We start from the raw sequence: 57,548 nt of genomic DNA on the forward strand, positions 1-57,548 counted from the left end.
TGACCGGTGGGCGTTTCCAACGCCTCCTCGCCCCGCCGCCGGGCCAGCGTCTGGGCGCCGAGCAGGCGCGGCAGGCCGCCGACCGGGGTTACCGCAACCTGCACGACCAACTGCTGCTGGGCGGCCACGGCAGTTACGCGTTCCTGGTCACCGAGTGGCCGCACGGCGGTTCGCACGCCTGGGTGGCGCTCAACCAGAACGGCACGGTCCTCTACCTGGACCCGCAGAACGGAGTGATCCGGGACCGGCCGCTGTACCCGGACGTGGTCGGCATCGACGCGTTGGTGCTGGGCGGGGACGGCCGCCCCATGCCACTCGGCGGGCTGCCCCGCGGCCGGTTCAGCGAACGACCCGACCTGCCGGAACACCCGCCCACGCAGGACGACGGTGGCCACGGCGACCCGTACGTCAATCGGATGCACCTGCTGTTGGACGGTCCGGGCTCGGCGTCGATGCCACCGGACGCGGAGGGTCGGGACCCGGCCCCCGACGGAGACCCGGAGCGACCCTCGGCGCTCGACGATTCCGGTCGGCTCCTCACACGGGCCAACAGCCTGGACGACGTCTTCGCGGCCGGGCTGACTCCCGCCGAGTTCGCGGCCGCGGTCGACCCGGCCACCCTCCGCCGGTTGGTGCCTGCCCTCGATGAGTCGTCGGCACGGGACCTCGCGGCGATGTTCCACGACCTCCAGGTTCGGGACATGCTCGACCGGGCCCGGCGGGAGCCGCCAGCGAACGAGCCGAACCTGGCCGAGAACGTCGTCCGGCAGGTGGTGCGGCACCCGGACCTGGCGCGCATCATCCTGGCCACGCCCGAACTCGCGCGGTCGCTGACCGCCCGTCCGCTGACCCTGTATCACCTGGCCAGCCACCCGCAGGCCATCGACGTACTGGCCGAGGTGCTGGACGACGTCGCCCACCAGGAGGCGGACACAGAGCCGGTCCCTCGGGAGGTACCGAAGCCTGCGCCGACACCTCTCACCGAGGAGCAGTTGCGGATCAGCGCCGGCATTTCCGTGCGTCGAGGACCGGTCACTCAGGCCGGTTTCGATCCCGACCGACGCGACGACGCTGCCTACCGGAGGCGCTACCTCGACAATCTCTACTCAGCGGCAGTAGAGGCTCAGGCGGATCTGAATCAACTTGCGGTCTCCCTGGCCGAGGCTGATGGCAGACGCGTCGGAGAGCCGGGCTGGCGCTCACAGCCCAAGGACCGCCGTCGAGCCGAGGACAAGGTCGCCAAAAACCAGGGCGACGCGTCGAAACTGCTCGACCTCGCTGCCGCCAAGGTGGAGTTCCGCACCCTCGACGACCTCTACGCCGCTCTCCGACGGGTCACCGATCAGCCGGGCATTATGGTGGTGAGCTTTGAGGACCGGTTCGTCTCACCTATGAGCAGCGGCTACCGGGACGTGCAGTTCGTGCTGCGTACGAGAAACGGGCACCTGGCGGAATTCCGCTTACACTTGGCCGCTCTTGACGCCGTCGCAGTCTGGGAGCATGTGCTTTACGAGGTGCGACGTGACGTGGAGGCGCTTGCCGAAGCCGAGGGCCGGGCGTTGACGCGGCGCGAGCGAGCGATCACCGACGGCATTCGCCTGCGTGAACAGAAGTTGTTCTGGGAGGCGTTGCAGTCAACTCTTGAGGGGGAGCCCAGATGACCGAGATGCCTGGCCTGATACTCCCCTCCTACTACCTCTACTACCAATCGCCTGTGAAGATCGTCGAGACGCCCGAAGGTGGCGCCAGAGTATGGCGAGTCTCCATCGACTCCGGCGGTTGGCACGAGAAGAACGACATCTTCGTCGAGATCACGCTGGGTGTCGGAGGGGATATCTTTAGCCGCAGCGCCGAGGACTTCGTTCAGGAGGTGGAGGCGTTCCGCGCCTTTCACCTCAAGGGCGAAGGGCCGATCTTCGCCCTCTACGAGACGGTGCGCGGGATCGAGAGCCAGGCGGACGCGGAGGGGCGTCGCGAAACGCCGCGCGAGCAGGCGTTGATTCGCGGGATTCGGCAGCGGACGTTCGTCATGTTCGAGGAGGAGCTGCGCGCGGCCGGTGATCCCGGTGCGGACCCCGACATCGCCAGAGCGGCGTGAGGCTGCTCCGCGTCGAAGAGCTGAAGCCGGATGTCCGACGGCAGGTGGTCGGGGTGGGCTACGCCCTGCGCCGGGGATGGCGTCCTCGGACGGTGGTGAGGGCTGAATACCATCGACGGATGGGCAAAGTCGGTTCGCGCAGCACCAACTCCAACCTCTGGGCCTGGCCGGCCGGCATCCTCATCGGCCTGGCGATCGGCATCCCCGTGTTCGGTGGGACCGGTGGTGTGGCCTTCGGTGTGGCGCTCGGCATCGCCTTCGCGGGCGCCTTCGGCGCGTTCGGGCGGCGCCGCTCCGGTGGCGAGCCGGCCGAGGATGCTCCGGTTGCGGGGGATGGCGTCGTCGATGACGCGCCCCGAGGGTGATCAACTCGGCTTTCTTGATGTCGGGGCATCCGAACGCGAAGGATAGGCCGGTTTCCATGAAGCCGAGTGGATCACAGCAGGCGCGGGCGCTTGTGTTCGCGCCGGGGAGTGTCGCCGAGGCGATGGCCGTACAGGAGGAATTGCGGCCGTTGGTCGACCTGGTGGGACCCGGGCCCCGCTCGCCCGCGACGGTGGCCGGCCTCGACGTGGCGTACGCCGAGGGTGGTGACCTGCTGGCGGCGGCCGTCACGGTGCTGGATGCCCGGACGTTGGCGGTGGTGGACTCGGCGGTGAGTGTGGGTCGGCCGGCGTTCGGCTACGTGCCGGGGTTGTTCGCCTTCCGGGAGCTGCCCGCGTTGCTCGGTGCGCTCGGCCGCCTGAGGACCGTGCCGGAGCTGCTGGTCTGCGACGGGCACGGGTTGGCCCACCCGCGCCGCTTCGGGCTCGCCTGTCACCTCGGAGTGGTCACCGGGCTACCCGCGCTCGGGGTGGGCAAGACGCCGCTGGTCGGGACGTGGGATGAGCCGCCCGTCGAGCGGGGTGGCTGGTCGCCGTTGCGTGACGGTGGTGACGTGGTCGGGCGGGTGGTGCGTACCCGGGACGGGGTGCGGCCGGTCTTCGTCAGCGTCGGCCATCGGATGAGCCTGGAGAACGCTACCGCCCAGGTGCTCGCGCTGACCCCACGCTTCCGGTTGCCGGAGACCACCCGTAGCGCCGACCGACTCTGCCGCGACACCCTAGCCAACGCGCAGACCGGCGCGGGATCAGGCGAGGAGCGTGCGTGATCGACTCGGCTTTCTTGATGTCGGGGCATCCGAACGCGGGGGATAGGCCGGTTTCCATGAAGCCGAGTCGACCACCGCGAGGGCGGGCCGGGGCGGACCGGGGTCGGGCCGGGGCCGGACAGGACCGGCGGTAAACCGTAACGCCGCACACATGCCGGCCGCTCTATGACCGGTGCGGTGGGTGACGCGGTAGTAGCCTGGCCGGCGGACCCCACCCGGGAGAACGGCGAGGTTAATCATGACAGTGCGTCGACGCGCGGCACGGCTCGCGGCGGTCTGCGGTCTGGCGGCCGGCCTTGTGGTGCTCGGCGCGTCCCCGGCGCTGGCCGACGAGGACTCGGTCCGGGTGGGCGCGGCCAGCAGCTTCGCCGCCGGTGGCTCCGCGCAGGGGGTGAACGTCGCGGTGCGCAAGCGCACCGACGGGTGCGTCCTGCTGCGTACCGCGTTGGGTCTCCGCCTGGAGGGTCTTCGGCCGGAGCAGGTGACGGTCCAGGTCAACTCGGGCGGTCGCTGGTTCCCGGTGCCGGTCAGCGGCGGTTCCGGCAGTGTGGCCACCGCGCAGACCTCACCCAGCAAGCCGACCCTGTGCAAGGGTAAGGGCATCACGGTGCGTTACCGGGTGGCGTTCGCCGAGGGGGCTCCGGGTGGTCGTCTGGTCGTCACCGGCGCCGGGATGAGCGCGCTCGGCCAGGAGTTGGGTCGGGGCACCGACGCGGCGCGGGTGACCGGGGCGCGGGTCAGTCCGTCGCCGAGCCGGACGCCGTCCCCGACGCCGACCCCTACCGAGTCCGCCGCGGCTGACGAGGCGGTCGACCCGGCGGCGCTGACTGCCGTGTCCAGCGCACCGGACACCACGCCGGCAGCCGCCCAATCGTCTGGAGGAGGGTCGCCGGTGATGTACTTCGGCATCGTGCTGGTCGCGGTCGGGTTGCTGCTCATCGTGCTGCTCGTTCGTCGTTCCCGCCAGGACCGTAATCCGTCCGACCAGGCTCCCGACGTGGTGGCGGGCAACCCCGGTGGCACCACCTACCGCGCCGGCGGCGGGTCGCCGACCGTGCCCGGTCGCCCCGGCCAGGTGTACGGGCAGCAGCAACCGCCCACGCCAGGTTGGGGTGCGGTGCCCGCTCCCCGGTCGGCCGCCGGTGGGGTCTACGGCACCCGTCCGGGCGGTCCCGTCGCTCCGCCGGAGGCGACCCAGCAGATGCCGGGGCGCCCGGACGAGCCGCCGGCCGACAACGGGGGGCACACCGTGTTCATTCCCCGGCTCCCCGGCTGAGCGGGGCGCGAACCGGCCCCTCCGTTAGGCTCAGGATCGGTGTCTAACCTGCGGCCAAGGAGCGGAACACGTGACTGATCTGTCCCAGATCGTGAAGGCGTACGACGTCCGAGGGACGGTGCCGGACCAGTGGGACGAACGGGTCGCCGAGGCGCTGGGCGCCGCCTTCACTCAGTTGCTCAACTCCACCGACGAGCCGGGCGACGCGGTTGTCATCGGCCACGACATGCGGGCCACCTCGCCCGCCCTGGCCGCCGCGTTCGCCGACGGGGTCCGCGCGGAGGGCCGCGCGGTCATCGAGATCGGGCTCGCCTCCACGGACCTGCTCTACTACGCCTCCGGCTCGCTGGACCTGCCCGGCGCGATGTTCACCGCCAGCCACAACCCCGCTCAGTACAACGGCATCAAGATGTGCCGCTCCGGCGCCCGGCCGATCGGTCAGGAGAGCGGCCTGGCCGAGATCCGGGAGCGGGCCCAGGCCCTGCTCGACGCCGGCGAGGCCCGCCCGGCTGGTACGCCGACCCGGCCCGCCGAGCGGCGTGACCTGCTTCCCGACTACGCCGGCTACCTGCGCAAGCTCGTCGACCTATCCGGCATCCGGCCGCTGAAGGTCGTCGTCGACGCCGGCAACGGCATGGGCGGCTTCACCGTCCCGACGGTGCTGGGTGACGCGGCGCTGTCGCCGCTGCCCCTGGAGATCGTGCCGCTCTACTTCGAGTTGGACGGCAGCTTCCCCAACCACGAGGCCAACCCCCTGGACCCGGCGAACCTGGTCGACCTCCAGCGCGCCGTGGTCGAGCACGGGGCCGACATCGGCCTGGCTTTCGACGGTGACGCGGACCGGTGCTTCGTGGTGGACGAGCGCGGTGAGCCGGTCTCGCCGTCGGCGATCACCGCCCTCGTCGCCGCGCGTGAGCTGGCCAAGCACCCGGGTTCCACGGTGATCCACGGCCTGATCACCTCCAGTGCGGTCGCGGAGATCATCCGTGAGCACGGCGGGCAGCCGGTCGTCGCCCGGGTCGGGCACTCCTTCATCAAGGCCGAGATGGCCCGCACCAACGCGGTCTTCGGCGGCGAGCACTCCGCGCACTACTACTTCCGGGACTTCTGGTTCGCCGACACGGGCATGCTCGCCGCCATGCACACGCTGGCCGCCCTGGGCGAGCAGTCGCTGCCGCTCTCCGCGTTGGCCGGTGAGTACGAGCGCTACGTCGCCTCCGGCGAGATCAACTCGACGGTGGTCGACCAGGCGGCGGCGGTGGCGGAGGTGCGCGCCGCGTACCCCGACGCGGAGGCCGACGAGATGGACGGCCTGACGCTGCGTTTCCCCGATGGCGCCTGGTTCAACCTGCGCGCCTCCAACACGGAGCCGTTGCTGCGGCTCAACGTCGAGGCACCCACCCGCGACCGGATGGTCTCGCTCCGGGACGACGTGCTCGACCGCGTTCGCCGATAAGATCGCCAGCGCCGGTCGGCACCGCCACCGGTCCAGCCGCACACGTGGAAGGAGCCGTGCCATGGCCCTGGATCCGCAGTTGCTCGAGATCCTCGCCTGTCCGGACACGCACCACGCCCCGCTCACCTACGACGCCGAGGCGCAGACGTTGACCTGCACGGAGTGCGGCCGGATCTTCGAGGTCCGCGACGACGTGCCGGTGCTGCTGCTCGACGAGGCGCGCGGCGGCCCGGGGCAGCCGTCATGATCGACGGTACGGCCGGGGTCAGCGGGCGCCGGGACGCCGACGAGGCCCTGCTCGACAACCCGGGTGCGTTGGCCGAGGCCGACCCGGGCGACATGCTCCGGCACACCGCGTCGGCAGGCGCGCAGGTCCGGGAGAGCGCCGCGCTGGCGGCCGAGGCGAACCTGGCGGTGCTCGCCGACGACGGGCGGCCCCGAGCCGTGGTCATCGCCGGCATCGGCACCGCCGGGCGTACCGGTGACGTGCTGGCCACCGTCGCCGGGCCGCGCTGCCCGGTCCCGGTCATCGCGCACCGCAGCGCCGGCGTGCCCGGTTGGGTGGGCGCGGCCGACGTGGTGATCGCGGTGAGCGCGTCCGGACGCAGCCCGGAGGCGCTCGGCGCCGCCGAGGCCGCGCACCGGCGGGGTGCCCGCCTGGTCGCCGTCGGCGCTCCCGACTCGCGGTTGCAGTCGATCGCCGAGCAGGCGCGGGCGCCGTTCATCCCGGTGCCCCGGCGTGCCCCGGCACGGGCCAGCCTCTGGGCGCTCACCGTGCCGGTCCTGCTCGCCGCCCGTTCACTCGGGCTGGTCAAGGTCAACGAGGCGGACCTGGCGGAGACCGCGGCCCGACTGGACGCGGACGCCGACCGGTGCCGCTCCACGGCGGAGTCCTTCGTCAACCCGGCGAAGTCCCTGGCGCTGGGTCTGGCCGGCTCGATTCCCATCGTCTGGGGCTCGTCCCCGCTGGCCACTGTCGCTGCCCGCCGCTTCGGTGACACCCTGTCGGCGAACGCCCGCTACCCGGTGGTGACCGGTGCGCTCGGCGAGGCCGGGCGGGGTCGGGTCGGCCTGCTCGACGGTGTCTTCGGCGGGCTGGCCGAGGGGGAGCGGGACATCTTCGCCGACCCGACGGACGACGACGGCGACGCCACCCGGCTGCGGTTGGTGCTGCTGCGCGACGGCGGCCTCAACGCCGACGACGACACCGACGAGCCGCTCGCTGTCGAGGAGCGCCGCGCGGACGCGGTGCAGACCCTCGCGGAACGTCGCGGCGTGCGGTGCGACGTGGTGACCGCCGAGGGCGGCTCGGCCCTGGAACGACTGGCCTCGCTGGTCGCCGTTCCGGATTTCGCCTCGATCTACCTGGCCCTGGCCCACGGCCTGGACCCGATGGCCGTTCCGGCCATCACCGAAATGAAGGAGCTGTCGAACCAGTGAACGAACGTAGGGGGCGGCGCGGCATGCGCACTGCCACGCTTGGCGGAGTGGTGGCATGAGCGCGAACGGCGGGACGAAGGCGATCGTCGCCGCCCTGCTGGCCAACGTCGGCATCGCCGTCACCAAGTTCGTCGCGTTCCTGCTCTCCGGGTCGTCGTCGATGCTGGCCGAGGCGGTGCACTCGGTCGCCGACTCCGGCAACCAGGGCCTGCTGCTGCTCGGCGGCAAGCGGGCGAAGCGGGCGGCCACCCCGGAACACCCCTTCGGGTACGGCCGGGAGCGCTACATCTACGCGTTCATCGTGTCGATCGTGCTGTTCAGCATCGGTGGCCTGTTCGCGCTGTACGAGGCGTACCACAAGTGGCACGACCCGCACGGCATCACCGAGTGGCAGTGGTTGCCGGTGGCCGTGCTGGTGGTGGCGATCGTGATGGAGTCGTTCTCGTTCCGGACGGCCATCAAGGAGTCGAACCACATCCGGGGCCACCAGTCCTGGGTACGGTTCATCCGCCGGGCCAAGGCGCCCGAGCTGCCGGTCGTGCTCCTGGAGGATTTCGGGGCGCTGGTCGGTCTGATCTTCGCGCTGTTCGGGGTGGGGCTGACGCTGATGACCGGTGACGGTCGCTGGGACGCCGCCGGCACCGCGATGATCGGCGTGCTGCTGGTGATCATCGCGGTGGTGCTGGCCATCGAGACCAAGAGCCTGCTGCTCGGTGAGGGCGCGGAGGCGTCCGACGTCGCCGCCATCGAGCGGGCGGTCACCGCCGGCCCCGAGGTGGAGCGGATCATCCACATGAAGACGCTCTACCTGGGCCCGGAGGAGCTGCTGGTGGCCGCGAAGATCGCCGTTCCGGAGTGGGAGAGCGCGCACGACCTGGCCCGTGGCATCAACGCCGTGGAGGCACGCATCCGCGCCGCCGTGCCGATCGCCCGGGTGATCTACCTGGAGCCGGACGTCTACAGCGCGGCCGCCGCGCAGGCCGGCACCGGCGCCGCCGCCGACACGGCGGTGCCGCAGCCCCAGGACGTGTCGGGCGAGGCAGCCGGGCGGCCCGGGGGCTGACGGGTGGAGCCACTGTACGGGCCGATCCGGGACTACGCCTGGGGATCGCGCTCGGCCATCGCCCTCCTGCAGGGGAGGCCGGTGCCCAGCGCGGGCCCGGAGGCGGAGCTGTGGTTGGGCGCCCACCCGGGCGGCCCGGCCACTGTCGACCGTGCCGGTCTGCGGGTCAGCCTCTGTGACCTGGTGCGGGACGAGCCCGGGCAGTGGCTCGGCCAGCAGGTGTCCGAGCGGTTCGGCGGTCGGCTGCCGTTCCTGCTCAAGGTGCTGGCCGCCGACGCCCCGCTGAGTTTGCAGGCCCATCCGGACGCCGAGCAGGCGCGGGCCGGCTACGAGGCGGAGGCGGGGCTCCCCGCGGAGCAGCGCAACTACTCCGACCCGCACCACAAGCCGGAGCTGCTTGTGGCGCTCACCCCGTTCGAGGCGTTGTGCGGTTTCCGGGACCCGGGGGAGTCGGCGGAGGCGCTCGCCGCGTTCGGCGTACCGGAGTTGGCGCCGGTGGTCGCCGCGTTGCGGGACGGGCCGGCGGGCCTGGCGACGGCGGTGCGGACGCTGCTCAACTGGCCGGTGGCCCGGCGGCACGAGCTGCTGGGCGCCGTGGTGTCGGCGTCGGCGGACAGCCCGGACGCGGAGCTGGCCCACCGGCTGGCCAAGGCGTACCCGGGCGACCCGGGCGTGCTGGTCGCGCTGCTTCTGCACCACGTGCGGCTGGTGCCGGGGGAGGGGATCTGGATGCCCGCCGGCAACCTGCACGCCTACCTCAGCGGCTGCGGGGTGGAGATCATGGCGGCCAGCGACAACGTGCTGCGCGGCGGTCTCACCCCGAAGCGGGTGGACGTCGACGAGTTGTTGCGGGTGCTGCGCTTCGAGGTGCTCGACGAGCCGGTGCGGGCCGCGCAGCCGGTCGGGCCGGGGGTCGACTGGTGGCCGGTTCCGGTCGACGACTTCGCGTTGCACCGGGTCCGCGTCGACGCCGCGCTGCCGTCGGTGACGCTGCCGCTGCCCGGTCCCCGGGTGGTGCTCTGCGCCGAGGGCTCGATCACGGTGGACGACGGGGCCGGCGCCCTGACGCTGGTCTCGGGCGAGGCGGCGATCGGCACGGCGGCAGGTGAGCCGTTGCGGATCGGTGGTGCCGGCGTCGCCTACGTGGCGACGTCCGGCCTGCGCTGACAGGGGTCAGCGCGAGCCAGTGCACAAGTCCGACTTTTCCGGAATAGCTTGACGGGGTTCTGGCGCAGTGTGACCCTATGAGTACGCAGCGTTATCGCGACGACGGTCCGAGAACGTGCGGGGGAACCAAACCGGGGGGATGCGCGGGGCGGGCGGGGCGTGGACGGAGGGGTCCGTTCAGCACCGACCGCCCCGTGCGCTGTCTGTGGACCTACCCCGAGGCCCGTTGCCAACGCGCGTAAGGTGGAGGGTCGGCGTAGACATCGTTCGACAGGAGCTTTCATGACCAGCACCCTCCCGGCGTCCGCCAGCGGCACGCCGTCCGAGGCCCGGCCGAGCACGCTTGCCGACGGCGACTTCAAGGTGGCGGATCTGTCGCTCGCCGAGTTCGGGCGTAAAGAGATCCAGCTCGCCGAGCACGAGATGCCCGGCCTGATGGCGATCCGTCGGGAGTTCGCCGAGGCTCAGCCGCTCGCCGGCGCCCGGATCACCGGTTCGCTGCACATGACCATCCAGACCGCCGTCCTGATCGAGACGCTGGTCGCGCTCGGCGCGCAGGTGCGCTGGGCGTCCTGCAACATCTTCTCCACCCAGGACCACGCCGCCGCGGCGGTCGTCGTCGGTCCGGACGGCACCCCCGAGGCGCCTTCCGGTGTTCCGGTGTACGCCTGGAAGGGCGAGACCCTGCCGGAATACTGGTGGTGCACCGAGCAGGTGCTCGACTGGCCGGACGGGCAGGGCCCGAACATGATCCTGGACGACGGCGGCGACGCCACGCTGCTGGTGCACAAGGGCGCCGAGTTCGAGAAGGCCGGCGCGGTTCCGCCGGTCGAGTCCGCCGACTCCGAGGAGTACGCGGTCATCCTCGAGCTGCTGCACCGTTCGCTCGGCGAGGACGGCCAGCGCTGGACGCGGATCTCCTCCGGCATCAAGGGCGTGACCGAGGAGACCACCACCGGTGTGCACCGGCTCTACGAGATGCACCGGGCCGGCACCCTGCTGTTCCCGGCCATCAACGTCAACGACTCGGTGACCAAGAGCAAGTTCGACAACAAGTACGGCTGCCGGCACTCGCTCATCGACGGCATCAACCGGGCCACCGACGTGCTGATCGGCGGCAAGATGGCGGTCGTCATGGGCTACGGCGACGTCGGCAAGGGCTGCGCCGAGTCGCTGCGCGGCCAGGGCGCCCGGGTCGTCGTCACGGAGATCGACCCGATCTGCGCGTTGCAGGCCGCGATGGACGGCTACCAGGTCTCCACCCTGGACGACGTCGTCGAGCAGGCGGACATCTTCATCACCGCCACCGGCTGCTTCGACGTCATCACCAACGAGCACATGGCCCGGATGAAGCACCAGGCCATCGTCGGCAACATCGGCCACTTCGACAACGAGATCGACATGGCCGGCCTGGCCAAGCGCTCCGACGTCGAGCGGATCAACATCAAGCCGCAGGTCGACCTGTGGCGCTTCGCCGACGGGCACGCCATCATCGTGCTGTCCGAGGGTCGCCTGCTGAACCTGGGCAACGCGACCGGGCACCCGAGCTTCGTGATGTCGAACTCGTTCGCCAACCAGACGATCGCCCAGATCGAGCTGTTCACCAAGACCGAGGACTACCCGATCGGCGTCTACGTGCTGCCCAAGCACCTGGACGAGAAGGTGGCCCGTCTGCACCTGGGCGCGCTCGGCGCCAAGCTGAGCACGCTGACCAAGGAGCAGGCCGCCTACCTGGGCGTCTCCACCGAGGGCCCGTTCAAGCCGGACCACTACCGCTACTGATCAACGCGCAACGCACCGGGCCGGCTCCGCACCCCAGAGCCGGCCCGGTCCGCCGTTCCCGCCCCCACGCCCCCCGCCCCCCAACCCCGCGCCCCGCCCCCAGCCCCCAACCCCGCGATCTTGCAGTTTTGGTCGGAGTTCTGCGGCCTTTGACCCGATATGACACCGCAGAAAGTGCAAGATCGCGCAGGGCGGGGGGTGCGGGGTGGGGGCGCGGGGCGGGGTGATTAGGGGCGGGGTGTGCGGCGGGTGGGGCGGAACCACGTCCAGGCGCACCAGACCAGCCAGCCGATCGACACGGCGGTGGCCAGGGCCCGCAGGCGCAGCGCGCTGAGCAGCAGCACCACGGCCAGCACCGCCAACCACGGCAGGATTCCCCTCACGGCGGGGATACTGCCACAGTCGGCTGCCGATCCGGCAGAGCTGGCCAGAGGATGAGTGGGATACCTGCGGCACTCCTCGGCGGCTGTTGACCGCGTCCGGTACGCGACAACCGGATCGGCCCAGCCTGCCGGTGGCGCGGGACGCCGCCGACGGGGGATCATGGTGCGAGCCGTTACCGGCTGACGCCGGTCCCACCGACCTGACCGAGGATGCAATATTAATCCCATGAGAGCCCGCGTACTGGTGGTCGACGATGACCCCGCGCTCGCCGAGATGCTCGGCATCGTGCTGCGCAGCGAGGGGTTCCTGCCCTCCTTCGTGGCGGACGGCGAGCGGGCGTTGGCCGCTTTTCGCGACAGCCGTCCCGATATCGTGCTGCTTGACCTGATGCTACCGGGGATGAGCGGTATAGACGTCGCCCGGTCCATCCGGGCGGAATCCGGTGTCCCGATCGTCATGCTGACCGCCAAGAGCGACACCGTCGACGTGGTGCTGGGCCTGGAGTCCGGCGCGGACGACTACGTGGTCAAGCCGTTCAAGCCCAAGGAGCTGGTGGCCCGGATGCGGGCCCGGCTGCGCCGGGGCGAGGACGTGGCCCCCGAGATGTTGACCATCGGGCCGCCGGACAACCAGATCAGCATCGACGTGCCCGCGCACACGGTGAGCCGCAACGACGAGGAGGTGAAGCTGACTCCGCTGGAGTTCGACCTGCTGGTCGCGCTCGCGCGCAAGCCCCGTCAGGTGTTCACCCGCGAGGTGTTGCTGGAGCAGGTCTGGGGCTACCGGCACGCGGCCGACACGCGCCTGGTCAACGTGCACGTCCAGAGGCTGAGGGCCAAGATCGAGCCGGACCCGGAGCGCCCGGAAATCATCCTCACCGTGCGGGGCGTGGGCTACAAGGCGGGGACCGGATAGCCTGGTCGCACTGTGTCGACCTCGCCGCCCAGACCCTCCCCGAGCACGACTGCCCGCCGGCTCAGCGCCGGCGGGGAGTTCTGGCGCGCGGTGAGCGGTCGGGTCGCCCGGGTGGTCGGCCGCGTGCACCAGACCTGGCGGCGCTCGCTCCAGGTCCGGGTCGTCACCATCACGCTCGTCGCGTCCAGCCTGCTGGTCGGCGGCTTCGCGTTCCTGATCGCCGACAAGATCACCACCATCCTGCTGGACAACGCGCGCAGCGACGTCCGGCAGCGGGTGACGAGCGGCGCCAGCTACGCGGCCAAGCAGGTGTCCTTCTACGGGCAACCGCAGGAGGCGCAGCTCCAGGAGACCATCGACGGCACCGTCAACTACCTCGCCGGCGGCGACCCCCAGCAGACCAGCGGGGTGGTGGTGGCGATCACCGCCGAGGGCTACCCGGACGACATCCAGACCCGCACCTCCCCGTCCGCGAACGTCCAGGTGCTGATCAGCCCCGAGCTGCGGGCCGCGATCGCGGACGGCAAGGTGGCCAGCCAGATCCGCACCGGCCGGCTCACCGGAGACACGACCAAATACCTCGTGTACGGCTCGCCGGTGCCGACCCGCTTCGGTCAGATCGAGCTGTACTATCTCGTGCCGCTGACCCGGCAGGACGTCACCGCCGCCGACGCCCGCGCCACGGTGGTGGCCACCGGGGTGGCCCTGGTGATCCTGCTCGGGCTGCTCGCGGCGCTGGTCACCCGGCTGGTGGTCAGCCCGGTCCGGGTGGCCGCACGGACCGCCCAGCGGCTCTCCGCCGGCCTCCTCGACCAGCGGATGGTGGTCAACGGCGAGGACGACCTGGCGCTGCTCGCCGCCTCGTTCAACCAGATGGCCACCAACCTGCAGCGGCAGATCCTGCGCCTGGAGGAGATGTCCCGGTTGCAGCGTCGGTTCACCTCCGACGTCTCGCACGAGCTGCGGACGCCGCTGACCACGGTCCGGATGGCCGCTGACCTGATCTTCGCCGAGCGCGACGAGTTCGACCCGGCGGTGGCCCGCAGCGCCGAGCTGCTCCAGGCCGAGTTGGACCGGTTCGAGGAGTTGCTCACCGACCTGCTGGAGATCAGCCGGTTCGACGCGGGCTTCGCCATGCTGGATGCCGAGCCGACCGACCTGGTGCCGGTGGTGCACCGCGTGGTCGACCGGCTGGCCGGCCTGGCCGAGCGGGTGGGCGTACCCATCGAACTCGACCTGCCGGGCACGCCGGTGATCGCCGAGGTCGACCCGCGCCGGGTCGAGCGGGTGCTGCGCAACCTTGTCGGTAACGCCGTGGAGCACGGTGAGGCCCGCCCGGTGCTGATCACCCTCGGCATCGACGAGACCGCCGTGGCGATCACCGTGCGCGATCACGGCGTGGGACTGAAGGCTGGTGAGGAGAAGCTGGTGTTCAACCGGTTCTGGCGGGCGGACCCGTCCCGGGCCCGGCAGACCGGCGGCACCGGGCTGGGCCTCTCGATCAGCCTGGAGGACGCCCGGCTGCACGGCGGCTGGCTGGAGGCGTGGGGCGCTCCGGGGCAGGGGGCGCAGTTCCGCCTCACCCTGCCGGCCCGGGCCGGTGACCGGCTGACCACCTCGCCGCTGCGCCTGGTGCCGGCCGACGTCACGCTGCCGTTCGGCGGCCCCCGCGACGGTGGTCCGCTGGCGATCGGCCCGGGCACTGGTGGGGCGTTGGCGATCGGTTCGACGCCGGTCGGGGACGGGGAGCGGGCGGAGGTGCGCTCGTGAGACGGCGACCGACAGTGCTCGGCGCGCTCGGCGCGGTGGTGCTGCTGGGTGCCGGTTGCGGCATCCCGGCCGCGTCCGACGTGCGGGTGGACGGCAAGGGCGGCGCCGCGACCGAGGCCGGGGTGATCAGTCGGGGCAGCGAGCCGCCGACGCGGACGGCCAGCGGCAGCGTCAACGAGGCGTTCGTCCGCAACTTCCTGTCCGCCGCCGCCGGTGAGCCGGATCGGGCGTACGAGCGGGTCAAGGCGTTCGTCGCGCCGGAGGACAAGACCCGGCTCCAGGACAAGAAGGGCAGCGAGGTCGCGCTGAACGTGGTTCGGGTGCGCGAGGCGGTCTACACGCTCAACAGCGACTCGACCACCACCGTCAGGATCAGCGTGCAGCAGATCGGCGTCCTGCGCTCGAACGGAATCCTGGCACCGCCGGTGGCGACCGAGACGGAGTACGAGTTCGGTCTGCGCAGCGCGGCCTACAACGGCGGCGCCGACGAAGAGCGGGCCGGCCTGTACGTCATCAACCCGCCGAACGTGCTGCTGCTCAGTGACGTCGCCCTGCGCCAGTACTACCAGGACGAGACGATCTACTTCTGGAGTTCGGACCGCACCCGCCTGGTGCCCGACCAGCGGTACCGGCCGCAGGCGGTGCCGGAAGACCGTCGGGTCAACGAGGTGGTCAAGTGGCTGGTCGGCGGCCCGTCCGACTGGCTGCGTCCGGGTGTCGTCGGGCTGCCCGACCGCACCGAGTTGATCAATAACGCCACCGGCGGGAACGGCCGGTGGGAGGTCAACCTGGACATGTCCGCCGACGACCAGAACAGCATCGACCAACTGATCACCCAGATCGCCTGGTCCCTGGGCGACCTGCCGGGCGAGTTGGAGCTCAAGATCCGCAACAACTCGCAACCGGTGGTGGAGCTGAGCGGGCGCCGGGAGTCCGTGGCGCTCTACCCGAACACCGCGACCCCGCAGCGGTTCGGCGTGTACGAGGGCGCGATCCACGCGCTCGACTTCGAGGGCGAGCCCAGCGGCCTGGTGCCGTTGGCGCCCGAGGTCAACCGCAACGTCGTCGCCGCGAGCCTGGGGCTCGCCAAGGACGAGCGCGTCCTCGCTGCGATGGTGGTCAGCGGCACCGCCAAGGGGCGCTACCGACTCGCGGTGGGCACCGGCCCCGCGCCGGTCTCCCTGGTCAACCGCAGCGGCTCGGAGTTCTCCTCGATCAGCCGTCCGGTGTGGTTGCGTACCGTGGACTCCCGCCCCGCGCGCGGCCTGGTGGTTGCCGACGGGCAGCTCTACCGGTTCGACGAGACGGCCCGGATGTTCCCGGTGCCGCTCAACCTGCCCTCCGGCGCGGTCACGGCGGTGGCCGCCGCGTTGGACGGCCAGCGGGTCGCGCTGATCGTCGGGGGCCGTCTCTACGTCGCGGCGGTCAACCTGGACGGCGGCGGGGTCTCCATCGGCCCGCCCCGGGAACTCGTCACCTCGCTGACCGGCCCCACCGCTGTCGACTGGGGCCGGGAGGACCAGTTGGTGGTGGCGGGCTCGGTGGGTCAACCGGCGATCTACGAGATCAGCGTCGACGGGGCCCTGGAGACGCCGCTGCGGACCGACCTCGGCGCGAAGGTCAACCACCTGACCGCGTACCCGTCCAACCGCAGCGTGCGGTTGCCCAGTGGCGCCTACATGTACGAGGCGAACGGGGTGGCCTACCGCAGCAGCCCGTCGGAGCGGATCGAACCGGACCGGGTACGCGGCATCGCGCCGGTGCCGGCCGGCGTACGGCCGAGCAATCCGACCGCGCCGTTCTTCCTCTACTGACCCGGTGAGCGGGCTCTGGGCGGACCTCGCCGACCTGGTGTTGCCCGCGACCTGCGCGGGTTGTCAGCAACGCCGGCAGGGTCTGCGGCACGGGGTCTGCCCGGTCTGCGTGGCGGCGTTGGGCGCGCTGCGTCCGCTGTCGGTACGCCCCACCCCCGCCCCGCCCGGCCTGCCGCCCTGCGTCGCGCTGGGCCGGTACGCGGACCCGCTGCGTGCGGCGCTGCTGGCATACAAGGATCACGGCCGGCACGGTCTGGCCCGCCCGCTCGGTGCGCTGCTCGCCGAGGTCGTCGCGCACGGCGTCGGGGCGCCCCGGCCGCTGGCGCTGGTGCCGGTGCCGGACACCGCGGCGGCGGCCCGGTCCCGGTACGGCGACCACCTCGATCGGCTGGCCCGGCACTGCGCGGCCCGGCTCCGCCGGGGCGGCTGGGAGGTGCGGGTGCACCGGCCGCTGCGGGCGCTGCCCCGACCCGACTCGGTAACCCTGGACAGCGCCGGCCGGGCGGCGGCAGCGGCGGCAGCCTTCCGGCCCCGTGTCGCGTCCGCGGCGCGGCTGCCCGCCGGGGGCGTCAGACCGGTGGTGGTGCTGCTCGACGACATCGTCACCACCGGCGTCACGCTGGCCGCCGCGAGCGGGGTGCTGACGGCGATCGGCTGGGCACCCAGTGTTGCCGCTGTGCTCGCGGCGACCGAGAAACGACTCCAGTTGTAACCGATTGTGTTTCCGTTTCACCCGTTGGTGTATGAGCTGCGGAAAATTCTGGGTCGTCTCGGCAACATGGGGTGACTGCCGGGCGAACAGGAGTTAGCGTTTCGCTGTCGGGGGTAGGAGGTCGTTCCAACCGCCCCTGGCGGTGAGAGGAGGCGTAGCCGTACGAACCGGTCGACGCCAGCGGGTCCCCCCTCGGCGCGCGACCGGGCCAAACCGGATCGAAGACCGTCCGAAAAAGGGAGGTCACGTGGACATCGTGGTCAAGGGCCGAAACGTCGAAGTCCCGGATCATTACCGGGTGCACGTAGCCGAGAAACTCGCAAAGATCGAACGCTACGACCACAAACTTATTCGTGTTGATGTCGAGCTGTTTCACGAGCGCAATCCGCGCCAGGCCGACCACTGCCAGCGGGTGGAGATCACCTGCGTTTCCCGGGGTCCGGTGATCCGGGCCGAGGCCTGCACGAACGACTTCTACAGCGCGCTCGACGCGGCAATCGCCAAGCTCGACACACGGCTGCGCCGCGCGGCCGACCGTCGCCGCGTACACCGGGGTCGGCACGCCCCGATCTCCGTCGCCGAGGCCACCGCGGGCCTGCCGGTCGCGGACCTGGGTGCTCCCGCGCTGAGCGCGTCGCCGGACGGCGCCCGCGCCGGCACCGCGGTCGCGGAGCGCGTCGAGGAGGAGTACGACGACCAGCCGTGGCACATCGCCCGGGAGAAGGTCCACCCGGCGGAGCCGATGACGATCGACGACGCGCTGTTCGAGATGGAACTCGTCGGCCACGACTTCTACCTGTTCCAGGACAAGGAGTCCGGCCGCCCCAGCGTCGTGTACCGGCGCCACGCCTACGACTACGGCATCATCTCCCTCGCCACCTGACCGGACGGCTCGTGGGGTTGTGGCGGAACTCCGCCGCAACCCCACGGCACCGTTCAGCGCAGGTCGCCGGGGAGCAGCGCGAAGGTCAGGTCGTCCAGCCGTGCGCCGGCCAGTCCGGGCAGCCGACCGCGTTGCAGTCCCTCGCTGTGGAAACCGACCCGCTCCAGCACCCGGTGCGACGCGACGTTGTCCGGCACGGTGCCGGCGGTCACCCGGGCGATGCCCGTGGCACCGAACGCCCAGCCCGCGAGCAGGCGGACCGCCCGGGTCGCGTACCCCCGGCCGCGCCACTCCGGCAGCAACGCGTAGCCGACCGACGCCTCGCCGGCGGCCACGTCGGTGTACGACAGGCCGCAACTGCCCGCCGGCTCCCCGCTGGCGGCGTCGGTGATGAGCAGTCGGGCGATCTCGCCGGTCAGCCACCCGCTCGCCGCGAGGCGGCAGCGCCGCTCGACCGCCTCCCGGGTCGGCGGCACCGGCGGCGCCTGGTTCGCCACCACCTCGGGCCGGCTGTGCAGCCGGTACATCAGCTCCGCGTCGTCCGCCGCGAGCGGGCGCAGCGCCACCACCCGGTCGGTGAGCACCCCACCGGGCAGGTCCGGCAGCAGCCGGGGGACCGGACCGGGCGGATCGTCGGCGAGCCGTGCCCAGGCCAGCAGGTCGTGCCGCGTCCCGTCGCGGTCCACGGTGGCCGAGCGGCGCAGCCCCTCGTAGCGGAAGCCGGCGGCCAACGCGACCCGCTGGCTGGGCGTGTTCTCCGGGTGGGTCAGCAACTCCAGTCGCGCGGTACCACTGGCGAGGACCTGGTCGCTCAGCGCACGGGTGCCCGCGGCGGCGACCCCACGTCCACGTGCCGCGGGTCGTACCCAATAGCCGACTCCGGCCTGCTGTCGCGCGGGCGCCAGGTTGTTGAGGGCCACGGTGCCCAGCAGCCGGTCCGTGTCCGGGTCCGCGATGGCGTACGCGGCCCCGCCGCCGGCCCAGGCCGCCGGGGCGCCGACCTCGATCCACCACCGGGCGTCGTTCTCGGTGTACGGATTCGGCGGACCCGTCACGAAGCGCTGGCTGACCGGGTCGGCCAGCCCGTCGACCACGTCGGCGGCGTCCTCGGCGCGGAACTGGCGCAGCCGCACCCCGTACGCCTCGATCACCTGCGGCAGGCTCACCGCAGGTCACCGGCGAGGAGAGCGCCCACCCACGCGTCGACCCGCTCGCCCCGGTGCGGCACCCCGCCCCGGAGGGTGCCCTCGAACGTGAAGCCCGCCTTCTCCGCCGCCCGCCGGGACGCGGTGTTGCCCACGTTCGCCCGCCACTCGATCCGGGCCAGGCCCAGCGTGCTGAACCCCCAGGCGCTGAGCGCGACGAGCGCGGCCGACATGTATCCGCGGCCACGGGCCTCCGGGGCGCTCATGAACCCCACGTCCGCCAGCAGCGGGTCGCTGGGCGAGAGTCGAAGGTCGATAGTGCCCAGGTACCTGTCGTCGGGGTCGGCGATCACGAAACAGGAGGCGTCCCCCCGGGCCCAGGTGTCCCGGACGTAGGACAGGTAACCCTCCGCGTCGGAGCGGTCGTACGGGTCCGGCACCGTGGTCCAGCGGATGCTCTCCGGGTCCCGGCAGGTGTGCACCACCGCGTCCAGGTCCTGCTCCTCCATGGGGCGCAGGCGCAGCTCACCCGACCCGGTGGTGGCGAACAGCACCGGCTGCGGGCGACCGAAGACGGCGGCCCGCCGGGCGGCGAGGGTTCCCGGCCCGGCCGGCCCGGTCGACCCGGTGGCGGGCACCTCGCCGGGGAACAGCGAGCCGATCCAGCCGTCCGCGCCGAGGTGCGGCGTCGAGTCGACCAGCCGCAACCGACCGTCGATCCGGAAGCCGGCCCGCAGGGCAACCAACCGGGAGGCGTGGTTGCCCACCTCGGCCTGCCAGATCAGCCGGCCGAGTCCGAGGGTGTCGAAGGACCACCGCGCCACCGCCCGGGTGGCCCGCACCATCACCCCTCGTCCGCGGGCCCAGGGTGCGGTCCAGTAGCCGATCTCACCGGTGTCGGTGCCGTCGATGGAGACCAGACCGCACGAACCGAGCAGGTCGCCGGTGACCGGGTCACAGACCGCGAACGGTGCGCCCGTGCCGTCCGCCCAGGCCCGCCCGCTCAGCTCGGTGACGAACCCGCGCGCGTGCTCCGGCAGATAGGGGCGCGGCACCCGGGTCCAGCGCTGGATGACCGGGTCCTGGCAGGCTCGGTACACGGCGTCGGCGTCCTCCTCCCGCCAGGGCCGCAGCCGTACGCCGTCCTCGGTGATCTCCACTGGTTCCACCCGTGCATCGTGCCGCACCGTTCGCCGACGGCGTAACCGGATAACGCCCGGCGTGTGGCTGGTACGTGTGTTATGTCTGGTTCGGTGCCATGGACCGCCGCTACCAGTGACCATCACGCCGATGGAGCGCCTACGATGGTTCGAGACCGTCTAGGGGAGCGTTGATCCGTGTCGATTCTGGAAAAGGTCCTTCGCGCTGGCGAGGGCCGCATGGTGCGCCGGCTGAAGGCCATCGCCGCCGCCGTCAACTCGATCGAGGACGACTACGTCAACCTCAGCGACGAGGAACTGGCCGGCATGACCGAGCAGTTCCGGGAACGGCTCGCCGACGGGGAGACCCTCGACGACCTGCTGCCGGAGGCCTTCGCGGTGTGCCGGGAGGCGGCCGCCCGGGTGCTGGGGCAGCGCCCGTACGACGTCCAGGTGATGGGCGGCGCGGCGCTGCACTTCGGCAACATCGCCGAGATGAAGACCGGTGAGGGTAAGACGCTGACCTCGGTCATGCCCGTCTACCTCAACGCGCTGTCCGGCAAGGGCGTGCACGTCATCACTGTCAACGACTACCTGGCCCAGCGTGACGCCGCCTGGATGGGCCGGGTGCACGAGTTCCTCGGGCTGACCGTCGGCGTGGTGCTGCCCAACCGCCCCGCCGCCGAGCACCGGGCCGCGTACGAGTGCGACATCACCTACGGCACCAACAACGAGTTCGGCTTCGACTACCTGCGCGACAACATGGCCTGGTCGAAGGACGAGCTGGTGCAGCGCGGGCACAACTTCGCGGTGGTCGACGAGGTCGACTCCATCCTGATCGACGAGGCCCGCACCCCGCTGATCATCTCCGGTCCGGCCGAGCACTCCGCCCGCTGGTACGGCGAGTTCGCCAGCGTGGTGAACCGGCTCCAGCCCGGCACCGACGGCGAGGGCGACTACGAGGTCGACCACTCCAAGCGCACCGTCGCGGTGACCGAGCGCGGTGTGGCGAAGGTCGAGGACCGGCTCGGCATCGACAACCTGTACGAGTCGGTTAACACCCCGCTGGTCGGCTACCTCAACAACGCGATCAAGGCCAAGGAGCTCTACAAGCGCGACAAGGACTACATCGTCAGCGACGGCGAGGTCCTGATCGTCGACGAGTTCACCGGGCGCATCCTGCACGGTCGCCGCTACAACGAGGGCATGCACCAGGCGATCGAGGCCAAGGAGGGGGTGGAGATCAAGCAGGAGAACCAGACGCTTGCCACCATCACCCTCCAGAACTACTTCCGGCTCTACGAGAAGCTGTCCGGAATGACCGGTACGGCGCAGACCGAGGCCGGCGAGTTCAACAAGGTCTACAAGGTCGGCGTCGTGACCATCCCGACCCACCGGCCGATGGTCCGCGAGGACCGGCCGGACGTCATCTACAAGACGGAGAAGGCCAAGTTCAACGCCGTCATCGAGGACATCGCCGAGCGGCACCAGTTGGGTCAGCCGGTGCTGGTCGGCACCGTCTCGGTGGAAAACTCCGAGATCCTCTCCCAGTTGCTGCGCCGTCGCGGCATCCCGCACAACGTGCTGAACGCCAAGTTCCACGCCCGGGAGGCCGAGATCGTCGCGCAGGCCGGGCGTAAGGGCGCGGTCACCGTGGCCACCAACATGGCCGGCCGCGGCACCGACATCCTGCTCGGCGGCAACGCCGAGTTCCTCGCCGCGAGCGAGTTGCGCCAGCGCGGTCTCGACCCCCTGGAGAACGAGGAAGAGTACGCCAAGGCGATGGAGGAGGTCCTTCCCAAGTGGAAGCAGGCCTGCGACGCCGAAGCGGAAGAGGTCTCCGCCGCCGGTGGTCTCTACGTGCTGGGCACCGAGCGGCACGAGTCCCGCCGGATCGACAACCAGCTGCGCGGTCGCGCCGGCCGGCAGGGCGACCCGGGCGAGTCCCGGTTCTACCTGTCCCTGCAGGACGAGCTGATGCGGCGCTTCCGGGCCGGCGCGGTGGAGGCGGTGATGGAGCGCTTCAACATCCCGGAGGACGTGCCCATCGAGTCGAAGATGGTCACCCGGCAGATCAAGAGCGCCCAGGCCCAGATCGAGGGCCAGAACGCCGAGATCCGCAAGAACGTGCTGAAGTACGACGAGGTGCTGAACAAGCAGCGCCAGGTCATCTACGCCGAGCGGCTTCGGGTGCTCAACGGTGAGGACCTCTCCGAGCAGGTCCGCAGCATGATCGACGAGACCGTCGAGGCGTACGTGCGGGGGGCCACCGCGGAGGGCTACGGCGAGGACTGGGACCTCGAGCAGCTCTGGTCCAGTCTCAAGCAGCTCTACCCGGTGGGGATCACCATCGAGGAGCTGGAGGAGGAGGCCGGCGGCTCCCGCGCGGGCATGGACGCCGACTTCCTGATCGCCCGCCTCAGGGAGGACGCGAACGCCGCGTACGACCGCCGCGAGGAGCAGCTCGGCACCGAGGGGGTGCGTCAGCTCGAGCGGATGGTGCTGCTCCAGGTCATCGACCGCAAGTGGCGCGAGCACCTCTACGAGATGGACTACCTCCAGGAGGGCATCAGCCTCCGGGCGTACGCCCAGCGCGATCCGGTGGTCGAATACCAGCGCGAGGGCTTCGACATGTTTGCCACCATGATGGACGGCATCAAGGAGGAGACCGTCGGTTTCCTCTACAACATCGAGGTCCAGGTCACCGAGCCGGAGCCGGAGACGGGGGCGGACGAGGTCGCTCTGCTCGACAAGCCTGTCGAGCTGCGGGCGAAGGGCCTCAACCGTGCTCCGCAGCGGCAGGGCCTGCAATACTCCGCGCCCACCATCGACGGTGAGGCGAGCCCCGGCGCGGTCGCTGTCGAGCAGGCCGAGCAGCAGGCTCCGGCGCTCGGCCTGGGTCGACCGGCGCCGGGCGCTCCGGCTGCCCCCGGGCAGAGCGCGCCGTCCGCCCCGCAGCGTCCGGCCTCCGGGCTGCGCGGCCCGGCGGTCCCGTCGGCCGCTGCCCGTCGTCCCGCACCGAACCAGGCGGAGGCGAGCAACGGCCCGTCCCGCAACGCGCCGTGCCCGTGTGGCTCGGGCCGCAAGTACAAGCGCTGCCACGGCGCGCCCAACGGCGGCAACTGACCGATAGCACCTCCGACGGGCCCCGGCCGACCAGGCCGGGGCCCGTCGGCGTCTGCGTGGGGCGATGCGGTGACCGGTGCCGCGTCCCGGTCGAGCCGCCCTCCTCGCGCCGGGTGGGTCGGCCGTCGCGAGGGGCTGCGCTCTGCTGTCGGGTCGCCTCAGAGAATTTGTAGGACGGTGCAGAGCCAGCGGCCGCGACGGTGCTCCAGCCTGATCGCCATCGCCCAGCTCCGGCCGCCCGCGCCGCTGACCACGGCTGCCGTCTCCACAGCGGCCTGCCGGGGCTCGCACACGCGCAGGCGGAGCAGCCGGGCCACCGGTCGGCTGGCGCGGCGCCGGGGTGCCGCTGTCCGCCCCGACGCGCGAGCCAACTCGGTCAGCAGGTCGGTCGCCCGAGCCGGGTCGAGCAACGCCCGTACCTGGGCAGGGGAGCGGTAGCCGTTGACCACCTCCAGGCAGGTGCCGACGAAGCGGTGCGCGGCGCGGGTGGCTTCCGAGGCGGTCGCCGACGGGATCGCGGTGACCGGGTGGCTGGCCGACCGGTTGGGCGCCGAACGCAGGGCGGCCCGACGCTCCGGCGGTCGGCCCGGATCGGGGCGGGTCGAGGCGAACAGGTCGAGGGCGAGCTGACCGTCGGTCGGCGCCGGCCAGTACGGCCCGTCGGACTCGTCGAGATATGGCGGGTCGACCTGTGGAACGGGGCGCAGCCGCACCGGCGGTCGGGAGGGGCCGGGCCGGGAACCGCTCATCGCACACCCTCCTCAAGCCTGCGTTTGCCTTCGTTTGCCTCCGATAGAGCCGATTGTGGTCGACGAAGCGGCATCGGTCAATGGATGGCCGGTGTCGTCGGGCCGGTCCGGCGCATGATCCACTCGATTTTCAGGAACCCGCGGCTTCGAAGCGGCCCGGATGCCCCACCTTCCATAAAGCCGAGTCGATCATGAGTCGCGCCGGGCGGGGCCGGGCCGCGCCGCGCCGGGCAGGGCAGGGCCGCGCTGGGCAGGGCGGGGCCGGGCAGGGCCGGGCAGGGCCGGGCGGGCCCGCGCCGGGGGCGGCCGGGGGGCTACTCCGGGTCGCGGTCGACCAGCGGATTGCTCTGCACCCACTCGGCGGTCTCGTCGTACTTGCGGGCGATGTACTCCTCCAGGCGGGCGCGTTCCACCCGCCACTGGCCGCGGCCACCGATCTTGATCGCCGGCAGTTCACCGCTACGCACCATGTGGTAGACCTGCGAGTCCGACACGTTCAGCTCGGCGGCCACGTCGGAGAGGAGCAGGAACCTCGGCTCCACAGGAACTCCCGGGGTTGGCGTCGTTTGGCTCAGTTTGCCACCGACAGCGCCTGTCGCCCAGCACCGGCCCTACGTCGGCCCCGGCGCCGGCCCCACGCCGGCCCAGCACCGGCCCCAGCACCCGCGCGCGTCGATCGGGGAAAGCGGTCAGGCGGGACACACCGGCCGGGAACTTCCGCCGACCGGAGGCGGGGTGTATGACGGTCACGGCGTCCGGCATGATCGGCGCCCGTGCCGGCGTCCGCCGGTGGAGGACGACGCGGGGAGACGACCGGTGACCGAGGAGCTTGTCCGGGTGTACGTGCCGGCGACCGTACCGATGCTGGCCCGGCTCCGGTCGGACGGCCTGGCCGCCGACCAGGCCCATGCCGTGACGCCGGCGCTGCGGGAGTGGTACGCGGAGGGCGACGAGGAGGAGTTGGAGTACGTCGCCTTCACCCGGGCCGCACAGGACGCGCTGCACCTGCTCCGGGATGACCCGAGCGCTCCCCGCCGCCGCGTCGTCGTCTCGGTCGACCTGCCGGCGGGAGCGGTGGGGCGCGGCGACGGCGAGTTGGGTTCCAGCACCGTCGCCCTTGTCGACACCGTGCCGTTGGGTGCCGTCGCGGCGATCCACGTGGACGGAGCGGACGCGGTCGAGGAGATCGCCGCCGCCGCCGACGCGGTGGCCGAGGCGGCGGCCGGCGACCCGGACGCACAGTTCACCGTCGACGGCGCCGAGGACCACGAGCTGGAGTGGTACGACGTGACCGAGCTGGACCTGCTGCTCCGCGCGACCAGCTGAAGCCCGCGCCACCCGCGCCCGCAGGCCGGACGGACGCCGCACCACCCGCGCCGGCAGGCCGGACGGACGCCGCGCCACCTACGCTACCCGCGCCGGCAGGCCGGACGGACGCCGCGCCACCTACGGCGCCTGCGCCGGCAGGCCGGACGGACGCCGCGCCACCCGCGCCGGCGTCAGCCGTCGGCGCGCTGCTCCGCTCTGGTCGGCTGGGCGTCGAACGTCTCCGCCGGGCTCGGCTCGTCGTCCTCGCTGTCGACCCGCTCCGCGGCCGGCTCGGAGTTGGCCGGCTCGGGGTCGGCCGGATCGTCGTCGGTGTGGGCCGGGCCGAGCGTGCGGCCGAAGGCGATGAGCGCGGTCAGCGCGCCCACGAAGAGCACCCAGATGCCGTTGTCCACCCGGGAGGTGCCCAGCGAGGTCTGCGCGACGGCGTCCGCCTCGCTCAGCGCGCTGGCGAGGTCGAGCAGCGACCGGCCGCCGATCCGGATGACCACCTCGGCGAGCAGGAGGAGGAGGCCCGGCCCCGCGCCGGCGAGGAGGTAGGACGGCCAGCGCAGCGCCGGGGCCGCGTTGTCGCGGCGGACGGCGCGACGCCGCGCCCAGCTCAGGTAGCCGAAGGCCAGCAGGCCGGCCACCAGCCCGGCGACGAGCGATTCGGTACGGGACACCCACTTCGCCGCGTCGATCAACGACTGCTGGCTGTCACCCGCGCCGAAGAGGTCGAACAGCGGGTCGCGGGCGCGGCTGAACGCGACCACGAAGATGAGCGTGCCCAGCGCGGCGGTGACCACCGCGCCGACCGCCGGGGCGGTACGCGCACCGGCCAGCGCGCCACCGATGACCGCCGCCGCCGCGGTGGTGCCGGCGATCACGTTCGTGGTCGAGGTGTCGAAGTAGGTGAGGTTGATCGCGAGCGCGGCGGCGAGCCCGACCAGCATCCCGCCGCCGATAGCCCCGGCGAAGCGCAGCGTCGCCCAGTCGCCGTAACGGCGGGCCAGGACGTTGCCGATGGCGAGCGCGACGGCCGCCCCGGCCACCAGCGCGGCCGAGATCACGCCGGGCAGGGCGAACGCGGACAGGCTGATCGCGGTGACGCCGGCCGCCGCCGAGGTGATGGCCTCCCGCGTGGACCAGAGCATCGCGGCCAGCCAGCCGAGCGCCAGCAGGGCGAGCACCGCCGCGCCGGGCGCGGGCAGCGGCGCGGTGCTGGGGTTGGCCGCGTCGACCGCCGGCTCGTCCGACTCCGCGGCCGGGACGCGGCCGGGCTGCTTGGTCATCGTCTCCCCTTCGAGGCGGCAGGTCACCGACCATTCAGGGTACGCGGACCGGCTGGGCGTCCCACCGCCCCGGCACGCCAGGCCGGCGGATCGAGGGCGATCGGTAAGGAACGGAAGGGTGTGCCGGTCCTTGGCTCAGGGTGGTGGCGGGGGCGGGCCCCGCAGCCCGCCGTGGGACAATTCCGGGAGGTCCCGCCGCTGCTCGGCAATCCCGCGCGGCGTCCGGTGTCCGGCTATCCGGTCGGTGCCCGCGGGTCCGGTTTCGCCACTGCTGTCGAGATCGCCAGGAGCCTTGATGGATGCCGTCTTCTCCGTTCCCGAGCCGCGCAACGAGCCGGTTCGTAACTACGAGCCGGGCAGCCCCGACCGGGACCGGCTCCAGCGGCGGCTGACCGAGCTCGCCGCCGAGCGCATCGACCTGCCGATGACCATCGGCGGCACGCAGCGGATGGCCGGCGGTGACCCGATCAACGTGGTGCAGCCGCACCGGCACGCCCACGTCCTGGGGGTGACCGGGCACGCGACCCACGACGACGCCCGCGCCGCGGTCCAGGCGGCGAAGGACGCCGCGCCGATGTGGCGGGCACTGCCCTTCGAGGAGCGCGCCGCGATCTTCCTGCGGGCCGCCGAGCTGCTCGCCGGTCCGTGGCGCGACACGCTCAACGCCGCCACCATGCTCGGCCAGTCGAAGACCGCGATCCAGGCGGAGATCGACTCGGCGTGCGAGTTCATCGACTTCCTCCGGTTCAACGTGCACTTCGCCCGTCGCCTGCTCGAGGAGCAGCCGGCGTCCGCCCCCGGCGTCTGGAACCGCTTCGACCACCGCCCGCTGGAGGGCTTCGTCTACGCGGTTACCCCGTTCAACTTCACCGCCATCGCCGGCAACCTGCCGTCGGCGCCGGCGCTGCTGGGCAACACCGTGGTCTGGAAGCCGGGGCCGACCCAGCAGTTCGCCGCGCACTTCACCATGCGGCTGTTCGAGGCCGCCGGCCTGCCGCCCGGTGTGATCAACATGGTCACCGGCCGGGGCGAGGAGGTCTCCGACGTCGTGCTCGCGGACCCGGATCTGGCCGGCATCCACTTCACCGGTTCGACGAAGGTCTTCCAGCACCTGTGGAAGACCGTCGGCGACAACATCGCCCGGTACCGGGGCTACCCGCGCCTGGTCGGCGAGACCGGCGGCAAGGACTTCGTGGTGGCGCACACCAGCGCCGACGTGGACGCCCTGCACACCGCGCTGATCCGCGGCGCGTACGAGTACCAGGGCCAGAAGTGCTCGGCGGCGTCGCGGGCGTACGTGCCGCGTTCGATCTGGGAGGGTGGCCTGCGGGACCGGCTGGCCGCCACCACCGACTCGCTGACCTACGGCGACGTGGCGGACTTCGGCAACTTCGGCGGCGCGGTGATCGACGACAAGGCGTTCGCCCGGCACACCGCCGCGCTGGAGCTGATCAACGGTGACGCCAGTTGCCGGGTGCTGGCCGGTGGCACCGCCGACGACTCGGTCGGCTACTTCGTCCGGCCGACCCTCTTCGAGTGCGACGACGCCGCGCACGAGACGTTCACCACCGAATACTTCGGCCCGATCCTGGGCGTGCACGTCTTCGACGACGCCCGGTTCGACGAGGTGGTCGCCCAGGCCGAGTCGATCGCCCCGTACGCGCTGACCGGCTCGGTGTTCGCCACCGACCGCCGGGTGGTCGAGGCGGTCGGCGAGCGGATGCGCTACGCGGCCGGCAACTTCTACATCAACGACAAGCCGACCGGCGCCGTGGTCGGGCAGCAGCCCTTCGGCGGCGCCCGGGCCAGCGGCACCAACGACAAGGCGGGCTCCTGGCTCAACCTTGTCCGCTGGGTGTCCCCGCGGACGATCAAGGAGACGTTCGTGCCGCCGACCGACCACACGTACCCCCACATGGGCTGACCGGCGACGACCCGCCGGCGGCGCGCGTGCCGCCGCCGGCGGTCGGCCGGTCGCCGCAACTCATCGAAGGTCCTCAACGGACAGTCTTCCGCCGACAGTGCACTTAGGAAGTCCGGTGGGGTGGCAAACTGGCAAATCCTGGACGCCGGGTGCGCAAAGTGGCAGCGTAGTGGGCATGGCGGATTCCGGAGTCAACCCTACGGCGGCGGCCCTGCTCGGCCTCCTCCACGAGGGCCCGATGACAGGCGGCCAGTTGATGGCCGCCGCTGAGCGCCGTTTGGCGCCGTACTGGTCGATGACCCGCAGCCAGGTCTACCGGGAGTTGCCGGTGCTGGCCGAGCGGGGTTTCGTGCGGCTCGGCAAGCCGGGGCCGCGAATGAGTCAGCCGTACGCGCTCACCGCCAGCGGGAAGCGGACATTCTCCCGCTGGCTGGCGGAGAACCCGGGGCGGGACACCATCCGCAACCCGATCGCGCTCCGGATGGCCTTCGGCAACCTGCACTCCGCCAGCCAGCTCAAGAGCCTGTACGCGTCGGCCAACGAATACCACACGGAGGCCCTCGCCCAGGTCCGGGAACAGGTGAAGAACGCCAAACGGGACGGCGAGACGTACGACGCCAGCGCGCTGGAGTTCGCCGTCGCCTACCACCGGGCGGCCCTGTCGTGGCTGAAGTCCGCCCCCGTCGGGTGATGATCAGCGGATTCGCGGACAGGCGACGAGTCGCCCCGACCAAGGCGCAGGGCCGATTTGGCGCGGAGCTGCGGGGCTCGCAAGCTCACTCCTCGTCCGCGCAGTACGCTTGTCTGTCGTGACCGCTGCCGATTACGCCGAACAGCTCAAGGAACTCGACGCGACCCTGCGCAACATCGAGGCCGTCCTCAACATCAACCGGCTCCACGAGGACAAGGCGCGCCTGGAGCAGGAGGCGTCCGCCCCCGATCTCTGGGACGACCAGGCCAGGGCTCAGCAGGTGACCTCGCAGCTGTCGTACGTCAACGGCGAGATCAGCAAGCTGGGCAGTCTGCGTTCCGGCCTCGACGACACCCAGGTGCTGCTGGAGCTGGCCGAGGCCGAGTCCGACCCGGGGGTGCTGGCCGAGGTCGAGTCGGAGATCACCGCGCTGACCAAGTCCATCCAGGAGATGGAGGTCCGCACCCTGCTCTCCGGCGAGTACGACTCCCGGGAGGCGCTGGTCGCCATCCGGGCCGGCGCGGGCGGCGTGGACGCCGCGGACTTCGCCGAGATGCTGCTGCGGATGTACCTGCGCTGGGCGGAGCGGCACGGTTACCCGACCGAGGTCTACGAAACCTCGTACGCCGAGGAGGCGGGCCTCAAGTCGGCGACCTTCGCGGTCAAGGTGCCGTACGCGTACGGCACGCTCAGCGTCGAGTCGGGCACCCACCGGCTGGTCCGGATCAGCCCGTTCGACAACCAGGGCCGGCGGCAGACCAGCTTCGCCGGCGTCGAGGTCCTGCCGGTCACCGAGCAGACCGACCACATCGACATCCCGGAGAACGAGGTGCGGGTGGACGTCTACCGCTCCTCCGGCCCCGGTGGGCAGAGCGTCAACACCACCGACTCGGCGGTCCGGTTGACCCACATCCCGACCGGCATCGTGGTGACCTGCCAGAACGAGAAGTCCCAGCTCCAGAACAAGGCCTCCGCGCTGCGCGTGCTCCAGGCCCGACTGCTCGAGCGCAAGCGTCAGGAGGAGCAGGCCAAGCTCGAAGGGCTGAAGGAGAACGCGGCCGGCTCGTGGGGCGACCAGATGCGCTCCTACGTCCTGCACCCCTATCAGATGGTGAAGGATCTCCGAACTGAGCAGGAGACCGGCAATCCGAGCGCGGTGTTCGACGGCGACCTGGACGGTTTCATCGAGGCGGGCATTCGCTGGCGCAAGCAGCGGCAGCTCGCCGGCAACGGTGCGTGACGACGCGCGGGCGCAGCGCGTCGTCGATCTCCAGGTAGGAGCCTGATTCGACGACTCGTGCCGGATCGGCGGGGCGTGGGGCTTGGCTCAGTTGTTACACCGCGTAGACTCACCACCCGTGATTCAGCTTGAGCAAGTGACGAAGACGTACCCGAAGGCGTCCCGGCCTTCGCTCGACAACGTGTCCGTCTCGATCGAGAAGGGCGAGTTCGTCTTCTTCATCGGTCCATCCGGCTCCGGCAAGTCCACGATCATCAAGATGCTGCTGCACGAGGTCGCCCCCAACAAGGGCCGCGTCATCGTGAACGGCAAGGACGTCACCTCGATGCGCTCCTGGAAGCGACCCCACTTCCGGCGCTCGATCGGCTGCGTCTTCCAGGACTTCCGGCTCCTGCCGAACCGCACCGCCTACGAGAACGTCGCGTTCGCGCTCGAGGTGATCGGCAAGACCAAGGCGGTCGCCCGCCGGGTCGTGCCGGAGGTGCTGGAGCTGGTCGGGCTCGGTGGCAAGGAGCACCGCTACCCGCACGAGCTCTCCGGTGGTGAGCAGCAGCGGGTCGCCGTCGCCCGGGCGTTCGTGAACCGTCCGCTGATCCTGCTGGCGGACGAGCCCACCGGAAACCTGGACCCGGACACCTCGATCGAGATCATGCGCCTGCTGGACCGGATCAACCGCACCGGCACGACCGTCGTGATGGTCACGCACGACTCCAACATCGTGAACCAGATGCGCCGCCGCGTCGTTGAGATTGAGAGCGGTCGCATCGTGCGTGACCAGGCCCGCGGCGTCTACGGGTGAGCAAGCGCCCGACCCCTGCGCAGCCTGACGACGAACACCTCATGCCGGAGACCCGGAGGAAATCCCGATGCGCGTGAAATACGTCCTGTCCGAGGTACTCGTCGGACTGTGGCGCAACGTGACCATGTCCATCGCGATGATCATCACGATGGCGGTCTCGCTGACCATGCTCGGCGCCAGCGGTCTGATGTACCGCCAGGTCGACGACATGAAGGACCTCTACTACAAGAACATCGAAGTCTCGATCTTCTTGACCCAGGAGGTGAGCGAGCAGGAGCGCACCGACCTGGACGCCAAGCTGAAGAGCGACCCCCTGGTGAAGGAGGTCTTCTACGTCAGCAAGGACGAGGCGTACAAGCGCTTCAAGGAGATGTACCCGGACGCGCCGGACCTGGTGAACGCGATCAAGCCGGACCAGTTGCCCGAGGCGTTCCGGCTCAAGCTGAACAACCCGGAGCAGTACAAGAACATCTACGACCAGTACAAGGACTCCGCCGGCGTCGAGGAGATCATCGACCAGAGTCGACTGCTCGACAAGGTCTTCAACGTCCTCACCGCGATCCAGAACATCGCCCTGGCCGCCGCCATCGTGATGGCGATCGCCGCCCTGCTGCTGGTCGCCAACACCATCCAGGTGGCCGCGTACAGCAAGCGGCGCGAGGTCGCGGTCATGAAGCTGGTCGGTGCGTCCAACTGGTTCATCCAGGCGCCGTTCGTGCTGGAGGCGGTGGTGGCCGGTCTGATCGGCGCCCTGCTGGGCCTGGTCGCCCTGATCGCGGCGAAGTATCTGCTCTTCGACGGCTCGCTGAGCGCGTTGCAGGGTCTGCTCTCGCCGATCAGCTGGGGTGACATCCTGTTCATCTTCCCGATCATGGCCGGCGTCGGTGGTCTGGTCAGCGCCGCCACCGCCTGGATCACCCTGCGCTTCTACCTGCGGGTCTAGGCGCCGTACGGGTCGTCCCGTCGTCTCACAAGGACCCTCCCGCGCCGGAAATAAACAGCGCGGGAGGGTCCTTCTCATTCGGGTAACATGATCGCTCGTCCGGTCCGGGGGAGCCCGACCGCGACATGGGCGGAGAGGGGGTGGCACCGATGCCACGGGAAAAGGGGCGCAAGGTGGTCGCCTCCAACAAGAAGGCACGCCACGACTACTCGATCCTCGACACGTACGAGGCGGGCATGGCGCTGACCGGCACCGAGGTCAAGTCGCTGCGGGCCGGGCGGGCGTCGCTCGTCGACGCGTTCGCCCAGGAGCGCAACGGCGAGTTGTTCCTGCACGCGATGCACATCCCGGAGTACACGCAGGGCACCTGGACCAACCACGAGCCCCGACGTACCCGCAAGCTGCTGCTCAACCGGGGCGAGCTGGACAAGCTCATCGGGAAGACCCGCGAGGGCGGCCTGACGATAGTGCCCCTACAGGTCTACTTCTCGGACGGCTGGGCCAAGGTGGAGATCGCTCTCGCCAAGGGCAAGAAGTCGTACGACAAGCGCCAGGACCTCGCCAAGCGGGACGCGGACCGGGAGATCGCCCGGGTGTCCGGCCGGCGCGGCAAGGGCATGGACGACTGATTTCATGCCGGTTGTCCGGGTCGGCGCGTCGGGCCGGGGCTCGGGATGAAAGCGGTTGCGGCAGGCGTTAGTCTTGTCAGTGCCGCCACATCGGCGGCCTGTCGAGGGGGTGACTGGTTTCGACTTCGTACGCAGCGACAGGGGAAGCGAGCCGAGGAAGCCGACGTCGTCTCGAGAATCGGTCGTCGGAAACCAATAAGCGCCAAGCAAAATCGCGCTGACTTCGCTCTCGCCGCCTGAGGCGAGTAGCAAGTCTGTCGGCCTGGGAGCGCCTTCGACCCAGTTAGCCGGCATCAGCTAGAAGGCTGGCCAATCGGACCCGGTCGCGGGGTCCGTGTGGCGAGATCAATCAGCGACTGGGCCCGTCACACCAACTTGCTCGCGTGAGCGGTGGGGCCGAGTAGAGGCATAGCGAGCTGCGCTCGGAGAAGCCCTGACAAACCGGCGAAGGACCCGGGTTCGATTCCCGGCACCTCCACCACCTCGAACGAAGCGCCCCGGCCACCGGCCGGGGCGCTTCGTCGTACCCGGGTGTGGCCACTGGGACGGCTGTGTCAGAAGGGGCAGATGAGCCGCCCGGGAGCTCTGGACAGGCTGGGGCGGGTGGGCCCACCATCGCGGTATGGGATAGCAGCGCGTGCGGGAGGTGCCATGGTCACCGGTCCGGTTGAGCAGCCGTCACTCGTCGCCCGGCCGCGTGCCGCGCTCCCCGTCGACCCCCACCCCGTCGGGCTGCCCGGTGAGCCGCGCCCGGCCGGCCTCGCCGGTGACGTGCACGCCCTCGGGCGGGCCGTCGCCCGCACCCCCACCGAACCCCGCTGGCGGGAAGACGTGCTCCGTCGGCTGCGTCCGGTGCGGCGGGGCTTCGCCGAGCACGTCCGGCTCACCGAGGGCCCCACCGGGCTCTACCGGGAGTTGCTCACCCAGTCGCCACGCCTGGATCACCGGGTACGACTGCTGACCCGGGAGCACGCCATGATCGTCGCCGCGATCCTGGCGGTCCAGCAGATCGCCGAACGGCCCGAGGGGCACCCCGACGAGGTGCGGCACCGGGCCGCGCACCTGCTGCGCAGGCTGGCCCGACACCGGCGGCGTGGGGCTGACCTGCTCTGGGAGGCGTACCAGACGGATCTGGGTGGCGAGACCTGAGGGAACCAGCCCTCGCGTGGGCACGTCCAACCGCACATGCGTCGATCGGCAGTGCTGCTCGTACTCCTGTTCACCGCGGGCTGTGCCGCGACCGGCACCGGCCCGTCCGGCGCGACGGGGGACCCGACGCCCCGTGCGGAGGCGTTCGAGACCCGGGCCGCGCGGGTCGCCGAGGCGTGGCGGCCCGGCCCCGACTGGCGTACCGGCTACGTGCCGCTGGAGGGGCCGACACTGCTCACCGGCGACCCCCGCTTCACCACCGACACCGAGACGGCCTTCCGGGCCGGGTGGTACCGGTCCCGGGTGCCGATACCGCCCGCCCGGGTCGGCGGTGAGATCCGCTTTCCGGACGGACGGCTGACGCTGCCGCTGGTCAGCGCCGCCGAGGCGTACCGGGAACTGGACCAGGGCGACCCGTTGCCCTGCCCGGGGCGTCCGAAGCGGCCCGGGCTGCCGTCGCCGGGCGGCCCCACCGTCGAGCCCGGACCGGACGGGTGGACGACGAGCGGCACGCAGACCGCCTGCCTGCCGCTCACCGTCACCGCTGTCACCCTCGGTGCCGTGCCGGTGCGGACGAGCCGGGGCGAGGCGCAGGTCCCCGCCTGGTTGTTCACCGTCGAGGAGCTGGCCACGCCGGTGGTCCGGCTCGCCGTCGCGCCGGCGGCGGTCCGTCCGGTGCCCGAGCCCACGGCGCCGGGTCAGCCGTTGCCGAACGGCATGGTCGGCGCCCAGGATCTGGGGGCTGTCGACGGCAGCCGACTGACCGTGCGGCTGGGGGTCGGCGCCTGCGACACCGACGTCACGCCGCTGGTGTGGGAACGGCCCGAGGTCGTGGTGGTCGGTGGGCGGGTCACCCGGGCCACCGGCGAATGCATCGACGTGCTCAAGCTGGAACCGGTCACCGTCACCCTCACGGCCCCGCTGGGCGCCCGTCCGGTGTTGGACGTCGCCACCGGCCGTCCGTTGTCGATCGCGCCCCGCTGACCCGCTCAGAGGAGGCTGGGCACGTCGGTGTTGATGGGCACCGGCAGCACCGTGGGCCGCTCGGCGCGCAGCGCGGTGGCGAGCGCCGCGCCGAGCTGCTCGGGTGTCTCCGCCACCTCGGTGGCGCAACCGTAACCGGCGGCGATGGCTGTGACGTCCAGCCCCGGTAGGTCCAGGCCGGGCACTCCGGGAGTGTGCTTCAGCTCGGCGAACGCCTTGAGGATCGCGTACTGCTGGTTGACCGGGACCACGACCACCACCGGCAGGGCCAGGCGGGCGGCGGTCCACAGCGCCTGCACCGAGTAGTGGAACGACCCGTCGCCGATCACCGCCACCACCGGTCGACAGCGTCCGGTGTCCCGCTCGGCGAGCGCCACCCCGACCGCGGCCGGCAGGCCGTAACCGAGGCCGCCGCTGGCCATCGTGAAGTACGACGCCGGTCGGGTGATCCGAAGCTGACGGCGCAGCGCGGACAGATTGGACGGTGACTCCTGTACCAGCACCCCGTCCGCCGGCCAGTGCGCGGCCAGCGCGGCGAAGAGGGCGTCGGCGCTCAGCGGGGTGGTCATCTCCGGCGGTGGCGGCGCGGCCCGTCGTGCGGGTGCCGGTCGGTCGGTCGGCGGCACCCGCTGGACGAACGCGGCCAGGGCCAACCCGGGGTCGCTGAGCAGACTGTCGCCGACCGGAGCCCGCGCGGCCTCGTCGGGGTCGTCGGTGACGTGCAGCAGTCGGGCGCCGTCGGGCAGGTGCCCACCGGGCAGGTACGGGTAGTAGCGGAACACCGGAGCACCCACCACCAGCACCGTGTCGTGCCCGCGCAGCGCCTCGGCGAGGGGGCCGATCGCGTACGGCAGCACCCCGCGGAAGTGCGGGTGGTCCTCGGGGAACACGGCCCGCTCGGTGGCGGGGGCCGACCAGACCGGCGCGGCCAGCCGCTCGGCCAGGGCGACGGCGGTCGACCAACTGCCGGAGCGGTCCACGCCCGGCCCGTAGACGAGCACCGGACTGGCGCTGCCGGCGAGCACCCGGGCGAACTCGTCCAACCGCTCCGGGTCCGGCGCGAAGCGGGTCGCCACCGTACGCGGGGCGGGCGGCGGGTCGGCGGGCTGCGCCCAGTCGTCCAGCGGCAGCGAGAGGAAGACCGGTCCCGCCGGTGGTTGCACAGCTGTCGCGTACGCCCGCAGCAGCGCTGCCGGGATGTCCTGCGCCCGAGCCGGCTCGTAGGCCCACTTCACATACGGCTGCGGGAGTTCGGTGGGCCGGCGGCTGGCCAACCGGGGTTCGAGCAGCAGCATCTCCCGGGTCTGCTGCCCGGCGGTGACGATCAACGGGGTCTTGTTGTGCCAGGCGGTCACCAGGTTGCCCATGCCGTTGCCGGTGCCCGGGGCGGTGTGCAGGTTGACGTGGGCGGGTTTCCCGGTGGCCTGGGCGTAGCCGTCGGCCAGCGCGACGGCCGTCGCCTCATGCAGCGCGTGGACGTAGTGGAAGTCGGTGGGGAAGTCCTGGAGGAACGGCTCCTCGGTGGAGCCGGGGTTGCCGAAGACGGTGGTCATCCCGAGGGTGCGGAGCACGTCGTATGTCGTGTCCCGGACCGTTGCCATCGCCACCCGCCTCCGTGTCGCGGGCAGGGACGACCCGGTCGTCCTCCCGATCAGCCGAATCTATCGGGATGTGACGGGCCTTTCGGGCTTTTCTCGGCCGTGGCTGGTCCGGATCAGTCCAGCAGTGGGAAGTCGACCGCCGGGGTTGGCCGGCAACTGTCCGATCACCCGCCGCTGAGACCTTAGCCAGCGCCCGGGACGCAGGCTATGGTGCCAGGCATGGCGTTGACAGCGTGGCTGATCTCGATGCACCGGGCGGAATCGGTTGATGACCGGCACCCGGCACGGGCTCACGGTTGACGGGTGTGTGGCATGCAGGGAGAGGGCCAGGCGATCGGCGGACGGGCGATGGAGTCGATGACCGGGCGGCTGCTGGTCGCGACTCCGGCGCTCAAGGACCCGAACTTCGACCGTACGGTGGTGCTGCTCGTCGCCCACGAGCCGGGCGGCGCGCTCGGCGTGGTGCTCAACCGGGCCACCGAGGTGCCGGTGGCCGAGGTGCTCGGTGACTGGAGCGACCTGGCCCGCCATCCGGCGGTGCTCTTCGAGGGCGGCCCGGTGCAGCCCGACTCCGCGATCTGCCTCGCTCGGATGCGGCACCCCATGCGCCGGTTGAAGGGGTTCCACCAGGTCTCCGGGGCGGTCGGCACGATCGACCTGTCGGTCGACCCGGAGCGGCTGCGGGAGAGCATCGGCGGCATCCGGGTGTTCGCCGGCTACTCCGGCTGGGGCGGTGGCCAGCTGGAGCAGGAGATCGCCGACGGTTCCTGGTTCGTGCTGGACGGGCTGCCCGGTGACGCCTTCGTCGACCGACCGGACGACCTGTGGCCGATGGTGCTGCGTCGGCAGGGCGGGATGATGGCGGCGGTCGCCCACTTCCCGCCGGACGTCGCGCTCAACTGACCCGGCCCGGCGGGGACCCCGCGAGATGACCATGCCGGCGGGTCTGTGTATAGTTTCCGAGTGCCCGGGCAACCGGGACGACAGCTTGGGGCCGTGGCGCAGCTGGTAGCGCACCACACTGGCAGTGTGGGGGTCAGGGGTTCGAGTCCCCTCGGCTCCACCCAGGCGAAACGCCCTGGTGCGGGTTATTGGCCCGCACCAGGGCGTTGTTCGTTTCCCGGTCAGGACCCCGCGCCCCTGCCCCGACCGTCCGTGGCGGCAGCGTCGGCAGGCGGACGGTGAAGGTCGCCCCCTCGCCGGGCCTGCTCTCGGCGGTGATCGTTCCGCCGTGACTCGTCACCACCTCGCGCAGGAGAGCAAGGCCCAGACCGAACCGCCGGTCCTGGGCCCCGGCCCCGCGATGGAAGCGGTCGAAGAGGCGTTCCGCGTCGGCGCTGTCGAAGCCGGCGCCGCTGTCGGTGACCACCAGGTCCGCGTCGCGGCGGGAGGTGCGCAGCGTCACGTCGATACGGCCCCCGGTCGGGGTGTGGGTGAGGGCGTTGGCGAGCAACTCGCCGACCACGCGGCGCAGGGCGGAGGCGACGCCGCAGACGAGCACCGGAGTGTCCGGGGCGGTCAGGCGTACCTGGACGCCCTGCTCCGCGGCGCGCTCGGCCTCGCAGTCGACGGCCTCGGCGGAGAGGCGGGTCAGGTCGACGGGCGCGGAGGGGTGCCGGTCGGCAGGGGTGGCGGCGAGCCGGGCGGAGAGCAGGAGTTCGTCGACGATCTCGCCGAGGCGGCGGGTGGTCTCGATCAGGCGGTCGTAGTCGGCACGGTCGGCGCCGGCGCGGCGGGCCAGAAGTTGGGCGCGGGTGTGGACGTGGGCGATGGGGGTGCGCAACTCGTGGCTGGCGTCGGCGACGAAGCGACGTTGCCGGCTGAGCGCCTCGGCGAGCGGCGCGACGGCGCGGCGGCCGACGACGAAGCCGGTGAGCACCGCCGCGGCGAGGCCGACGATCGCGGCGAGGAGGAACGCCGCGAGCAGGTGACGCCGGTCGGAGAGCTGGAACCGGGCGTCGAACACCGCCTGCACCACCCCCGCGCCGCGCGGCTGGGTGCGTACGTAGTACGTGGTGCCGTTGCGGGTGATCCGGTCACTGCGGACCTGGCGGTCGAGGGCCACCGTGTCGATGGCGGACCGCAGTGGGAACCCTTCGGGTGGGGGGTTCCGGCCCGAGTCGAAGCGGCCACCCTCGTACAGGATGATCCAGTTGCAGCCCGGCGGACCGTCGATGGTGCCGTGCACCGCGCCGTAGGTCAGCTCGCGTTCGATCTGTTCGTGCTGGTTGTGCAGCAGCGCCGCGTACGAGATGGCGGCGCCCAGGGCCAGCAGCGTCGTGATGGTGAGGCCGACGAACACGCTGACCCGTACCCGGGCCCGGCGCAGCATGGTGTCCTCGAAGCTCACAGCGTCCCCAACCGGTAGCCGAGTCCGTGCACGGTCCGGATCACCGACCGGCCGAGCTTGCGCCGCAGGTAGTAGACGTACGTGTCGACCAGGGACGCCGCTGCCGCCTCGTCGAAGACCCGGCTGCGCAGCTCGGACCGGGAGTGCACGGTGTGCGGCCGGGCCGCGAGGACGCGCAGCAGCTCGAACTCGCGGGCGGACAGCGCGATCCGGGTGCCGTCGGGCAGGACGGCGTCGCGCACGGAGAGGTCGAGCTGGCCCGCCCCGAGCCGCAGCACCTCGGTCGAGTCGGAGGTCCGGCGGCAGAGGGCCCGGATGCGGGCGCTCAACTCGTCCAGGTCGAAGGGTTTCGTCAGGTAGTCGTCGGCGCCCGCGTCGAGACCGGCGATCCGGTCGTGGACGGTGCCGAGCGCGGTCAGCAGCAGCGCCCGGGCGACCACCGCGCGGGAACGCAACCGCACGACGAGGTCCAGCCCGTCGAGGGCGGGGAGCAGGCGGTCGATCACCATCACGTCGTACGGCCGGGTGAGCCCGAGGTGCAGGCCGCGTTGCCCGTCGGGGGCCTGGTCGACGACGTATCCCTCGTCGGTCAGCGTCTCGGCCACCATGCCGCGGAGCTCCGAGTCGTCATCAACGAGCAGGAGGCGGGTCATGTACAGATGGTGACATAGAACCGCGTCTATGTGTTGTGAAACTTGTCTCCTCAAACAATCAATTTACGGGGTTCCGGCCGGCACCAGTGCCCCGCTGGACGCGGAAACCCGGGCCTCGCGCCGTTCGATCCAGCTGAGCAGCGGCGTCGTCATGAGCGTCGTGACGAGCGCGACCAGCACGAGCACCGTGAAGAGCGACGAGTTCACCACGCCCGCCTCCAGCCCCACGTTCAACGCGATGAGCTGCATCAGGCCCCGGGCGTTCATCAGGGAGCCAACGCGCAGCGCGACGCTGTTCGGCTCGCCCATCAACCGCGCCGCGCCCCAACAGGCGCCGAACTTCCCGGCGATCGCCACCGCCACGCAGGCGACGGCGAAGAGCAGCACCGCCGGATTGCCGAGCAACCCGAACTCGGTGCGCAGCCCGGAGAAGGTGAAGAACAGCGGCAGGAACACCGTCGCGGCGATCGGCGTCAGCGTGTCGACCACCTTGTCGGTCCTGGCGGAGTGCGGCATCACCACGCCGACAGCGAAAGCGCCGAAGACCGCGTAGAGCCCGATCTCGTCGGTGTAGAAGGCGACCAGGAAGAGTAGCGCCACGGTGCCCAGCAGGCGCGCCCGGTCGCCCGGAAGCCCCATCACGAAGCCGGTCACCCGCCGTCCGCCCAGCCACAGCGCCACCGCGAACAGCACCGCGCCGCCCGCGGTGACCAGGGCCGGACCGGCGGCGCCGGAGGCGAACGCCAGCACCACGGCCAGCAGGATCCACGCGACCGCGTCGTCGATCGCGCCCGAGGCCAGGGCGAGCAGCCCGAAGCGGGTGCCGGCGAGGCCGCGTTCGGTGATGATCCGGGCAAGCATGGGGAAGGCCGTGATCGCGAGCGCCACACCGACGAACGCCGCCGACACGCCGAGCGACACGCCGTCCGCGCGGATCGGGACGAACCCCGCCATGCTCACGACCAGCAGCACTCCCAGCACCAACGGAACCGTGACACCCGCCACCGACACCGCTCCCGCCGTGCCCGCGATTCTGGTCACCCGGTGCGAGGTGAAGGCGTACCCGGCCTGGAACATGAACAGCACCAGGCCGACCTGACCGACCACGTACAGGATCGGCAGCAACGGCGCGGGGAAGAGCGCGGCCTGCGCGCCCGGCCACAGCAGGCCGAGCAGCGACGGGCCGAGCAGCACCCCGGCGAGCATCTCGCTCACCACCGGAGGTTGACCCACCCCGCCGAGGAGCCAGGAGACCAGCTTGCAGAAGAGCAGAATGACAGCGACCGCGATGAAGAACCGCGGGGCGAGTTCGGTGGGGGTCACGTGTCTGCCTCCTCGAAGAACCGGGTGCACAACTTCAGTCGTCGGGCGTCGACGACCATCCAGGTGCCGTAGACGAGCTGCTTGACCGACCGACCCACGTCGAAGAGCCGGTCGCGCTGCCGCATCACCGCCAGCCGGCGGCGACCGGGACCGCTGCGGCCCCGGGGCGTGAGGTACGCGGGACCGCGACTCGGCAGGGAGCGGGTGTGCGCCACCGACGAGCTGACCGAGAACCGTTGCAGCACCTCCCGGGTCGCCGCGCGCAGTTGCACCGGGGCCGAGCCGCGTGCCGGACAGGCCCGGTTGGCGGTGACGCCGTACGGGATGAAGTGGGCGTCCTGCCGGCGCAGCGTCAACCAGCGGTCCGGGTCGAACTCGGCGTCCGCCGCCGGCCCGGTGCGCTGGTAGGCCGGGTAGTTGAAGAGCAGCACCGATCCGCTCGGGAGCACGTGCTCGCCGACGGTGATGGGCGCGGAGGTGATCCGGTGCGCGATACCGAACAACGGGTACACCCGCAGCGTCTCGTCGATGAGCCGGTCGAGAGAGCCGTCCGAGGTGTCCTCGACGGACTGGGCGCACAGCAGGATGTGTGCCATGGCCTCCGACATCTGCACCACCGCCGTGTTGAAGAACGCCCCCTGGAGGTACCAGGCGGTCTCCAGGGCGGTGAACGGCGGCGGCAGCACGACCGGGCAGGTCCCCGCCTCGATCCGGTGCAGCAGGTAACGCGTCAGCCGATCCCGCCGGGACATGTGCCGCAGGCTCATCCCCTTCAGCGCGGTGACCACGTCGTCGGCGTTCGCCACGATGAGGTCCCGGACGTCGCGCGGGCACCGTGCGCCGAACACCAGCTCGTACGAGACCTCGGCCCAGACCGGCATCATCAGGTCCCGCAGCCGCACGTGGGTGGTCCGGCCGGCCGGGAGCGTGTCCAGGGCCCGCCGGGTCGCGGCCGTCGCCAGCTCGTCGGAGCGCGCGTGGGGGACGGCGAGCACCTGCCGTGTCGTACGCGCGACCACCCGGTACCGCTCGCCGGGCTCCAGGTGCTCCTGGTGCATCTGCGGACCGGGGGCGAGCCAGTACCAGAACAGGTCCGACAGGCCGGCGCCGCGGCTGCGCCCGTCGGCGGCCGGATCGCCGTAGACCCGCTCGAAGTCCTCCGGCCCCACCAGCGGTCCGGGCACGGGGATTCCTTCGGTCCCGTTCACCCGCTCGAAGATCCACTCCCGGAGGGCGATCACCGCCCTCACCGGGTCACCACCTGGTCGGGCGTCAGATCGGCCGGCCGCCGTGCCCCGGCCAGGGCGAGGACCTGATCCAGCTCGGTGGTCAGTCGCTCGAGCGTCTCCCGTACGCCGGCCGCCCCACCGGTCGCGAGCCCGCGCAGCACCGGACGCCCGATGAGCACCGCTGTCGCCCCGAGCGCCAGCGCGACAGCCACGTCGGCGCCGTGGCGCACACCCCCGTCGAGCAGCACCGGAATCCGCCCCTGCACGGCTTCCGCCACCGGTGGGAGCGCGTCGAGCGTGGGGACCGCCCCGTCGAGCTGCCGTCCGCCGTGGTTGGACACCACCAGGCCGGCGGCGCCGTTGTCGACGGCGAGCCGGGCGTCGGCCGGATGCAGGACGCCCTTGAGGAGGATCGGCAGCCCGGTGACGCCACGCAGCCAGGCGATCCGGTCCCAACCCACCGTCGCGTCCATCTCGATCGGGCGCACCCGGCCGGTGGCGTCCCGCATGTTCTCGCAGGCGTAGCCGGCGGGCAGGTCCGTGAAGCCGTTGCGCAGGTCACGCTCGCGCCGCCCGAACACCGGGGAGTCCACTGTCACCACGAGCGCCCGGCAACCCGCCGACTCGGCGCGCTTGACCACGTACTCGGTGAAGGCGAGGTCGCGTTGCGGGTACAACTGGAACCACAGCGTCGCGCCCGCCGCCGCGATCTCCTCGACCGGCTGGGTGGCGGCCATGCTGACCACCATCGTCGTGCCGGCCGCCGCGGCGCCCCGCGCGGTGGCCGCCTCGCCGTCGGGGTGCGCGAGCCGGTGAAAGGCCGTCGGGGCGACCAGGACCGGCGTGGCCAGCGGGGTGCCGGCCACCGAGCACCGCAGGTCCCGCTCGCCGGTGGCCCGCAGCACCCGGGGCACGATCCACCGCCGCTCGAAGGCCCGTTCGTTGCCGGCCACCGTGCGCTCCCGCCCGGCGCCGCCCTCGAAGAAGTCCTGGTGCACCGGGTCCATGTCAGCCCTCGACGCCGGCCAGGCAGCGCTCCAGGAACTCCCGCAGCGGCCGGACGTGGACCTCGGGCCGGTCCCACCGGTTCTCCAGGTTCTCGGCGAGGTGGTGGGTGTCGACCAGCCGACCCCCGCTGTGGTAGCGGACGACCGGATGCAGGTACGCCGCGTCGTGCGCCTGCCCCACGACGTCCTGCGCCACCCGGGTCACCGTGATGTCGAACGGGTCGACCTGGTCGTGGGCGGGGCCGTACTCGAGGGTGACCACGAACGCCCGGTCGTGGTCGTGCCCGGCGGTACGCAGGCCGGTCGACGCGAAGTAGTCGACCGGCACCTCCTCGTGGTAGCGGGCCTCCGGTCCGGCGACGGTGAGCACGTCGGCGAGGAACCCGAACTGCTGCCACAGGGCCGAGGTGCGGTTGACCCGCTCGATGACGGCGGCGGTCATGGCGGCCGGGTCGGCGGCGAGGCTGGTGAACGGCCAGTCGGTGGCGTCGTACCGGCGGGCCAGAATCCGGTGCAGGGCGCGTACGGCGTAGCGGAAGCCGTGCACGAAACCGCTCGTGGACTTCTTGAAGTCGCGTTGCTGCGAGATCGTCCCGGCGAAGAACAACCCGCTGACGTTCACCGACTCCCATTCCTCGGTCTGCGCCGGGAACCGGTCGTTGATGGCGAGTCGGGGCCGGGCCGAGGCGTCGAAGATCGATGCGTCGAAACGGAATCCGGTGCACGCCAGCACCCTGTCGTAATGCAGCTCCTTCACCACCTCGTCGGCACGGGAGAAGCTGAACGTGACCCGGTAACCCGTGTCGTCGCGCTCGATGCTCTTGATCGTGCCGTCGAGGATCGCGTTCGCGGACTTGAGTTGATAGGTGTCCAGGAAGTTGTTGTTGACCGCGCGCAGGTGCCCCACGTAGTGGGTGCGCCACGCCATCCGCACCGAGCTGGGCCCGGCGACGTGGATCAGCGTCGTGGTCTCCATGAGGTTGTCGGCGGTCTCGAAGGCGGAGTTGCCCTTGCCGATGATGAGGACCTTCTGGTCGAGGTAGTCACGTGGGTCGACGCTCATCACGTCGTACCCCTCGGCCAGTTCGAACCCGGGGATGTCCGGCTCGTAGGTCTTCGAGACGCCGGTGGCCACGATCACCGCGCGGGCCTCCCAGCGGCGGTCGCCGGCCTCGACGGTGAACACGTCGTGGTGCTTGGACACGCGGGTCACCCGGGTGCCGTAACTCACCTTGACGCCGGTCTTCGCCGCGAAGTCCGCCAGGTACCGCACCATCACGTCGGCGTCCGGGAAGTAGCGCTCGGTGTACTGCGTGAACAGCAGCGCCGGATCGTCGGTGAGCAGCGAGTTCCAGTCCAGCCGCAGATTCAGTTCCGGGTCGTCCGTCCCGGTGTGCGGTTTGTTGATGGAGATGAGGGTCCGGTGCCGTGGATAGGTGGCGAAGAAGGCCCCCGGTCCGTCGGCGCCCTCCAGCACCAGATAGTCGCGCTCGCCGTCGGCCTCGAGCAGGGCGGCGAGTTGGAGACCGGCCGGACCGGCCCCGATGATCAGGTAATCAAGCGTCACGGCGCTCACCGTACGAGTGGGAAATCAGAGATTTTTCAAGCTGTTCCAGAAGCGCGGCCGCCGTTCGTACGTCACCGTCGAGCGGCCGGTCCGGGTCGATCGGGGCAATTGCCTCCTCCAGCGCCCGCAGCGCGCGGTCGCAGCCCTTCGCCGTGGGACGGCGCGCTCCGACGTGGACCGCCTGGCGTAGCCCCAGCGCGAGCGAGCCGGTGATCAGGCGCAGCAGTTGCGCCTGGTCCAGGGCGCGCAGCGCGGCCTGCGTGCCGAGTGGGATGACGTCCTGGTTGTGCAGGTTGGTGGGCAGGCTCTGCGCGCTCGCCGGCACGGTGTCGCGCCTGATCTCGGTGATGAGCGCCGTCGACGCGAGTTGGACGCCCTGTAGCCCGTGCTGCTGACCCGGCCCGGCCGCGAGCATCGGCGGCAGCCCTCCGTTGCGTCCGGGGTCCACCAGCAGGTCGAGCTGGCGCTCGGCGAGGTTGCCGATCTGGGCGATCACCATGGAGAGGACGTCGGCGGCGAAGGCGGCGGGCTGGCCGAAGAAGTTGCCGCCGTGCACGACCTTGTCGTCGTCCGGAAAGAACAGTGGGTTGTCGCTCACCGCGCCGAGGTCGGCCGCCACGATGCCGTCGACGTAGCGCAGGGCGTCCTCGGCCGCGCCGAGCAGCTGCGGCGAGCACCTGATGCTGTACGGCTCCTGTAGCGGTCTGCTGCCGGACGCCCGCAGGCCGGCGCAGGTCGCCCGCATCGCGGCGCCGACCTCGATCGCGCCCCGGTGACCGTAGGCGGCCAGCAGGGCCGGGTCGAGGAACTGCGGATCGCTGCCGAGCAGGTCGGCGAGGAGGCAGCTCAGTGTCCGCAGCACGCGGTGCGAGGCGCGGACCCGGTCCAGGGCGAGGGCCAGCGCCGCGGTGGTGAGCGACGTGCCGTTGACCAGCGCGAGCGCGTCCCGGCCGTCGAGCGGCAGCGGTTCCAGGCCCGCCTTCGCCAGGGCCTCCCCGGCGGGCATCCGGACGCCGTCCAGGTACGCGTGGCCCCGGCCGCGCAACGCCTGCGCGGCGGCGCCGAGCGGGATCAGGTCGCCGCTGGCCCCCACCGAGCCGAGCCGGGGCATCGCCGGTGTGAACGTCGTGCCGAGCATCGCCGCCAGCGCGTCGATCACGTGGGGCGAGACCCCGGACGCGCCCCGGGCCAGGGACCAGGCGCGGACCAGCAGGGTCGCGCGTACGACGTCCGGGGCGAGGTCCGGGCCCTGGCCGGCGCCGAGGTGGGCGAGGGTGTTGTCGGCCTGGTCGCGCTGGTCGGCCCGGCCCGCGTACCCGACGAGCGCCCCGAAACCGGTGGTGGCGCCGTAGATCGCCCGGTCGTCGCCGAGCGCCTTGCCGAGAAACGTCCGGCCGGTCGCCACCCGGTCGCGTACCTCGTCGCCGATCACCACGGTGATCGGGCCCGCCGCGGCGCGCAGGTCGGCGGTGCGCAGCGGTTCCGCCAGATCCACATCAATCGTCATGGATGCGGATGCTAGAGACGGTTTCTCAGAGCGCTCTGAAATCGCGTCAGTACATTGCGCGGCATGACGCACGATTGCCTGATCATCGGAGCCGGACCGGCGGGTCTACAGCTCGCGGCTCTGCTCGAGCGCGACGGTCACGACTATGTGGTGCTGGAGGGCGGACCCCGGCCGGGCACGTTCTTCGAGACCTATCCGCGGCACCGTCAATTGATCTCGATCAACAAGGTGTGGACCGGTTCCGAGGACCCGGAGTTCAACCTGCGGTCGGACTGGAACTCACTGCTGTCCGACGATCCGGCGCTGCTGTTCAAGAACTACAGCACGCGTTACTTCCCCGCCGCCGACGACCTGCTGCGTTATCTCGCCGACTTCGCGCGGAATCTCCGGGTCCACTACGACACCCGGGTGACGGCGGTGTCGAAGACCGCCGACGTGTTCACCGTCGAGGCCGGCGACCGGAGGTGGGAGGCCCGCACTGTCGTCGTCGCCACCGGTGTCTCCGCGCTGTACGTGCCGCCGATCGAGGGCGCGGACCTGGTCGAGCGCTACGACACCGTCTCCGTCGACCCCGCCGACTTCGTCAACCAGCGCGTGTTGGTCATCGGTAAGGGAAACTCGGCGTTCGAGACCGCCGACGCGCTGATCGAGACGGCGGCGACGATTCATGTCGCCGGGCCGCACTCCATCCGGTTGGCCTGGCAGACCCATTACGTCGGGCACCTGCGCGCGGTGAACAACAACTTCCTGGACACCTATCAGCTCAAATCGCAGAACGCCGTCCTGGACGGCACCGTGGAGCAGATCAGTCAGCGCGAGGGCGGCGGTTTCCGGGTGCTCTTCCGGTACGCCCGGACGGTCGAGAATCTGCGCGAGCTGGAGTACGACCGGATCATCCTCTGCACCGGTTTCCGCTTCGACGCATCCATTTTCGCCGAGTCCGCCCGACCGGAGCTGGTGATAAACGACCGGTTCCCGGCGCAGACCCCGGCCTTCGAGTCGGTGAACGTCAGCGGCCTCTACTTCGCCGGCACCCTCACTCAGCAACGTGACTTCAAGAAGTCCACCAACGGCTTCATCCACGGCTTCCGCTACGCCACCCGGGCGCTGCACCACATCCTCCGCGAACGGCACCACGGGAAGCCCTGGCCGGACCGGCGGATCGCGCTGACGCCGGAGGCGATCGCCGACTCGATCATCGCCCGGATCAACGTGACCTCGGCGCTGTGGCAGCAGTTCGCGGTGCTCGGTGACGTCGTCACGGTGGAGGGCGAGACCGCCCGGTACCGCGAGGAGATGCCGGTCGCCTACCTGCGCGACGCGGAGCCGGACGTGTTCGCGTTCGTGGTCACCCTCGAGTACGGCCCCGACCACGATCACGTCGACCCGTTCGACATCACGGTGCCGCGCCCGGCCGAGAACGACGCGACAGCCGCCCACGACGCCAGCTATCTCCACCCCGTCGTACGGGTGCGGCGCGGCGGGCGGGTCGTCGCCGAGCACCACCTGGCGGAGAACCTGGAGAACACCTGGGACCTGCCGACGGTGCACCGGCAGCCGCTCGAGGTCTTCGTCAAGGGCGTCCTCGCCGATGCCCGCTGACATCTGGCCGCAGCCCGTCCTCGACCTCCTCGCGGCCGGCGGGGAGCGGCCGGTCTTCGAGGACGGGCCGGACGTGACCACGGCCGCGCAGATGTCGGCCCTGATCCGGCGTGTCGCTGCCGGGCTGCGCTCCGCGGGCGTGCGCCCGGGAACCGGCGTCATCCTCGACCTGCCGGTCACCGCCGCCGCCTTCGCCGCGACGATCGCGGCCTTCGCCGTCGGGGCGCGGGTGTCCGGGTGGCGTGCCGACCTGAGCGCCGAGCAGATCGCCGGCGCCGCGGTGGTCGACGCGGGTCGGCTGGCCTCACTCGCCGCGTACCCCGACGACGGGCTGCCGCTGGTAGCGGCGGGTCGGGCGGAGGAACCCGCCCGGATCATCTGGACCAGTGGCAGCACGGGAACGCCGAAGGGAGTGGTGCAGAGCTACGCGGCCATGTCGGCGGCCTGGGCCCCGTACCCCGACCGGTGGCCGCCGGCTGTCGCCGAACTGGCCACCCGGTTACGGCGCTACCTGGTCTTCGGCTCCCTGGCCAGTCAGGTCATGCTGGAGTACGGCATCATCACGCTGGCGGCCGGCGGCACCCTCGTGGTGGCGCACCGACCGGTGTTTCCGGCGGCACTGGTCGACTGCCGGGCCACGGCCAGCGTGATCACCGTCGGCAAGCTGTACCAACTGGTGCGGGACCAGCGCTCCCGACCGGCCGACCTGCGTCACCTCCGGGCGCTGCTGGTTTCCGGGTCGCCGCTCGCGCCGGGCCGGCTGGCGGAGGCCCTCGACGTGCTCGGGCCGGTGCTCTTTCACGGGTACGGGCAGACCGAGACCTCGATGATCGCCATGCTGACACCCGCCGAGATGGTGACCGAGCCGGACACCCTCGCCACCGTCGGTCGCCCGGCCGTGGACGTCTCCGTCCGCGACGGGGAGATCTACGTCCGCACACCAGCGCAGGCGTCCTCGTACTGGCGGGACCCCACGGAGTCGGCCGAGGTGTTCGTGGACGGCTGGGTGCGCACCCGGGACCTGGGACATGTCGACGCCGACGGTTACCTGCGGCTGCTCGGACGGGCGCGGGACGTGATCATCGTCAACGCGCAACTGGTGTACGCCGGGCCGGTCGAGCGCGCGCTCGCCGCCGACGCCGCGGTCGCCGAGGCGTACGTGGTCGGGGCGCCGGACGAGGTGACCGGCGAGGCGGTGCACGCCTACGTGGTGCCCGTGCACGGCAGGACGCCCGACCCCGACGTGCTGCGCAAGCTGGTGGCCGCGCAGGTGAACGACCACGCGGTGCCGCGAACCGTCACGGTCATCGACCGGGTACCCCTCGCGCCCAGCGGCAAGCCGGACAAGAGGCAGCTCGTACCGCCCGACGACACGCGCGGCGCGGCGGACACGACAACGCCCTGACCGGATGACCCGGTCAGGGCGTTTTGTAGGCTTATGCGCGCTATGGGCTGGGTCAGCCCTGGCGGCTCTTCCACTGCGGGTTGGCACGGTTCACCACGACCGTCCGACCGCGACGGCGGACCACCACCGAACCCGGCTTCTGCTTGAGCGCACGCAACGAGCTACGTACCTTCATGTCTGCCTCCTCGGTGCAAGCGGTTCCGGATATCGAAACGCCGCGGGCACCCGGTGGATTCCCGCCCAGTACGCGGTGCCGCCACCGCCCTCGACCGGGCGCGGTGACCCGGGCCGCGTCGAACCTTTGCCGCCCGCCGGCCGTACCACTCGGCGGAGGTAACCCTCATGCCCGTACGTCGGATCCTTGCCCTGGCGCTGGTCGTCACCGCGACAATGCCCCTGGCGGCCACACCCGCCGCCGCGCACGGCGCGCCGACGGCCCCGGTCAGCCGGGCGGCGGCCTGTGGACCCGAGGGCCGGTACGCGGCCACCGCCGCCTGCCGGGCTGCGGTCGAGGCCGGCGCGGCGGTCCGCGAATGGGACAACGTCCGCGTGGCGGCGATCAACGGACGGGACCGGGAACGGATCCCGGACGGTGAGCTGTGCAGTGGTGGGCTGTCCGCGTACCGGGGACTGGACCTGCCCCGGACCGACTGGCCGAGCACCGAGCTGACCAGCGGCGCGTCGTTCACCTTCCGGTACCGGACCACCATCGAACACAGGGGCACCTTCCGGCTCTACGTCACCAAGCCCACCTACGACCCCACGAAGCGGTTGACCTGGGCGGACCTGGAGTCGCGCCCGTTCCTGACCAGAACCGACCCGCCGGTACGCGCCGGGGCGTACCAGTTGGCGGGGCGGCTGCCGGCGGGGCGCAGCGGTCGGCAGCTGATCTACACGATCTGGCAGAACTCGAACACCCCGGACACCTACTACTCCTGTTCGGACGTGGTGTTCCGGGGTGCGAAGGCCACCGCCGCCCCGCCGAGGACCGCTCCGACGAAAAGCAGTGCGTCTGCTCCGCGTACCCCGGCGAGTAGCCCGGCCGGCACGCAGCCGGCGGTCGCGGCGGCGGCCGACCCGGGCGTGCCGGTGGCCTCGGTGACCGGCCTCGGCGGCCGGTGGCCGGTGCTGGCCGGCGCCGCCGTCGCGCTGGTCCTGGCGTTGCTGTTCGGCGCGGGCCGGCGACGCCGCAGCGCCGCCGCGACGGTGGGCCGGCAGTGCGAGGTCCGCAACCACCGGGCCGGGCGGCGCCGGATCTGGTGACCCGGGCCGCCCCGCCGGCGGTGGTCAGCCCAGGTGGCGCTCGATCTCGGCCAGTTCCTCGGCGGTGAAGTCGAGATTGTCCAACGCGGCGATGTTGGTCTCCAACTGGCCGACGCTGCTCGCCCCGATGATCAGGCTGGTCATCCTGGGATCGCGGAGCGCCCAGGCCAGGGCGAGCTGCGCGAGGGACTGGCCGCGCCCCTCGGCGACAGCGCCGAGCCCACGGATCGTGGCCATCTTCTCGTCGCTGAGGTCGCTCTCGTTGAGGAAGACGCTGGTGCGGACCCGTGAGTCGGCCGGGATGCCACCCAGGTAGCGGTCGGTCAGCAGGCCCTGGGCCAACGGGCTGTACGCGATGCAGCCCGCGCCGACCCGCTCCAGCGTGTCGAGCAGGCCGTCGGACTCGGTCCAGCGGTTGAGCATGGAGTACGACGGCTGGTTGATCAGCAGAGGCGTGCCCAGGTCGCGCAGGATCGCCGCGGCCCGGGTGGTCTGCTCCGAGGTGTAGTTCGAGATGCCGACGTAGAGGGCCTTGCCGGAGCGGACGATGGCGTCGAGCGCCCCCATCGTCTCCTCCAGCGGGGTGTCCGGGTCGAACCGGTGCGAGTAGAAGATGTCGACGTAGTCCAGGCCCATCCGGCCCAGCGACTGGTCCAGCGACGAGATCAGGTTCTTGCGCGAGCCCCACTCGCCGTACGGGCCGGGCCACATCAGGTATCCGGCCTTGCTCGAGATGACCAGCTCGTCCCGGTACGGCTTGAGGTCGGTGGCGAGCATCCGGCCGAAGTTCTCCTCCGCCGAGCCGGGCGGCGGGCCGTAGTTGTTGGCCAGGTCGAAGTGGGTGACACCCAGGTCGAACGCGCGCCGCACGATGTCGCGCTGCCGTTCGAACGGGCGGTCCGGACCGAAGTTGTGCCACAGCCCGAGCGAGATGGCCGGCAGCCGCAGGCCGCTGCGGCCGCTGCGCCGGTAGGTCATGGTGTCGTAGCGGTCATCCGCGGCGAGGTAGGTCACGATCATGAGCCTAGCCCCGGCCCGGGACGCCCTCGATCGGGAGTGCGAATCAAGACATCAGGGTATTTTCGACGGCATAACCGGATCGCCCGCCAACGGGAGAGTGAGCACAGTGGACGACATCACCGCGCTGATCCTGGACGACCACGCCTCCTTCCGGCGCGGCTTCGCCCGCCTCGACGACGCCCGTGACGAGCAGGAGCTGCTCGCCATCTGGGACGCTCTCGCCCTGCACCTGGACATCCACGCCGAGGCCGAGGAGGCGATCCTCTACCCGCACCTGGTGAAGCACGGCGACGACGGCGAGGACGAGACCGCCGACGCGATCGGTGACCACAACAAGATCCGCGACGCCATCGCCGAGGCCAAGCTGCACCCGGTTGGCTCCCCGCCCTGGTGGGAGGCGGTCGGCACCGCCCGCCGGGAGAACAGCGAGCACCTGGCCGAGGAGGAGGACGAGGCGTTGCCCGACTTCCGCCGGCACGCCAGTTTCGAGCTGCGCGCCGAGTTGGGGCAACGCTGGCTCACCTTCTACGGCGAGCACAAGAACGGCCGCGACCTCCCGTTCCGGGACAAGGACCCGCAGCGGTACGTGACCGAGCACCGGGCCGGATAGTGTCGGGTAGTGTCCTGAAGACGTCTTTAGTCCCTTTACGTTGATCGGGGACACCCTCTCCCGGTGAGCTAGCGTGGGTCGGGTGACTGCGCCTACCCCGGTAATTCCCACCCCACCGGCCGACCTGCCCGGCACGCTCGGCGCGCTACGGGCGGCCGGTCACCAGTACCGCAGCGTCAAGCAGGAACTCCGCGACAACCTCCTCGCCCGGATACGCTCCGGCGAGACCCGCTTCCCCGGCATCGTCGGCTACGACGACAGCGTGCTGCCCGAGGTCGAGCGGGCACTGCTCGCCGGGCACGACATGGTGCTGCTCGGCGAGCGCGGCCAGGGCAAGACCCGGCTGATCCGCGCGCTGGGCGCGCTGCTCGACGAGTGGACGCCGGTGGTCCCCGGCTCGGTGCTCAACGAGCACCCGATGCGCCCGCTCACCCCGGCCACCCGCGCCCAGGTCGACGAGGCCGGCGACGACCTGCCGATCGGTTGGCTGCACCGCTCCATGCGGTACGGCGAGAAGCTGGCCACCCCGGACACCAGCGTCGGCGACCTGATCGGTGACGTCGACCCGATCCGCATCGCCCAGGGCCGCACCCTCGGCGACCCGGAGACCATCCACTTCGGGTTGGTGCCGCGTACCAACCGGGGCATCTTCGCCGTCAACGAGTTGCCCGACCTGGCCGAACGCATCCAGGTGGCCCTGCTCAACGTCCTCGAGGAGCGCGACATCCAGGTCCGTGGCTACCAACTGCGCCTGCCGCTCGACCTGCTCCTGGTGGCCAGCGCCAACCCGGAGGACTACACCAACCGGGGCCGGATCATCACCCCGCTCAAGGACCGGTTCGGCGCGGAGATCCGCACCCACTACCCGGTCGACCTGGAGCTGGAACTGGACCTGATCCGCCAGGAGGCGGACCTGGTCGCCGAGGTGCCCGAGCACGTGCTCGAGGTGCTGGCCCGATTCGCCCGCGCCGTCCGGGAGTCACCCTCGGTGGACCCGCGCTCCGGTGTGTCCGCCCGATTCGCCATCGCCGCCGCCGAGACGGTCGCCGGTGCCGCCCTGCGCCGCGCCGGACTGCTCGCCGCCGCCGGCACCCCGGACGGGCGCCCGGAGGCCGCCGTCGCCCGCGTCGGCGACGCGGTGTCGGTGACCAGCACGCTGCGCGGCAAGGTGGAGTTCGAGAGTGGCGAGGAGGGCCGGGAGATCGAGATCCTGGCCCACCTGCTGCGCACCGCGACCGCCGAGACGTTCCGGGCCCACCTCGCCGGGCTGGACCTCTCCGGCTTCACCGCCCTGGTCGAGGACGGCGCCGCGATCGAGACCGGCGAGCTGGTCAGCGCCGCCGAGTTGCTGCGCCAGGTCGGCACGGTGCCCGGGTTGGCCAAGGTCCTCGACCGGTTGGGCCTGGGCGACGCGCCCACCTCGGAGGAGGCGGCGGCCGCCGTCGAGTTCGTGTTGGAGGGGCTACACCTGACCCGCCGGCTCGGCAAGGACGTCACCGACTCGGGACGCACCGTCTACGGCGGCCGGGGCTGACAGTGGCCGGCAACCGGTTCCGGTACGGGCAGTGGACCGGCGGGCCCGACCCGCTCGCACCCCCGTACGACGTGCGCGAGGCGGTGGACGCGGTCGGCGCCGAGGTGCTGGCCGGCGGCAGCCTGCGGGAAGCCCTGCGCAACCTGCTCCGTCGCGGCCCACAGGGTCGGGGCGGCCTGGACGACCTGGCCGCACGGGCCCGCCGGCTACGCCGGGAGGCGCTTCGTCGCGGTGACCTGGACGGCGCGGTGACCAGGGCGCGTGCCCTGCTCGACCAGGCCCTCGCCGCCGAGCGGGACGAGCTGCGCGGCCGCGACGACGACGCCGCGCGGTTCGCCGAGTCGGTGCTGGACAACCTGCCCCGCTCCACCGCACGCGCCGTGCAGGAACTGTCCGGCTACCAGTGGGCCAGCGAGGACGCCCGCCGCTCGTACCAGCAGATCCTCGACCAACTCCGCGACGACGTGCTCGGTCAGCGCTTCGCCGGGCTGCGGGACGCCGTACGCGCCTCCGCCGACCCGGCCGCCCAGCAGCGGCTCGCCGAGATGATGAGCGATCTGAACGACCTGCTGGCCCGGCACGGCCGCGCGGAGGACACCACCGACGCGTTCGCCGAGTTCATGCGCCGGCACGGCGACTTCTTCCCGGAGCAGCCGGAGACCGTCGACGAGCTGATCGACGTGCTGGCCCGCCGGTCCGCGGCCGGTGAGCGGTTGATGAACTCGCTCTCCGACCGACAGCGCGCCGAGCTGGCCGACCTGATGCGGCAGTCACTCGGCGACCGGCTCGCCGGGGAGCTGTCCGCGCTCGACGCGAACCTCCGGGCGCTCCGACCCGACCTGCGCTGGGGACGCGGCGAGCGGGTCCGCGGCGAGCAACCGCTGGGCTACGCCGACGCGGCCGGGGCGCTCGGTGAAATCGGCGAATTGGACGACCTGCTCGACCAGCTCGACCAGGAACACCCCGGGGCCACCCTCGACGACGTGGACGTCGACGCGGTGGCCCGCACCCTGGGCCGGGACGCGGCAGACGACGTTCGCCGGCTGCGCGAATTGGAGCGGGAACTCCGTCGGCAGGGTTGGGTGAGTCGGGACGCGGACGGGCTCACCCTGAGCCCGAAGGCGCTGCGCCGGCTCGGCGGGACGGCGCTGCGCCGGGTCTTCGCCGAGCTGACCGCCGGGCCGCGCGGCCAGCACGACCTCCGCTCGGCGGGCGCGGCCGGCGAGGTCAGCGGAGCCTCCCGCCAGTGGCAGTACGGCGACGAGCAGCCGCTGGACGTGGTCCGGACCCTGACCCGGGCGGTCCGCCGGGCCGGGCCGACGGTTCCGGTGCAACTGGCGGTGGACGACTTCGAGGTGGTGGAGACCGAGAAGCGCGCCTCCGCCGCCGTGGTGCTCTGCGTCGACCTGTCGTACTCGATGATCTCGCAGGGTCGTTGGGGGCCGATGAAGCAGACGGCGCTGGCGCTGGCCCACCTGATGGAGACGCGGTTCCCCCAGGACGCCCTGGAGATCGTGGGGTTCGGCCGGGAGGCGACGACGCTCACCCAGCGGGAGCTGGCGGCCGTGGAACCGGACCTGGAGCAGGGCACCAACCTCCAGCACGCGCTGCGGTTGGCGGGCCGACACCTGCGCCGACACCCGGACGCCGAGCCGGTGGTGCTGGTGGTCACCGACGGCGAACCGACCGCCCACCTGGACCCGGACGACGGCGAGGCGCTGTTCCACTGGCCGCCGCTGCCGGAGACGATCGAGGCGACGGTCCGGGAGGTGGACCGGCTCAGCCGCTACGGTGCCACGCTCAACCTGTTCATGCTCGGTGACGACCCCGGCCTGCGGCGGTTCGTCGACGCGGTGGCCCGCCGCAGCCGGGGCCGGATGTTCACCCCGGACACCGACGACCTGGGCGAGTACGTGGTCTCCGACTACCTGCGCTCCCGCCAATCCCGCCGCTAACTCCCGCCGAGGCGGGTTGACTGGGGGAATGGAGAGTGGAGGGTTGCGGCGGGCGTACGACGGGGTGTTCGCCGAGCTGGACGCGGGGGAGTTCACGGCGGCTCCGCAGGGGCGGCTCAGCGCCGAGCAGATCGTCGCGCACCTGGTCGCCAACGACGAGCTGATGATCCAGGCAACCGAGGCGCTGTTGGCCGGGTCGCCGTTCGCGTACTACGAACTGGAGGAGGACGTACACCGTCCGCAGCTCGACGCGCTCGCCGCCGAGCAGGGCGGTCTGCGCGGCCTGACGGCCCTGCTGCACGGCACCAGCGACCGCCTGTGCGGGCTCGTCGATCAACTCGGTCTGGCGGCGGAGACCCCTGTCGAGACGCACCTCCGGGAGGGCTTCGACCTCGTCGTCGACGAGCCGCTGCCCTGGGCCCGCACCCTGGACCTGCACACGAGAATCCACCTCCCCAAACACCAAGCCCAACTAAACCAACTCCGCGCCTAACAGTCCCCCCACCCACCCTGCGCCCCCACCCCACCCCCACCCCCACACCCACCCCCACCCCCACCCTCACCCTCACCCCGTTGATCATGAAGTTATGGCCACTCGCGTCGGCGTTTCCTGGCAATAACTTCATGATCAACCCCGCCGGGGGTGTCTCGTGGCGCGCTGACGGCACCTTTCTGGCGAGCTGGTGGCAGCAGGGGGTGCCGTTGGGTCCGCGGAGGCGCCGGTGCGTCAGACCCCGCCGATCTTGCACTTGCTGTCCCGACAAAGCGGGCGTATGGGTTGTATTCGGCAACCGAAAGTGCAAGATCGGCGGGGAGAGGGGTGGGGTGGGGAGAGGGGTGGGGTGGGGAGAGGGGTGGGATGGGGAGAGGGGTGGGATGGGGAGAGGGGCGGGATGGGGAGAGGGGCGGGGAGAGGGCGGGGCGGGGTTACGGGGTGGGGGTTGGGGTGGGGCGGGGGTGGAAGGTTCGGCGGTAGGTGGTGGGGTTCACGCCGATGCGCTGGTGGAGTTGTTGGCGTAGGGCGGCGGTGGTGCCGAAGCCGCTGCGGTGGGCGATCTGGTCGACGCTGAGGTCGGTGGTCTCCAGCAGGAGGCGGGCGTGGTCGGTGCGCTGGTGCAGCAACCACTGCGCCGGACTCAGCCCGGTCTCCGAGCGGAAGCGGCGGGTGAACGTGCGCACGCTCATCCGCGCGTGCCCGGCCAGGTCGCGGAGCGCGATCGGCTCGTGTAGGCGCTGCCGGGCCCACTCCCGCGTGCCGGCGGTGCTGGTGTCGCTGGCCTTGGGCACCGGCTGCTCGATGTACTGCGCCTGCCCGCCGTCCCGCCACGGTGGCATCACGCACCGGCGGGCCGCCCGGTTGGCCACCTCGCTGCCGTGGTCGAGGCGGATGACGTGCAGGCAGAGGTCGATGCCGGCCGCGACGCCGGCCGAGGTGAGCATCCGGTCGTCGGCGATGAAGAGTACGTCCGGGTCGACATCCACCAGGGGGTGCAGGCCGCGGAAGCGCTCGGCGTACGCCCAGTGGGTGGTCGCCCGACGGCCGTCGAGCAGGCCGGCGGCGGCCAGCACGAACGCCCCGGTGCAGATGGACATGATCCGGGCGCCCCGCTCGTACGCCGCGCGCAGCGCCGTGATCACCTCCGGCTCGACGGTGCCCGAGGACAGCACGGCGTCGTCGTGGATGCCGGGAACGATCACCGTGTCGGCGGTGTCGAGCAGCTCCAGGCCGTGATCGGCGAGCACCTGGAAACCGGCGGTGCTGCGTACCGGCCGCCCGCCGGGCGTGCACACCCGGACGTCGTAGAGGGGCGTCCCGTCGACGGCCCGGGCGGTGCTGAAGACCTGGGACGGGGTGCCGAGGTCCAGGCCGACCACCTGGTGCAGGGCGAGGACG

Annotated in this window: 51 protein-coding genes, 1 tRNA gene and 1 other RNA gene (2 of these 53 running past the window's edge); 36 read left to right on the plus strand and 17 right to left on the minus strand. The window is 71.6% G+C overall.

Translation table 11 applies throughout. From position 1 onward, the window contains the following. From O7634_RS14725 to ahcY, 11 genes are all read left to right on the plus strand, one after another. Positions 1-1,661: the 3' end of a toxin glutamine deamidase domain-containing protein gene (locus O7634_RS14725; protein WP_278150688.1), read on the plus strand. Its footprint begins 2,674 nt before the window's first position; only the last 1,661 of its 4,335 coding nucleotides appear in the window; the start codon falls outside the window, past its left edge; it ends in the stop codon at positions 1,659-1,661. After that, a complete protein-coding gene (locus tag O7634_RS14730) occupies positions 1,658-2,098 on the plus strand; it encodes a hypothetical protein (RefSeq protein ID WP_278150689.1) in 441 nt (146 codons plus the stop codon). The genes O7634_RS14725 and O7634_RS14730 overlap by 4 nt, the downstream gene beginning before the upstream one ends. A 119-nt stretch (positions 2,099-2,217) precedes the next feature. Continuing rightward, entirely contained in the window at positions 2,218-2,463 is a 246-nt protein-coding gene (locus tag O7634_RS14735; RefSeq protein WP_278150690.1) for a hypothetical protein, read from the plus strand. Positions 2,464-2,519: 56 nt separating this feature from the next. Beyond that, positions 2,520-3,248, plus strand: a complete 729-nt coding sequence (locus O7634_RS14740; protein ID WP_278150691.1) for an endonuclease V — start codon at positions 2,520-2,522, stop codon at positions 3,246-3,248. Between the two features lie 238 nt (positions 3,249-3,486). Further along, complete coding sequence (locus tag O7634_RS14745) at positions 3,487-4,524, plus strand: hypothetical protein (protein WP_278150692.1); 1,038 nt, start codon at positions 3,487-3,489, stop codon at positions 4,522-4,524. A 70-nt stretch (positions 4,525-4,594) separates the two neighbouring features. After that, entirely contained in the window at positions 4,595-5,980 is a 1,386-nt protein-coding gene (locus O7634_RS14750; RefSeq protein WP_278150693.1) for a phosphomannomutase/phosphoglucomutase, read from the plus strand. 61 nt (positions 5,981-6,041) lie between these two features. Beyond that, positions 6,042-6,227 carry a Trm112 family protein gene (locus O7634_RS14755; RefSeq protein ID WP_030490836.1) on the plus strand — a complete coding sequence of 62 codons (186 nt, stop codon included), beginning with the start codon at positions 6,042-6,044 and terminating at the stop codon, positions 6,225-6,227. Continuing rightward, entirely contained in the window at positions 6,224-7,420 is a 1,197-nt protein-coding gene (locus tag O7634_RS14760) for an SIS domain-containing protein (RefSeq protein WP_278150694.1), read from the plus strand. Before O7634_RS14755 ends, O7634_RS14760 begins: the two co-directional genes overlap by 4 nt. Positions 7,421-7,475: 55 nt before the next feature. Further along, positions 7,476-8,483, plus strand: coding sequence for a cation diffusion facilitator family transporter (locus O7634_RS14765; RefSeq protein WP_278150695.1), 1,008 nt, complete (start codon positions 7,476-7,478; stop codon positions 8,481-8,483). 3 nt (positions 8,484-8,486) lie between these two features. Continuing rightward, on the plus strand, positions 8,487-9,650 hold the full coding sequence (manA, locus tag O7634_RS14770; RefSeq protein ID WP_278150696.1) for a mannose-6-phosphate isomerase, class I: 1,164 nt from the start codon (positions 8,487-8,489) through the stop codon (positions 9,648-9,650). A gap of 282 nt (positions 9,651-9,932) precedes the next feature. Next, entirely contained in the window at positions 9,933-11,432 is a 1,500-nt protein-coding gene (ahcY, locus tag O7634_RS14775; protein ID WP_278150697.1) for an adenosylhomocysteinase, read from the plus strand. Between the two features lie 227 nt (positions 11,433-11,659). On the opposite strand, the gene O7634_RS14780 is transcribed toward ahcY, so the two are convergent. After that, positions 11,660-11,815 carry a hypothetical protein gene (locus O7634_RS14780; protein ID WP_278150698.1) on the minus strand — a complete coding sequence of 52 codons (156 nt, stop codon included), beginning with the start codon at positions 11,813-11,815 and terminating at the stop codon, positions 11,660-11,662. A 226-nt stretch (positions 11,816-12,041) separates the two neighbouring features. Here O7634_RS14780 and mtrA point away from each other — a divergent pair, with 226 nt between their 5' ends. The 5 genes from mtrA to raiA all read left to right on the plus strand — a co-directional run bounded on the left by mtrA (position 12,042) and on the right by raiA (position 17,910). Next, the gene (mtrA, locus tag O7634_RS14785) at positions 12,042-12,731 is read left to right on the plus strand and encodes an MtrAB system response regulator MtrA (protein ID WP_278150699.1); all 690 of its coding nucleotides are present in this window, start codon (positions 12,042-12,044) and stop codon (positions 12,729-12,731) included. 12 nt (positions 12,732-12,743) lie between these two features. Beyond that, complete coding sequence (gene mtrB, locus O7634_RS14790) at positions 12,744-14,501, plus strand: MtrAB system histidine kinase MtrB (protein WP_278150700.1); 1,758 nt, start codon at positions 12,744-12,746, stop codon at positions 14,499-14,501. Beyond that, the gene (locus O7634_RS14795) at positions 14,498-16,315 is read left to right on the plus strand and encodes an LpqB family beta-propeller domain-containing protein (protein ID WP_278150701.1); all 1,818 of its coding nucleotides are present in this window, start codon (positions 14,498-14,500) and stop codon (positions 16,313-16,315) included. Before mtrB ends, O7634_RS14795 begins: the two co-directional genes overlap by 4 nt. Positions 16,316-16,319: 4 nt before the next feature. Beyond that, positions 16,320-17,027, plus strand: coding sequence for a ComF family protein (locus O7634_RS14800; RefSeq protein WP_278150702.1), 708 nt, complete (start codon positions 16,320-16,322; stop codon positions 17,025-17,027). A 247-nt stretch (positions 17,028-17,274) separates the two neighbouring features. Beyond that, on the plus strand, positions 17,275-17,910 hold the full coding sequence (gene raiA, locus O7634_RS14805; protein WP_278150703.1) for a ribosome-associated translation inhibitor RaiA: 636 nt from the start codon (positions 17,275-17,277) through the stop codon (positions 17,908-17,910). Positions 17,911-17,963: 53 nt separating this feature from the next. Here the strand turns inward: raiA and O7634_RS14810 are convergent, their stop codons facing one another. Both O7634_RS14810 and O7634_RS14815 read right to left on the minus strand, forming a co-directional pair. Continuing rightward, on the minus strand, positions 17,964-19,076 hold the full coding sequence (locus O7634_RS14810) for a GNAT family N-acetyltransferase (RefSeq protein ID WP_278150704.1): 1,113 nt from the start codon (positions 19,074-19,076) through the stop codon (positions 17,964-17,966). Beyond that, the gene (locus O7634_RS14815) at positions 19,073-20,224 is read right to left on the minus strand and encodes a GNAT family N-acetyltransferase (RefSeq protein WP_278150705.1); all 1,152 of its coding nucleotides are present in this window, start codon (positions 20,222-20,224) and stop codon (positions 19,073-19,075) included. Before O7634_RS14815 ends, O7634_RS14810 begins: the two co-directional genes overlap by 4 nt. Before the next feature lie 168 nt (positions 20,225-20,392). Here O7634_RS14815 and secA point away from each other — a divergent pair, with 168 nt between their 5' ends. After that, positions 20,393-23,320 (plus strand): preprotein translocase subunit SecA, encoded by a 2,928-nt coding sequence (gene secA / locus O7634_RS14820; RefSeq protein WP_278150706.1) that lies wholly within the window; start codon positions 20,393-20,395, stop codon positions 23,318-23,320. 158 nt (positions 23,321-23,478) lie between these two features. On the opposite strand, the gene O7634_RS14825 is transcribed toward secA, so the two are convergent. Together O7634_RS14825 and O7634_RS14830 are read right to left on the minus strand one after the other, a co-directional pair. Beyond that, a complete protein-coding gene (locus tag O7634_RS14825) occupies positions 23,479-24,069 on the minus strand; it encodes an Rv3235 family protein (RefSeq protein ID WP_278150707.1) in 591 nt (196 codons plus the stop codon). Positions 24,070-24,383: 314 nt separating this feature from the next. Further along, a complete protein-coding gene (locus O7634_RS14830; RefSeq protein ID WP_278150708.1) occupies positions 24,384-24,611 on the minus strand; it encodes a helix-turn-helix domain-containing protein in 228 nt (75 codons plus the stop codon). A 274-nt stretch (positions 24,612-24,885) separates the two neighbouring features. On the opposite strand from O7634_RS14830, the gene O7634_RS14835 reads away from it, so the two are divergent. Next, on the plus strand, positions 24,886-25,395 hold the full coding sequence (locus tag O7634_RS14835; RefSeq protein WP_278150709.1) for a hypothetical protein: 510 nt from the start codon (positions 24,886-24,888) through the stop codon (positions 25,393-25,395). Between the two features lie 173 nt (positions 25,396-25,568). On the opposite strand, the gene O7634_RS14840 is transcribed toward O7634_RS14835, so the two are convergent. Continuing rightward, positions 25,569-26,669 (minus strand): hypothetical protein, encoded by a 1,101-nt coding sequence (locus O7634_RS14840; protein ID WP_278150710.1) that lies wholly within the window; start codon positions 26,667-26,669, stop codon positions 25,569-25,571. A gap of 295 nt (positions 26,670-26,964) precedes the next feature. On the opposite strand from O7634_RS14840, the gene pruA reads away from it, so the two are divergent. The 9 genes from pruA to O7634_RS14885 all read left to right on the plus strand — a co-directional run bounded on the left by pruA (position 26,965) and on the right by O7634_RS14885 (position 35,028). After that, complete coding sequence (pruA, locus tag O7634_RS14845) at positions 26,965-28,593, plus strand: L-glutamate gamma-semialdehyde dehydrogenase (protein ID WP_278150711.1); 1,629 nt, start codon at positions 26,965-26,967, stop codon at positions 28,591-28,593. A 175-nt stretch (positions 28,594-28,768) separates the two neighbouring features. Next, positions 28,769-29,284, plus strand: coding sequence for a PadR family transcriptional regulator (locus O7634_RS14850; RefSeq protein ID WP_030331495.1), 516 nt, complete (start codon positions 28,769-28,771; stop codon positions 29,282-29,284). 118 nt (positions 29,285-29,402) lie between these two features. After that, positions 29,403-30,524: a peptide chain release factor 2 gene (gene prfB, locus O7634_RS14855; RefSeq protein WP_278150712.1), complete on the plus strand. Its 1,122-nt coding sequence runs from the start codon at positions 29,403-29,405 to the stop codon at positions 30,522-30,524. A 118-nt stretch (positions 30,525-30,642) separates the two neighbouring features. Beyond that, positions 30,643-31,323, plus strand: coding sequence for a cell division ATP-binding protein FtsE (ftsE, locus tag O7634_RS14860; RefSeq protein WP_088642977.1), 681 nt, complete (start codon positions 30,643-30,645; stop codon positions 31,321-31,323). Between the two features lie 67 nt (positions 31,324-31,390). Then, entirely contained in the window at positions 31,391-32,266 is an 876-nt protein-coding gene (gene ftsX / locus O7634_RS14865; RefSeq protein WP_278150713.1) for a permease-like cell division protein FtsX, read from the plus strand. Between the two features lie 149 nt (positions 32,267-32,415). Continuing rightward, positions 32,416-32,895 (plus strand): SsrA-binding protein SmpB, encoded by a 480-nt coding sequence (smpB, locus tag O7634_RS14870; protein WP_278150714.1) that lies wholly within the window; start codon positions 32,416-32,418, stop codon positions 32,893-32,895. A gap of 105 nt (positions 32,896-33,000) precedes the next feature. After that, positions 33,001-33,376, plus strand: a transfer-messenger RNA (tmRNA) gene (gene ssrA / locus O7634_RS14875). Positions 33,377-33,546: 170 nt separating this feature from the next. Beyond that, the gene (locus O7634_RS14880) at positions 33,547-34,044 is read left to right on the plus strand and encodes a hypothetical protein (protein ID WP_278150715.1); all 498 of its coding nucleotides are present in this window, start codon (positions 33,547-33,549) and stop codon (positions 34,042-34,044) included. 36 nt (positions 34,045-34,080) lie between these two features. Then, positions 34,081-35,028: a hypothetical protein gene (locus O7634_RS14885; RefSeq protein WP_278150716.1), complete on the plus strand. Its 948-nt coding sequence runs from the start codon at positions 34,081-34,083 to the stop codon at positions 35,026-35,028. Between the two features lie 5 nt (positions 35,029-35,033). Here O7634_RS14885 and mdlC read toward each other — a convergent pair whose 3' ends face one another. Then, positions 35,034-36,629, minus strand: a complete 1,596-nt coding sequence (mdlC, locus tag O7634_RS14890; protein WP_278150717.1) for a benzoylformate decarboxylase — start codon at positions 36,627-36,629, stop codon at positions 35,034-35,036. Between the two features lie 312 nt (positions 36,630-36,941). On the opposite strand from mdlC, the gene O7634_RS14895 reads away from it, so the two are divergent. Further along, the gene (locus tag O7634_RS14895) at positions 36,942-37,532 is read left to right on the plus strand and encodes a YqgE/AlgH family protein (RefSeq protein ID WP_278150718.1); all 591 of its coding nucleotides are present in this window, start codon (positions 36,942-36,944) and stop codon (positions 37,530-37,532) included. 87 nt (positions 37,533-37,619) lie between these two features. Further along, positions 37,620-37,692: transfer RNA gene (locus tag O7634_RS14900), tRNA-Ala, on the plus strand. Here O7634_RS14900 and O7634_RS14905 read toward each other — a convergent pair. The 7 genes from O7634_RS14905 to O7634_RS14935 form a co-directional block, all read right to left on the minus strand. Next, positions 37,666-38,979, minus strand: a complete 1,314-nt coding sequence (locus O7634_RS14905) for a HAMP domain-containing sensor histidine kinase (protein WP_278150719.1) — start codon at positions 38,977-38,979, stop codon at positions 37,666-37,668. The two genes, O7634_RS14900 and O7634_RS14905, sit on opposite strands and share 27 nt — an antisense overlap. Next, a complete protein-coding gene (locus tag O7634_RS14910) occupies positions 38,976-39,632 on the minus strand; it encodes a response regulator transcription factor (RefSeq protein WP_278150720.1) in 657 nt (218 codons plus the stop codon). Before O7634_RS14910 ends, O7634_RS14905 begins: the two co-directional genes overlap by 4 nt. 63 nt (positions 39,633-39,695) lie before the next feature. Further along, entirely contained in the window at positions 39,696-40,955 is a 1,260-nt protein-coding gene (locus O7634_RS14915) for a cation:proton antiporter (RefSeq protein ID WP_278150721.1), read from the minus strand. Continuing rightward, positions 40,952-42,205, minus strand: a complete 1,254-nt coding sequence (locus O7634_RS14920) for a cytochrome P450 (RefSeq protein ID WP_278150722.1) — start codon at positions 42,203-42,205, stop codon at positions 40,952-40,954. Before O7634_RS14920 ends, O7634_RS14915 begins: the two co-directional genes overlap by 4 nt. Then, positions 42,202-43,191, minus strand: coding sequence for an alpha-hydroxy acid oxidase (locus O7634_RS14925; protein ID WP_278150723.1), 990 nt, complete (start codon positions 43,189-43,191; stop codon positions 42,202-42,204). Before O7634_RS14925 ends, O7634_RS14920 begins: the two co-directional genes overlap by 4 nt. Position 43,192: 1 nt before the next feature. Next, positions 43,193-44,758, minus strand: a complete 1,566-nt coding sequence (locus O7634_RS14930; protein WP_278150724.1) for an NAD(P)-binding domain-containing protein — start codon at positions 44,756-44,758, stop codon at positions 43,193-43,195. Beyond that, positions 44,748-46,265 carry an aromatic amino acid ammonia-lyase gene (locus O7634_RS14935; RefSeq protein WP_278150725.1) on the minus strand — a complete coding sequence of 506 codons (1,518 nt, stop codon included), beginning with the start codon at positions 46,263-46,265 and terminating at the stop codon, positions 44,748-44,750. Before O7634_RS14935 ends, O7634_RS14930 begins: the two co-directional genes overlap by 11 nt. A 63-nt stretch (positions 46,266-46,328) precedes the next feature. Between O7634_RS14935 and O7634_RS14940 the strand changes: the two genes are divergently transcribed. Then, complete coding sequence (locus O7634_RS14940; protein WP_278150726.1) at positions 46,329-47,867, plus strand: NAD(P)-binding domain-containing protein; 1,539 nt, start codon at positions 46,329-46,331, stop codon at positions 47,865-47,867. Continuing rightward, positions 47,857-49,272 carry a fatty acid--CoA ligase family protein gene (locus O7634_RS14945; RefSeq protein WP_278150727.1) on the plus strand — a complete coding sequence of 472 codons (1,416 nt, stop codon included), beginning with the start codon at positions 47,857-47,859 and terminating at the stop codon, positions 49,270-49,272. The genes O7634_RS14940 and O7634_RS14945 overlap by 11 nt, the downstream gene beginning before the upstream one ends. Before the next feature lie 52 nt (positions 49,273-49,324). Here the strand turns inward: O7634_RS14945 and O7634_RS14950 are convergent, their stop codons facing one another. Continuing rightward, on the minus strand, positions 49,325-49,447 hold the full coding sequence (locus O7634_RS14950; protein ID WP_030331473.1) for a 50S ribosomal protein L36: 123 nt from the start codon (positions 49,445-49,447) through the stop codon (positions 49,325-49,327). A gap of 167 nt (positions 49,448-49,614) precedes the next feature. Here O7634_RS14950 and O7634_RS14955 point away from each other — a divergent pair, with 167 nt between their 5' ends. Further along, positions 49,615-50,535: a lytic polysaccharide monooxygenase gene (locus O7634_RS14955; RefSeq protein WP_278150728.1), complete on the plus strand. Its 921-nt coding sequence runs from the start codon at positions 49,615-49,617 to the stop codon at positions 50,533-50,535. Between the two features lie 24 nt (positions 50,536-50,559). Here O7634_RS14955 and mgrA read toward each other — a convergent pair whose 3' ends face one another. Next, on the minus strand, positions 50,560-51,555 hold the full coding sequence (gene mgrA / locus O7634_RS14960; protein ID WP_278150729.1) for an L-glyceraldehyde 3-phosphate reductase: 996 nt from the start codon (positions 51,553-51,555) through the stop codon (positions 50,560-50,562). Between the two features lie 106 nt (positions 51,556-51,661). On the opposite strand from mgrA, the gene O7634_RS14965 reads away from it, so the two are divergent. From O7634_RS14965 to O7634_RS14980, 4 genes are all read left to right on the plus strand, one after another. Beyond that, on the plus strand, positions 51,662-52,165 hold the full coding sequence (locus O7634_RS14965; RefSeq protein WP_278150730.1) for a hemerythrin domain-containing protein: 504 nt from the start codon (positions 51,662-51,664) through the stop codon (positions 52,163-52,165). A 73-nt stretch (positions 52,166-52,238) separates the two neighbouring features. After that, positions 52,239-53,699, plus strand: a complete 1,461-nt coding sequence (locus tag O7634_RS14970) for a sigma 54-interacting transcriptional regulator (protein ID WP_278150731.1) — start codon at positions 52,239-52,241, stop codon at positions 53,697-53,699. Between the two features lie 2 nt (positions 53,700-53,701). Next, positions 53,702-55,654, plus strand: a complete 1,953-nt coding sequence (locus O7634_RS14975; RefSeq protein WP_278150732.1) for a VWA domain-containing protein — start codon at positions 53,702-53,704, stop codon at positions 55,652-55,654. Positions 55,655-55,682: 28 nt separating this feature from the next. After that, positions 55,683-56,147: a hypothetical protein gene (locus O7634_RS14980; RefSeq protein ID WP_278150733.1), complete on the plus strand. Its 465-nt coding sequence runs from the start codon at positions 55,683-55,685 to the stop codon at positions 56,145-56,147. A 434-nt stretch (positions 56,148-56,581) separates the two neighbouring features. On the opposite strand, the gene O7634_RS14985 is transcribed toward O7634_RS14980, so the two are convergent. After that, a protein-coding gene (locus O7634_RS14985; protein ID WP_278150734.1) for a helix-turn-helix domain-containing protein crosses the window boundary here: on the minus strand, positions 56,582-57,548 show its 3' portion. 44 nt of this gene lie beyond the right edge of the window; 967 of the gene's 1,011 nt are visible here — the last part of the coding sequence; its start codon lies off the right edge, out of view; it ends in the stop codon at positions 56,582-56,584.

This window comes from Micromonospora sp. WMMD1120 (assembly GCF_029626235.1).
Taxonomy (GTDB): domain Bacteria; phylum Actinomycetota; class Actinomycetes; order Mycobacteriales; family Micromonosporaceae; genus Micromonospora.

Coding starts and splice junctions, on each gene's coding strand:
- pruA (WP_278150711.1), top strand. CDS start 26,965: ATGGATGCCGTCTTCTCCGTTCCCGAGCCGCGCAACGAGCCGGTTCGT.
- mdlC (WP_278150717.1), bottom strand. CDS start 36,629: ATGGCAACGGTCCGGGACACGACATACGACGTGCTCCGCACCCTCGGG.
- mgrA (WP_278150729.1), bottom strand. CDS start 51,555: ATGATCGTGACCTACCTCGCCGCGGATGACCGCTACGACACCATGACC.
- O7634_RS14885 (WP_278150716.1), top strand. CDS start 34,081: ATGCGTCGATCGGCAGTGCTGCTCGTACTCCTGTTCACCGCGGGCTGT.
- O7634_RS14880 (WP_278150715.1), top strand. CDS start 33,547: ATGGTCACCGGTCCGGTTGAGCAGCCGTCACTCGTCGCCCGGCCGCGT.
- O7634_RS14950 (WP_030331473.1), bottom strand. CDS start 49,447: ATGAAGGTACGTAGCTCGTTGCGTGCGCTCAAGCAGAAGCCGGGTTCG.
- O7634_RS14825 (WP_278150707.1), bottom strand. CDS start 24,069: ATGAGCGGTTCCCGGCCCGGCCCCTCCCGACCGCCGGTGCGGCTGCGC.
- O7634_RS14955 (WP_278150728.1), top strand. CDS start 49,615: ATGCCCGTACGTCGGATCCTTGCCCTGGCGCTGGTCGTCACCGCGACA.
- O7634_RS14840 (WP_278150710.1), bottom strand. CDS start 26,669: ATGACCAAGCAGCCCGGCCGCGTCCCGGCCGCGGAGTCGGACGAGCCG.
- mtrA (WP_278150699.1), top strand. CDS start 12,042: ATGAGAGCCCGCGTACTGGTGGTCGACGATGACCCCGCGCTCGCCGAG.
- O7634_RS14925 (WP_278150723.1), bottom strand. CDS start 43,191: ATGGACCCGGTGCACCAGGACTTCTTCGAGGGCGGCGCCGGGCGGGAG.
- O7634_RS14735 (WP_278150690.1), top strand. CDS start 2,218: ATGGGCAAAGTCGGTTCGCGCAGCACCAACTCCAACCTCTGGGCCTGG.
- O7634_RS14760 (WP_278150694.1), top strand. CDS start 6,224: ATGATCGACGGTACGGCCGGGGTCAGCGGGCGCCGGGACGCCGACGAG.
- O7634_RS14745 (WP_278150692.1), top strand. CDS start 3,487: ATGACAGTGCGTCGACGCGCGGCACGGCTCGCGGCGGTCTGCGGTCTG.
- O7634_RS14850 (WP_030331495.1), top strand. CDS start 28,769: ATGGCGGATTCCGGAGTCAACCCTACGGCGGCGGCCCTGCTCGGCCTC.
- ftsX (WP_278150713.1), top strand. CDS start 31,391: ATGCGCGTGAAATACGTCCTGTCCGAGGTACTCGTCGGACTGTGGCGC.
- O7634_RS14940 (WP_278150726.1), top strand. CDS start 46,329: ATGACGCACGATTGCCTGATCATCGGAGCCGGACCGGCGGGTCTACAG.
- ahcY (WP_278150697.1), top strand. CDS start 9,933: ATGACCAGCACCCTCCCGGCGTCCGCCAGCGGCACGCCGTCCGAGGCC.
- O7634_RS14945 (WP_278150727.1), top strand. CDS start 47,857: ATGCCCGCTGACATCTGGCCGCAGCCCGTCCTCGACCTCCTCGCGGCC.
- O7634_RS14910 (WP_278150720.1), bottom strand. CDS start 39,632: ATGACCCGCCTCCTGCTCGTTGATGACGACTCGGAGCTCCGCGGCATG.
- O7634_RS14895 (WP_278150718.1), top strand. CDS start 36,942: ATGCAGGGAGAGGGCCAGGCGATCGGCGGACGGGCGATGGAGTCGATG.
- O7634_RS14980 (WP_278150733.1), top strand. CDS start 55,683: ATGGAGAGTGGAGGGTTGCGGCGGGCGTACGACGGGGTGTTCGCCGAG.
- O7634_RS14765 (WP_278150695.1), top strand. CDS start 7,476: ATGAGCGCGAACGGCGGGACGAAGGCGATCGTCGCCGCCCTGCTGGCC.
- O7634_RS14740 (WP_278150691.1), top strand. CDS start 2,520: ATGAAGCCGAGTGGATCACAGCAGGCGCGGGCGCTTGTGTTCGCGCCG.
- O7634_RS14755 (WP_030490836.1), top strand. CDS start 6,042: ATGGCCCTGGATCCGCAGTTGCTCGAGATCCTCGCCTGTCCGGACACG.
- smpB (WP_278150714.1), top strand. CDS start 32,416: ATGCCACGGGAAAAGGGGCGCAAGGTGGTCGCCTCCAACAAGAAGGCA.
- O7634_RS14730 (WP_278150689.1), top strand. CDS start 1,658: ATGACCGAGATGCCTGGCCTGATACTCCCCTCCTACTACCTCTACTAC.
- O7634_RS14935 (WP_278150725.1), bottom strand. CDS start 46,265: ATGACGATTGATGTGGATCTGGCGGAACCGCTGCGCACCGCCGACCTG.